Here is a 57,507-nt window from a genome sequence, read left to right on the forward strand (position 1 = left end):
GTAAGACCCCTTGAAGACGACGAGGTAGATAGGTTCGGGGTGGAAGCACAGCAATGTGTGGAGCTGACGAATACTAATCGGTCGAGGGCTTATCCTAATGATATTCAAGCAAGGCTTTTCAAACTTCGCATTCAGTTTTCAGGGTATATACCTTGAATTTTAGTTGAGAATCACGTATAATACGGTGGACAAGGTTCGCGCTCACCTGAACGACACGGAGAGTTACCCAAGAGGCCGAAGGGGACGCTTTGCTAAAGCGTTAGGGTGTAACAGCTGCGAGGGTTCGAATCCCTCACTCTCCGCCAGTGACTTCTTAACTTAATAATAATATGGCGGTGTAGCTCAGCTGGCTAGAGCGTACGGTTCATACCCGTAAGGTCGGGGGTTCGATCCCCTCCGCCGCTACCATATTACCTTTTTAACACAACAATCCTGGACGCTTAGCTCAGCTGGGAGAGCATCTGCCTTACAAGCAGAGGGTCGGCGGTTCGATCCCGTCAGCGTCCACCATATTATGCCGGTGTAGCTCAGTTGGTAGAGCGGCTGACTTGTAATCAGTAGGTCGAGGGTTCGACTCCTTTCGCCGGCACCATTTAAACTTGTGTGGAGCTGTGGTGTAGAGGCCTAACATGCCTGCCTGTCACGCAGGAGACCGCGGGTTCGAATCCCGTCAGCTCCGCCATTTTTATACTAGAAAGTGGAGGAACGAATGCTCCGCCACTTATTTTTTGTCCAAAATCTCATATTCATGGCTCGGTAGCTCAGTCGGTAGAGCAGAGGACTGAAAATCCTCGTGTCGGCGGTTCGATTCCGTCCCGAGCCACCATAATTTATGGAGGCTTAGTGAAGTGGCTAAACACGGCAGACTGTAAATCTGCTCTCTTCGAGTTCGGTGGTTCGAATCCATCAGCCTCCACCATTCTTACTTTTTAGTGAGAGCCATTAGCTCAGTTGGTAGAGCACCTGACTTTTAATCAGGGTGTCGAAGGTTCGAGTCCTTCATGGCTCACCAGTTATGAACTTACAGCAGTTTTGAGGGAAACCTTAAAACTGCTTTTTTTTATTCTAATTACTTCAATTTCAAGGTTCATCTTTCCATCTCGTGATGAGATCGAAGATGAGCCTTTTTATATTTTCTCTAGCTCAATCTAAAATAGAGTATTTATATATTCATGAACAGATATGGGATTAGATGTAATAAAACCATATAAAACAGATATAAAGTAATTAAAACTACATAAAAAACAATAAATTTTCGTTGTAAACCAAGTATTTCCATGCTAAAATTCTGCCATGAACATTACATGTTCTGGTAATCGATTACACATTAGTAGAGTCATAACTTGATTAAGGGGGTTTAGTGTTGAAGAGACAATTGTTCAGTAAGATGCTGCTTTCACTAATGGTAGTAGTTCTGGTTGCTACAGGCTGCTCCACGGGCGACGGTGGAAGCAAAGGCTCAAAAGGAACAACTGCGGTCGAAGGAGTACCTGACAAGATCGCAAAAGATGATCAAGTGAAGATTATGGTTATTCGCAAGATCGGCGGCGATGATCATACGGCTCAGTATTTGGCCGGCGCTAAGCAAGAAGGAGAGTCCATGGGCTTCACAGTCGATACCTTCTCGGCTAATGGTGATACTGCCAAGTTCCATGATGCTATTGCCCAGTCACTCGAGAAAGATTATGACGGCTTCATTATCTCTCATGGTGACGATGAGGCGACGATTGAAGATGTGAAGAAGATTCGAGAAAAGGGAATTCCAGTTGTAACGTACGACTCCATTGCCGGTCTGGCTGATATTGAAGGCGTAACGCTTACCTCACAGGATGATGAGAACTTGGCTAAGCTCGCATTGGATGAGATGCACAAAGAGCTTAAAGGCAAAGGTAAGATTGTCTACCTATGGGTAGATGGTTTCCCGCCAATGGTAAGACGTAATACGATCTATCAACAATTTTTGACGGCTAACCCTGGTTATGAGGAGATCGATCGATTTGGTATAGCTGCTGCTGATACTTCGGTTCAGACACAGAACGCTGTAGCCGCTATGTTGACGAAGTATCCGAAAGGCGAGATCGATGGCATATTTGCTACATGGGATGCTTTTGCAATCGGAGCGAATCGAGCTATCAAAGAAGCAGGTCGTGATGAAGTTAAAATATTCGGTATCGACGTATCGAACGCAGACCTTCAAGCGATGCAGGAAGATAAGAGCCCATGGGTAGCTACAGCGGCCGTTGATCCGAAGATCATCGGCGCGGTGAACCTCCGCATTCTTGCGAAGAAGATTGCAGGAGAAGAGACACCAGCAGCATACAATCTGGCTGCATCGATGATTACGCAAGAGAAGCTGAAAGGCTCTACCGAAGCAGTGAACATGGTTAATCTAGCTAGCATTATTCCAGGCTGGGGCGTCAGCACGGAGTTTGAAGAAGGCTGGATGAAGAAGCTGAAGGAAGCTAATAAAAAGTAGTCCGCAGCAATAGAATAGTACATCAGCAGGCAGGGAAGCAGTTATGACAGCGTTTTCCTGCCTGCATACTAAGTACCTGTTAGAGGGTGAAGCTATGGGGGCAGTGAACGCAATCGAACTGCAGATGAAGAACATAACGATCGAGTTCCCAGGTGTCAGAGCATTAAATGATGTTTTCTTCAGCACGATGACAGGAAGTTCTCATGCTTTAATCGGTGCGAATGGCGCAGGAAAGTCAACGCTGATGAAGGTGTTATCCGGGGCCTACAATCACTATTCAGGTCAGATCTATATTGATGGTCAAGAAGTTCATATACGCAGCCCAAGAGACGCGAAGGAACTGGGTATTCAGATCGTTTACCAGGAAGTAGACACCGCATTAATCCCTTACTTGACGGTGGGCGAGAACATCATGTTGGATCACATGGTCAATGACATGGGGAAGCAGCAATTCGTCTCATGGAGTCAGGTCCATAAGCGCGCGCAGGAAATATTGAACAGGATTAACGTCAAAGTATCCTCGAAGAAGCTAGTAAGTCAATTGACGCTAGCAGAGAAGCAGATGGTGTTAATAGCAAGGGCTATATCGAAGACATGCAGATTTCTAATACTCGATGAGCCTACAGCGCCATTAAGCCATGCTGAGACGCAAGAGCTGTTCCGCATCGTGCGAGAGTTGAAAAAAGAAAATGTCGGCGTGATTTTTATTTCTCACCGTCTGCCCGAATTGTTCGAAATATGCGATGACATTACCGTCATGAGAGATGGGGAATTCGTCGTTAGAGAGAAGATTGCGGATGTGACGCAGAATCACGTCGTAGAACATATGCTTGGCAGATCACTGGGCGATCAGTTCCCTAAGGTGAATGTTGAACTTGGTGAAACCATGTTTGAGGTGAAGCAGTTCAGCGATCGCGATAAAGTTCAGCCCATTGACATGCACATAAGAAAAGGTGAAATTATCGGAATCGCAGGCTTGGTAGGCGCCGGCAAGACTGAGCTGTGTAAAGCGTTGTTTGGCGCATCAGCTTCAGTCTCGGGTGAGCTGCATCTTCATGGTAAGAAGCTCAGTATCCGCAATCCGCATGACGCGATGAAGCAGGGCATTGCCCTAGTGCCGGAGGAACGTCGCAAAGAAGGGATACTGGTTAGCGAATCCGTTGCCGTCAATATCACAGCAGTCAATCTGAAGAAATTCTGCAGCATGAACACGTGGCTGAGATTTAAGAGGGAGAAAGAAGCTGCGTGTACGATTATTCAAGATCTGGGCATCAAGACACCGAACGAGAATACCAAGGTGCAGAACCTATCCGGAGGCAATCAACAGAAGGTTGCGATTGGCAAATGGCTGATTACCGATGCGGAAGTATACATATTTGACGAGCCAACTAAAGGCGTCGATGTCGGAGCGAAGAAAGATATATTCGAGCTTATCTTTCAACTAGCTGAGCGTGGAAAATGCATTCTATATGCATCGTGCGAGCTGTCGGAAATTATCGGAATTACGAATCGAACCTATGTATTGTATGACGGAATGCTAGTCAAAGAGCTGGAGACGAGCCGCACGAATGAAGAAGAGTTGCTGTACTACTCTACGGGAGGAAAATAATGATGAGCACTGCTAAGACCATTCAAACTAATAAAGCTCCCAAATCGTTTGATCTATTCGACTTCCTGTATCGATATGGAACGATCATCACGATTGGCATCTTGATTGTTGTATTTGGCTTGACATCGGACAGCTTTCTTCAGCCTTCAAACTTAGTCAACATTCTGCGTTCTATTTCTATCGTTACGATTATATCTATCGGAATTACAATCTCCCTATCAGTAGGGGGATTTGACCTATCGGTTGGCTCAGTAGCCTCACTCGCCAATGCGCTCGTTATCTCTATGTTTGTATGGCATGGCATGAGCGTAGGCCTGGGTATTGTGACTGCTATTCTCGTTTGTATAGTGGTTGGCGTGATCAATGCCTTCATGATTGTGAAGCTGAAGATTACGGATATGCTGATGACCCTGGCCACAATGTTCGTGGTACAGGGAATCGCGCTTACTTATACACGCGGTGCGACGGTATCTCAGAACATGGTTATGCCGGACGGAAGCTTCTCGACTGGAACGATCAGTCCATTCTTCGCGAAGATAGGTCAAGTGCCTTGGATCATCCTGATCATGCTCGTCATCGTCATCGTCGTTCACATCTTCCTTACCTATACGAAGCATGGCCGTTATATGTATGTGATCGGCGGCAATATGGAGGCGGCGAAGCTATCAGGCATCTCGGTCAATAAATACCGAGTGGCGGCATATATCTTATCCGCGATGTTCGCAGCCATCGGCGGTATCATGCTGGGCGCGCGCGTAATGACTGCCGAAGTGAATTCGGGAGCGCCATATCTCATGGACTCGGTTGCAGCAGCGTATATTGGATTCTCCGTGCTCGGCGCTGGTAAGCCGAATGCAATTGGGACGTTCGTAGGGGCAGTGTTGATTGGGATTTTGCAAAATGGATTAGTTATGATGAGCGTCCCTTACTATGCCATGGATATTGTGAAGGGTACAGTATTGGCGTTTGCCTTGGCGTTGACTTATTACAAGAAGAAGTAGCGATTAGGGGAGGTAATTCGAATGAATCAGTTCACTCATTATTTCACCATGAAAGAACCCGATGTCGTACAATACGCGTTAACGCAGCTTGATTACTTCGATGATGGCGCGGAGCTGACATGCATAGAGATAGGCGACGGCAATCTGAACTATGTATTCCGTCTCGTGGATACCCGTACGAATAGATCTATTATTATCAAGCAGGCAGGACCCGTTGCTCGCATATCGGATGAGTTCATCGTATCTCCCGATCGCAATCGGATTGAAAGTGAAATATTAAAGCTTCAGTACGAGCTCGCGCCAGGCCTTGTTCCTATCATGTATAAGTATGATCCGATTATGAACTGCTGTGTGATGGAGGACTTGTCCGATCACGAGATTATGAGGAAGGCGCTGCTCGATCATAAGCGGTTTCCGTTGTTCGCGGAGCATATCTCCACTTTTATGGCGAATACGCTGCTGCTGACATCTGACATCGTCATGAACCATAAAGAGAAGAAAGAACAGCTGAAGCGATTCATTAATCCCGACCTATGCGAGATCTCAGAGGATCTAGTCTATACGGAGCCATTTTATGATTGTCCTCGGAATGATGTATTTGAGCGGACACGTGAATTTGCGAAGTCTTACTTGTGGGAAGACGAGGAGCTTCTGCTGGAGACAGCGAAGCTTAAGTTCGAGTTCATGAATCATGCGCAATCCTTGCTGCATGGCGACCTGCACTCGGGCTCGATCTTTATCAAGGAAGATTCAACGAAGATTATCGACCCAGAGTTCGCATTCTACGGTCCTGCTGGGTATGATGTCGGCAATGTCGTTGCACATCTGTTATTCGCTTATGTCAATGCAGATAGCGTGATGAAGGACGAGGCAGCAAGAGAACAGCAGAAGGCTTGGCTGATCACATGCTTGGTGGACGTCATTGACTTGTTCCGTGAAAAATTCATGAAGCTGTATCATGAAGCTGCGACAGATCGTGTAGCGAAGATTCCGGGATTTGACGTTTATTATCTGAACGGAATCATTTCCGATGCGGCAGCTGTAGCTGGTATGGAGCTTATACGCCGAATTATTGGTCTGGCAGGCGTGAAGGATGTGACTTCTATCGCTGATCCGACAGCAAGAGCTCGTGCGGAGAAGCTGCTGCTCGTGATCGGGAAGACCTTCATTATGCAGCGTGCTGGCATTCGCACTGGCGACGATTTCAAACAGATCGTTGACGATGTGATAGCGGACAGCAAGATTGTGAGCTAGTCGAGCTAGTTAGATTAGTTAAGCTCGTTAACTTCAAGTGATAAGCTTCAGGAGGGATATGACATGATGAGCAGCGATACAACGTCAATTACGATGATCCAATCTGTTGTACTGGATGATGAGCACGATACACTGGTCATATTGGATCAGACGCTGTTGCCGAATGAGAAGGTGTTTTTGCGGCTAACAGAGCTTAAGGATATATGGGATGCGATATTCAAGCTGAAGGTGCGCGGCGCGCCAGCGATCGGAATAGCTGCGGCGTATGGCTTGTACTTGGGAGCGAAGCGTTCCAAGGCTGAAACGTTCCAGCAGCTGTGCCAGGATGTTAAGGATGTTAAGGACTATCTCGCCTCCTCCAGACCGACAGCCGTTAATCTGTTCTGGGCGCTGGACCGGATGGAAGCGCGCTTGCTGCGCGAGGCTGGCAAGTCCATTGCCGAGGCTAAGGAAGCGCTGCGCGAGGAGTCAGAGGCGATTCGTGCTGAGGACGAGATCGTATGCGAGAGCATCGGCAAGTACGCGCTGTCTTTACTGGAGCCGAACTGGGGACTGCTTACGCATTGTAATGCAGGCGCTATTGCAACGGCTAAGTATGGGACGGCATTAGCTCCGATCTATCTGGGCCAGGAGCAGGGTTATCAGTTCAAGGTATTCGCGGATGAGACGAGACCGCTGCTGCAGGGTGCAAGGCTGACAGCGTGGGAGCTGAAGGAAGCGGGAGTAGATGTCACGTTAATCTGCGATAATATGTCTTCGATCGTGATGAAGGAAGGTAAAGTGCAGGCGGTGCTCGTCGGCTGCGATCGCGTCGCGGCTAACGGTGACACAGCCAACAAGATCGGCACATCTGCCGTGGCGATACTAGCGAAGCATTACGGCATACCGTTCTATGTGTGCTCGCCGCTGTCTACAATCGACTTGAAATGCGAAACCGGCGACGATATCCATATCGAACTGCGCGCTGACGAAGAAGTGACGTCGCAATGGTATGAGAAGCCGATGGCGCCTGCGGGCGTGCAGGTGTACAATCCCGCATTTGACGTAACAGATCATTCGCTGATCAGCGCTATCATTACACAGAACGGTATTGCTTATCCACCGTTCAACGTAAGCTTGCCTAAGATGTTTGAGAGCTAATAAATGATAAAGCCCGCCCTACGAACCTGCTGCATGCAGACTCCAAGGGCGGGCTTTATTCGAGTTCATTAGTTGCACTCATGCAAGGATATGCTGTGATGCTCCAGATGGCGGTGCCAGTCTGGAGATAAGGCTTGATCAACAATGAGTGTATCGATCTGATCAAAGCCGCATATGCTGGCAAACGATGTGCGATCAAACTTCGTGTAGTCGGCAATGAGGAACGCTTTGTTGGCACGCTCCACGGCTAGACGGCGCACTTCCGCCTGCTGCTCATTCGAATCCGTAATACCGTGCTGCATGCTGATCGAACGGCAAGAGATGAAAGCTAAGTCGAAATAATAGCTGTTTATGCTTAGTTCGGTGTTGCGTCCCAAGCTGGACATGGAGGACGGAGAGATGCTGCCGCCCAGAATGACGAGATGCACGCTGGTGCTGTCGATCAATGCGTTCACAATCTTAATCGAGTTCGTTACGATCGTAATTCGCTTGTCACGAAGCATATTGGCAATGTACAGCGATGTTGAAGAGGCATCAAGAAAGATCGAGTCCCCGTTATTAATAAACTGTACGCACTTCTCGGCAATCTTCTTCTTGCCTTCCACATGTATATGCTCTCGCAAATTAAAGTTCACATCATTCTGTACACCGTCTGAAATGTAGGCACCGCCATATGTACGCGTAAGCACACCCTCGTCTTCCAGCTGCTTGAGATCCCTGCGAATCGTCTCCTCTGTAACCGAGAACAATCCAGCCAGCTCGGAAACGGTCACGTTCTTCTTCTCTAATATGATTTCTTTGATCTTGGACTTTCTTGCTATAGGCAGCATAGGATCACGTACTTTCCATTAATGTTGTGGAATTTACAACATTATACCATATTTGTTTGGTTTGTGGATGAGTTGGGATGACGTTATTTTAAGGGTGAATTGAGGTATAAATCTTGTATTTTGACTATTTGTTGCTTATTTGATCCTGTATTGAGTATTATCACCTACAAAAACCACAAAAAACAAAATAAATAATTGACAAACCATGTATAAAGTAAGAAAATCAAGTCATCAACAGAAACAGGTATTAAATACCAATAGGAAGTGAGCGTATGTTAGAGAAGACTTCAGCCTATCTTTCTGACTTTGAAGCGAAGAAGATGATTTGCGAGATTGGAAGGCGGATGTACAACAAGAATTTTGTCGCGGCTAACGACGGCAACATTACGATAAAGACAGGTCCTAACACGATCTGGGCAACTCCGACTGGGGTGAGCAAAGGATTTATGACCCCTGATATGCTGGTCAAGTTGGACCTGAGCGGCAAGGTTCTAGCTGGGAAGCGCAAGCCGTCTTCCGAGATCAAGATGCATCTCCGCGTATACAAGGAGAACCCGAACGTGACAGCGGTTGTACACGCGCATCCGCCAGTTGCTACATCGTTCGCGATCGCGGGAATCGATCTCGACAAAGCGGTGTCGCCAGAAGCGGTTGTCATCCTGGGTACGGTGCCTGTCGCACCCTATGCGACACCGGGCACGGAAGAGGTGCCGAATTCGATCGCACCTTACTGCAAGGATTATAATGCGGTGCTGCTAGCGAATCATGGCGCGTTGACATGGGGCACAGACATCATCGAAGCCTATTATCGGATGGAGTCGCTAGAGCATTATGCGCTAATGCTGATGTACTCCGGCAGAATTATTAATCAGGCGAATGAGCTGAATTGCAATCAGGTGTCCGATCTGATCACGATACGCGCGAAGATGGGAATTACGAGCGGAGGAACGCCAGCTTGCAAGTATCCTTCGGATGAGACAGGCTCTGGGCAAGCAGCGGCTGCTTCGGAGCCATCGGTTGGATTATCGGAATTGTCCGCGAAGGACAAGCAGGATATGATCGAAGCGATCGTAGCGAAGGTAACGGAACAAGTATTGAAGAAACTAAGCCGTTAGGAGTGACCGTACATGAGCGTAAAGTTGACCGAACAAGATGTGCAGAGCATCATTCAAGGCGTCTTGAAGAACATTGGTCAGAACCTCGGTCAAGCACAGCCTGCGTCACAGCTTGTGCCACAGCAAGTGTCTGCGCTCGCCGCAGCATCGTCGCTTCAAGCTGCTCCTGCAAGTGTGAGCCTTCAGCATTCGCAGGGGGATTATGGCGTGTTCGAGCAAGCGGATGATGCTATTCATGCGGCTGCTGCTGCGCAGAAGCTGTATGCGAAGGGCGGCAAGCTGGCTGAACGGGAGAAGCTGATTCAGGCGATCCGGCAGACGACTCTTGAGCATAAAGAGACGCTGGCTCGGATGATCTGGGAAGAGACATCCTTGGGGCGTGTCGAGGATAAGATTGCGAAGCTGGAGCTGACGGCGATGAAGACGCCGGGGACAGAGGATCTGAGTACGCAAGCGTGGTCCGGTGACGATGGGTTAACGATTATTGAAGAAGGCCCCTTCGGTCTCGTTGGAGCCGTTACGCCCGTGACGAATCCGGTGGAAACAGTCATCAACAATTCAATCGGATTGTTGGCGGCGGGCAATGCGGTCGTATTCAATGTACACCCTTCGTCCAAGAGAAGCTGCGCTTACGCAGTTCAGCTGCTGAATAAAGCGATTGTGGCAGCCGGCGGTCCTCTCAACTTGATTACGATGGTGAAGGATCCAAGCAAGGAATCGTTGGACCGCATCACAGAGTCGCCAGAAGTTAAGCTGCTGTTAGGTACTGGCGGACCTGGTTTGGTTAAAGCCTTGCTGAGCTCTGGCAAGAAAGCGATTGGCGCGGGAGCGGGCAATCCCCCGGTTGTCGTGGACGAAACGGCTGACATCGAGCGGGCTGCCAAGGCGATCATTGCAGGGGCTTCGTTTGAAAATAACATCCTGTGCATCGCGGAGAAAGAAGTGTTCGTGGTGAATAGTGTGGCGGACGATCTCATCTTCCACATGCTGAACTATGGCGCTTACCGCTTGAATCAACGCGAGCTGGAGCAAGTTATGAGCTTTGCGCTTGAGCCGAATGTGCGGCAGGTCGCAGGCGGATGTTCACTGGATACGAAGCGGGAATATCACGTCGCGAAGGACTGGATCGGGAAGGACGCATTGCTCTTCCTAGAGAAGATCGGCGTACGCGGCAGACAGGACGTGAAGCTGCTCATCTGCGAAGTGGACTTCCAGCATCCATTTGTCCAATTGGAGCAGATGATGCCGGTTCTGCCGATCGTGCGGACGGCGGACTTGGATGAAGCGATTGAGTTAGCGGTGCAAGCGGAGCATGGCAATCGTCATACGGCGATCATGCATTCCACGAACGTTAATCATCTCACGAAGTTCGCGCGAGCTGTCGGTACGACCATATTCGTAAAGAATGCGTCATCGCTGGCGGGAGTCGGCTTCGGAGGAGAAGGCTACACGACGATGACGATAGCTGGACCGACAGGAGAAGGTTTAACGTCTGCCAAGACGTTCACACGTAAAGTGCGATGCGTGTTGGCTGAGGGCGGATTCCGAATTATAGGGTAGGTGATAGCCATGACACGTACCGCGATCGGATGTGTAGAGGTTCAAGGATACAGCATAGCATTAGCCGTGATGGATCAGGCTTGCAAGGCGGCTAATATCACGATACAAGGGATTGATTGCAACAACCCTCCGAATGACAGCCATGCGAGAATACCCGTTATGATTCAGGTTAAGTTCTCAGGGACAGTCAGCGATGTACAGGCTGCGCTGGATGTCGCGCGCGAAACAGCATCCCGCTATCTGGCCCCGGATGAGATGCTGTTTCATCTTATCCCATCAGGGAGCGCGGAGCTAATGGGGCTGCTGCCGCAGGGGAAGGTCAGTCCGAAGTAGCTTCAGAAGCAGCGGATAAGGGGGAATCCCATGAGAGCGTCTATCGGTATGATCGAAACACGAGGACTCACCTCAGCTTGGCTGGCTGCGGAGATGATGGTGAAATTTGCTTACGTAGAGGTACTCAAGGTCGAAAAGTCCGGCGCCGGCTATGTAGCGGTTATCGTCCAAGGCGATATTGAATCGGTGCGAACCGCACTGGAGGTTGGATCGGCGGAAGCTCGTCGGACAGGGGAGCTTATAACCTCCCATATTCTCTACAAGCCAGCGGACGAGCTTGATGTACTGCTCGCTTCGGAGTGAAGGAAGGGAACAGCATGACACATATTGATGCGATTGGAGTAGTGGAGGTGCAGTATTTCTCCACTGCAATTGAAGTGTTGGATGCGATGACGAAGTCAGCGGATGTGCAGTTCCTGACAAGCGAGAAGCTGCTGGGCGGCAGATTGGTAACTGTTATCGTCGGCGGCGGAGTATCGCAAGTCACAGCATCAGTTGAGGCAGCAAGACAGGTATGTAAAGGCAAAGCCAACAATCCGCTGAAGATGAGCTTGGTGATCTCCAAGCCGCATGCGGAGATTATGAAGTTTATCGTTCCAAGCGCTCAAGCAGAGCCTGCGGTTCAGAAAGAGTTCGAAACGATAACGGAACCGGAACAAGGCTTGGTATCGGAAGCTCCGCCTAAGCGGACAAGAAGCAGAAGACAGCCGAAATCATAAACCTAATTAATCATTAATGGAGGTAGTAAAGATGAACGAAGCATTGGCTATGATCGAGACGAAAGGTTTAACTGCTGCAATCGAGGCAGCGGATGCGATGTTGAAGGCGGCAAATGTGGAAATCGTCGGTACGGAGAAGATCGGCTCCGGTCTGGTTACTGTATTGGTAAAAGGCGATGTTGGCGCAGTTAAAGCGGCAGCGGAAGTGGGTGCAGAGGCTGCTCAGCGCGTAGGCGAGCTGGTAGCTGTACATGTGATTCCTAGACCGCATCTGGATGTTCAGAAGATGCTGCCGACATTGAAGTAATACGCTGATCATTTCTATTCGTTAGGATCGTTAATCATTAATGCCAATCTGAGGAGGATTATATCATGAGTGAATCTATCGGCATGATCGAGACGAAAGGCTATGTAGCAGCGGTTGAAGCGGCAGACGCGATGCTGAAGGCAGCAAATGTAGAAATCGTCGGAACAGACAAGATCGGCTCCGGTCTAGTTACCGTCATCGTAAAAGGCGATGTCGGCGCAGTTAAAGCAGCAGTTGAAGTCGGATCAGAAGCTGCGCAGCGCATTGGCGAATTGGTAGCGGCGCATGTGATTCCAAGACCACACACTGACGTGCTGAAGATGCTTCCATCCGTAAAGTAAGCAGGTGATGTGGAATGAACGATAACATGATGTCGAATGATCAATGGGTTCAATCGATCACGAAGCTAATCATGGACGAGCTGCAAGCAATCGGATTGGCGTCATCTGGCGAGCTGCAGACAGTGGTGCCAGTCGGTGTATCTGCAAGACATGTGCATCTGTCCGCGGAACATCTGGAAGTTCTATTTGGCAAAGGAAGCGTATTGACGAAGTACAAGGATATATCACAGCCGGGTCAGTATGCGGCTAATGAGACGGTGACGCTTGTCGGACCGCAAGACGCGATTCAGAGGGTGCGCGTGCTGGGACCTTGCCGTGGCAACACGCAGGTGGAGCTTGCGCCAAGCGATGCCCGTAAGCTCGGTATCAAGCCGCCCGTACGAGAGTCGGGAGATCTTGAGAATACGCCCGGCATCCGCATCATCGGTCCAGCGGGCAGTCTGCAGTTGGATCGCGGCTGTATTATCGCCGAGCGTCATATTCATATGACACCGAGAGATGCTTCGGCGTTCGGTGTTCAGCATGGACAGCACGTATCGGTCAGAGTGGAAGGGATTAGAGGCGGCGTCATGGATGGAGTGGCGATTAAAGTGCGGGACAACTATGCATTAGATATGCATATCGATACGGATGACGGCAATGCATTCGGCCTGAAGACGGGAGATCGCCTGCACATTATCAAGTAGAAGCGAGGGCGAGCGGCATGGAGATGGGAAAAGTGGTGGGCAACGTCATATCGACGAACAAATACGATGGGCTTCAAGGCCTCAAGCTGTTAATGGTTGAGATCGGGCTTCATGAAGAGCGACGCATTATTGTGGCCGGGGACACCTTAGGCGCAGGCGTCAATCAATGGGTGCTCGTGTGCCAAGGAAGCAACGTGCAGCACGCGCTCCGCAATCCAGCGCCGCTTGATGCTCTCATAGTGGGAATAATGGATAAGCCTCCTGCCTTGCAGGCGGATCTATAAGGTCTGGAGGTGCTGGAGATGAAGATCGTAATTATTGGCGGGGTTGCTGCTGGGATGTCAGCAGCGTCCAAGTTAAAACGTACAGACCCGACAGCAGAAGTTGTGGTGTATGAGAAGGGCTCGTTCCTCTCATACGGCGCTTGCGGACTCCCCTATTATGTGTCCGGGACTAACGATGATTACACGAAGATGATTGCCAGGACACAGGAGCAATTCCATGAAGCGGGGATTCGGACAGCGCTGCGGCATGAAGTGCTAAAGGTCGTTCCAGAACAGAAGCAGCTGATGATTAAGGATCTGGAGCAGGACCGCGTATTTCTCGAATCGTACGACAAGCTGATGATCGCAACTGGAACGCAGCCTATCGTGCCCCCTATACCAGGGCGCGGGTTAAGCGGCGTTCACGTATTGAAGAGCTTAGAAGATGGCATAGCACTGCAGCAATCGATTTCTTCGCAGCAGGTGAACGATGTTGTGATCGTTGGCGGCGGGTATATCGGCATCGAAGTGGCGGAAGCCATGATAGAGCTAGGAAAGAACGTTAGAGTCATCGAGCTGGGAGACCGGCTGCTTAAGACATTTGATCAGGAAATTACAGATATTGCGACCAGAGAGCTCATCTCGAAGGGTGTCTTGATTCATCTTGGCGAGAAGGTCGAAGCTCTGCTTGGGGACACTTCTGTACGAGGTATTCAGACGGATCGTGCAAGCTACACAGCGGATCTGGTCATCATGTGCGTGGGCGTTAAGCCTTCTACGCAGTTTCTGAAAGGCTCTGGTATCGCGCTCGCGAAGAACGGAGCGGTTATCATAGACCGTGAGATGCGGACTAACATTGCAGACATCTATTCCGCAGGTGACTGTGCGGAAGTTTATCATAAAGTGCTGCAGGAGAACACATTTATTCCGCTCGGTACGACAGCCAACAAGTGCGGCCGTATGGCGGGAACGAATATGCTCGGCAAGCACGAGAAGTTCGTTGGGACACTAGGCAGCGCAGCGATTAAAGTGCTGGGACTGGAGCTCGCGCGCACAGGAATATCGGAGGAAGATGCCGCGCGATTAGCGATCGATTATTCGACGGTATTCGTGACAGCGGCCGATCATCCGCGCTATTATCCGAATCCCACTCCGATCCATATCAAGCTTATCACGGAGAAGAAGACAGGGATTCTACTCGGCGCGCAAGCGATAGGAGAGAAGGGTGTCGTACTCCGTATCGATGTGTTCGCAGTCGCCATTCATAACCGAATGACGGCGGCTGAGATGGGCATGGTGGACCTGTGCTACGCGCCGCCATTTGCCGGAGTGTGGGATGCGGTGCATATTGCGTGCAATGCTGTGAAGTAACTTACAGCAGGGAGCGCAGTTGTACTACTCTTGCGGACCGTAGAGCCGTTATTTCCGCTAATAAGGGGTAAATGGCGAGTTTGGCGGACAACAGAGCCCTTATTGGCTTGGAAAGAAGTCATAATAGGTGAAATGATCATCAATAGCGGATGCTCGGTCAGCTTGAAAGGCGAAGCAGTGGATTTTGGAAGAAATAACGGACTGTGTGTCCGTTTCTGCGGGGTGGTTCAGTGTTAACGAAAGCTATGAATTCCAAACTTTCTACTATAGAAGAGGCGAGCGCGCTCATCCCGGATGGAGCTGTGCTCGCCTTAGGCGGCAATGTGCTGCATCGCGCGCCGATGGCGATGGTACGGGAGCTGATTCGCCAGCGGAAGCGGGACCTGCGCCTGGTGAAGACAGCAGGCGCTCATGATATTGACCTGCTCTGCGCAGCGGGCTGCGTGCATTCGGTTAATGCCGGCTTCGTCTCCTATGAGACGGAATACGGCCTTGCGATGCATTACCGCAAAGCGGTGGAAGCAGGTACGGTTCAATGCAACGAGCATGCGTGCTACACCGTCATCTGCGCATTGCGCGCAGCGGCAAGCGGAGCGCCGTTCATGCCGGTTGCAGGCTTGAAGACGGGGGATCTGATCGACGCTGTGGATTATTTTCAAGTCATACCCGATCCGTTTACGAATCAGCCGGTAACCGTTGTGAAGGCGATCGTGCCTGATGTGGCTGTCATCCACGTTCAGGAATGCGATGAAGAAGGCAACGCCATTATCCTCGGTCCGGCATTTGAAGACGTACTGATGAGCCGCGCTGCTAAGCAAGTGATCATCACGACGGAGAGAGTTGTTCCCAAGAGCAAGATTCGGATGCGTCCCGAGGCGGTTAGTGTTCCGCATTTCCTAGTGAGTGCTGTCGTTCATGTTCCTAAAGGCGCAGCTCCTTGCTCCTGTGACAAGAGCTATGAAGTGGACCATAAAGCGCTTCAGCAGTTTCTGAAGCTGAGAGATGCTGATGGCATCCAAGCTTATGTGAACAGCTATGAAAGAGCTGACCGTCAAAGAACGCTGGCGAGAGGGGGAAGCTTCAGATGAAACCGACAGCGAAACCATATCGCGCAAGCGACATCATGGTATGTGCAATCGCAAGGATGCTGCAGGATGGCGAGAAGGTGTTCCACGGTGTCTCCTCGCATTTGCCAATGGTGGCGATGATGCTGGCTAGACAGCTCCATGCTCCTCGCTTGGTGCATCTCAACATTCCCGGCGGGGTTAATCCGGCTTCGATCAAGAACACTTCATACTCTTCAGCTGGCGCAGAGCTGGTTACATCGGGAGAAGCGGTCTTTCCGCTTGAGGAAGTATTCGATCTATCGATGCGCGGAGGCCTGGATGTCGCCTTTCTTGGCGGAGTTCAATTTGATATCCATGGCAATGTGAACGCTTCTGTAATTGGAAGCTATCACAAACCGAAGGTGCGGCTGCCTGGCGGAGCGGGAAGCGCTGTTCTAATACCAACAGCCAAGAAGGCTATAATATGGCGTACCAAGCATGATCGCAGAACGTTTGTAGAGCATGTGGACTTCGTCACTACACGCGGCAACCTATGGAAGATCGTGACTCCTCTATGCATTTTTGAATATGTAAATGGTCAGCTTATGCTCGACAGTATCCATCCTACCTCTTCATTGGAGGAAGTGATCGAGAATACCGGCTTTACCGTAAGTTATGATTCGATCCGGTACACGCCCGAGCCGACGCAGCGCGAGCTGCAGGTACTTAAGCAGATTGATCCCTATGATTATCGCTCGAAGGAGTTTTAGCACCTAACGGAATGATCCTTCGTCTAGAACTATGTTCATCAGCCTCATATGGTGAAGCCCATTAGCTGTTATGTTACAATTAGTGCAGCAAGAGCTAGAAAGCTGAAGAAATGAGTTGATGAAGATGGACAAGAAAGATCTGCGAGCGCAGATTGAACGGATCATCAATGTATCTTTAGAAGATGCGACCATATCGACTGCAACATGGAGATCGTGGGTTGAAGAGGCGCAAGATGCAGGACAGTCATCTACAGTCTCACCTGTGGTGCTCGTCGAACATGAGGGTCGCTGTTATATGTTATGGAAGCATGGCTCACTCAACACGGAGCTGTTGCATTGTGATGCGGCATATTTGCCTGTTAAAGAACGTCAATGGCTCGAAATGCTGCTATGGATGGATATGAGCAATCGGAAGAACTCATCAACTGGAGCTGCTAGCGATGAGCAGCAGGTAGTTCAATTCGGTCAGTGGATTATGGATCGGCTGCTGGAAAAAGATCTGCAGGCGCAGGTACCGGATACATTTTCATGGAAGAGCAAGCTGTTTCAATCTGTCGTTCCGTTTCTGCTCGCAGCAGAGCATTCACATCGTGAAGCACCCAGCTATTCGTCGCTGTACAAGCTGTTGAAGTCTTACTTTGGCGGTGAAGTGATGGTTGTGCCCTTGACGGAGAAGGAATGGTTGATTCTCGTTCCCGAACAATTAACGCATTCGTATGAACAGGATGAAGAAGTGGATCATAAGGAAACGGTTGAGGAGATGCTGACCTCTTTCTGCTCTGGCTTATATGAATTGCTTGCGGCAGAATGGATTGGCGAGAGTCACATGTCCGTAGGGTATCCCTTCTCACCAATTGTAGGCCTGCCGGCGACGGTGTCGCAGCTGCGGGAAACAATCTATCTAGGAAGAACATTTCATGTTACGGATTCGATTCATCTCCCGTGGGAAGTGCATCTGGAGCAATTGGTGTACAGCATTCCAGATGAAGTGCGCAAGCAATTCATGAAGCGTGTTGTGACGAAAAACGATAGCTTTACCGATTCAGAGACACTCGCCACACTGGAAACCTTCTTTCAATTTGATTGCAGCGTAAGTGAAACGGCAAAACGGCTATATATACATCGTAATACATTATTATATCGATTGGATAAGATTAAGCAGGATACGGGACTAGATGTTCGCACCTTTTCTGATGCTGTTTTGGTAAAGCTCATATTGCTATTGTACAAAGTCACGAAATAGGGAAGCGCTTTTTTGTGCAGTTTGTGTATAGTCATTTGTACAGGGTTTAGATATGATAAGTATATGAGATTTAACCGAAATCATAAACACACACGTATAAGGGGGAAATAACCATGGCAGGCGTACGCTTAGAACATGTTTACAAGAAATACCCAGGATCTGATAAAGCAACAGTAATTGACATCAATCTCGACATCCAAGATAAGGAATTCCTCGTATTGGTTGGTCCTTCCGGTTGCGGTAAGTCCACAACACTGCGTATGATCGCAGGTTTGGAGGAAATTTCAGAAGGTAGCCTGTACATTGGCGACCGCCTTGTGAACGATGTTGCTCCTAAAGATCGCGATATCGCGATGGTATTCCAATCCTATGCGTTGTATCCACATATGAACGTATACCAAAACATGGCGTTTGGTTTGAAATTGCGTAAATTCAAGAAAGACGATATCGACAAGCGCGTTAAAGAAGCTGCACGCATCTTGGACATCGAGCATTTGCTTGACCGTAAACCGAAGGCACTCTCCGGTGGTCAACGTCAGCGTGTTGCTCTCGGCCGTGCGATCGTTCGTGAGCCTCAAGTATTCTTGATGGACGAACCGCTCTCCAACTTGGATGCTAAACTTCGTGGTCAGATGCGTTCCGAGATCACAAAATTGTCGAAGCGTCTTCAAACAACTGTTATCTACGTAACGCATGACCAGATCGAAGCAATGACGATGGGTGACCGTATCGTAGTTATGAAAGACGGTATCATCCAGCAAGCAGCTTCTCCAGAAGTATTGTACGGACATCCTTTGAACATGTTCGTTGCAGGTTTCATCGGATCTCCTACGATGAACTTCATCAACGGTACGTTGACTGAAGCTGGCGGCGATGTTCGCTTCAAGGCTCCAGGTCTGGACGTAGTAGTACCAGCTGGTAAAGCACAATCCTTGAAAGAAAAAGGCTTGATCGGCAAAGAAGTTATCCTCGGCGTTCGTTCCGAAGATATCCATGAAGAGCCAGTATTCTTGGAAGCTTCCCCTAACAGCATCTTCACAGCTACAATCGAAGTTACAGAGAACATGGGTCATGAAATGTTCCTGTACCTGAAAGGTGTAGGCAGCGATACAGTTATCGCTCGTGTTGACGGCCGTTCTACTTCGAAAGAAGGTCAAAATGCGAAGCTTGCAATCGATATGAACAAAGTTCATGTATTCGACAAAGATACTGAATTGAACGTATTCGAAAGCTAATCATTCTTCTAATAGAAGCTCGGTGCCCTAGGCATCGAGCTTTCTTGCTTATAAGCAGCTATACATTTTCTTATTTGTGCTAACGCAGCAAGGGCTTGATTGCTTTCAACGCCAAATTTAGTTACGATAACTACTATACTTAAGCCTGTGCATCATGGTATATCTGTAAAAAGTGCAACGCAGTTCATGGATAAAGGTGTACATCATAGAGAAGGAGTGGGTGAGGATGCCTAAGATGGTGAAGGTAGCCGAATTGGCTGAGCAATTTCATCTGGAAATACTGGCGGGTAAAGAAGGCATGAAACGCATCATTACGGTTGATGATCTACATCGACCGGGACTCGAGATGGCAGGATTCTTTGATTATCATCCTACAGAGCGAGTACAGATTCTAGGCAAGACAGAGTTGACTTTCTTCGAAACGCTGCCTGAAGAAGCGCGCAAGGAGCGTATGCGTCACTTTGTGTCTCCAGACTTGCCATGTATCATCGTAGCTCGCGGTCTAGAGGTCTCTCCTGAGATCACGGAGATCTGTGATGAGCAGCAGATTCCACTGCTTCGTTCTCAGCTGTCTACAACAACTTTATCCAGCCGTGTAACAGGCTTCTTGGAGCGCAAGCTTGCTCCAACTGCAACGATACATGGCGTATTGGTAGACGTGTACGGCGTAGGAATGCTGATTACGGGCGGGAGCGGGATCGGTAAGAGTGAAACAGCACTCGAGCTTGTAAAACGCGGCCATCGTCTCGTGGCGGATGATGCTGTCGAGATTCGTCAAACCTCGGATTACCAATTACATGGATCAGCGCCTGAGCTGATTCGGCACTTGCTGGAAATTCGCGGAATCGGTATTATTAACGTAATGACCTTATTCGGGGCAGGAGCGATTCGCAACAACAAGCGGATCAGCGTCGTTATTCGCCTTGAGAATTGGCAGCAGGACAAGCAGTACGATCGCCTGGGATTAGATGAAGAAACGACACGCATTCTGGATACGGATGTTCCGCTTGTAACGGTGCCCGTACGTCCTGGACGCAACCTGGCAGTCATTATAGAGGTGGCAGCTATGAATTATCGATTGAAGCGTATGGGCTATAACGCTGCGCTCCAGTTCACCAACAAATTGACGGAACAGATTAACGAAGATACCGAAGATTTTGATTAAGCGAATTGAACGCGCACGAAGAGGAGAGGTTATATGGCAAATATGCTTTTGGACCCGATCGCATTTAAGATCGGGCCGCTTTCGGTATATTGGTATGGACTAATACTAGGCTTGGGTGCCCTTGCGGGGCTGTTGCTAGCTATTCAGAGAGGGAAGCGGTTTGGGCTATCATCCGATTTTTTCATTGATATCTTATTAGTTGGTTTCCCATCTGCATTGATCGGCGCACGAGCGTATTATGTCGCTTTCAAATGGGATGACTACAAGGATAATCTGCTTGATATCTTCGCGATCTGGGAAGGCGGAATCGCGATATATGGCGCCCTGATCGGTGCCGTTATCGGTGCGTTCATCTATCTACGAATCAAGGGCTACTCGTTCTGGAGAATTGCGGACATCTGCGCGCCTTCGCTCTTGCTTGGACAGGCGATTGGCCGCTGGGGGAACTTTGTCAATCAAGAAGCTTACGGTGGACCGGTTTCCGAATCGTTTCTGCGCGATACTTTGAATTTGCCTGACTTTATCGTGAATCAGATGAACGTCAACGGAATATTCCATCATCCGACCTTCTTATATGAATCCATCTGGAACATAGTCGGCGTAGTATTGTTAATAGTGATTAGCCGTCTGCCTAAGGTCAGAAGCGGCGAAGTGTTTATGAGCTATCTCATCTGGTACTCTGTGGGCCGATTCTTTATCGAAGGGCTGCGTACCGACAGCTTGGCTTACCAAGGTACTGACTTTGTAGCAGGCGTGGTTAACGCACTCTGGGCGCCGATGACCGTGCTGTTTGAACCAGGATACTTGGATCCGGCGTACGGCAACGTGAGAATATCACAGTTGGTCGCGATTGGATCGATTATTGCGGGCATCCTATTTATCATCATCCGACGTGTGACCATAAAAACGCCGGTATATTATAAGGATCCGATCGTCTCCTCGCGTGTGAAGGCGCCGGCAGCAACAACTGCAGCAGCTGTTGAAGTGCTTGCTGAAGTACCTGCCGCAACATCAGACGTTAAGAAGGATAAGGGTTCACAGATTGACACTAATACAAGCGACAGCAACAATGACGTTGCTGAAGAAGACAGCAAGAAAAAGGAGCAAGAAGAGTAATGATTCAAACGGTTCTGTTTGATCTGGATGGTACGATTATGGATACGAATGAGCTCATCATCGACACCTTTCTCCATGTGCTCAGAGACATTGTGCCGCCGCCGTTCACGCGGGAACAGATTATTCCGACCATGGGCTTAACGCTGGAAGAGCAATTGCAAGGCTTTGCGAAACGAGAGGATGTTTCTGATCTCATCACGGCATACCGTAAATACAACTTAGAGCGACATGATGAGATGGTCAAGCCATTCCCATATGTAGTTGAAGTGCTTCAGAATCTGCGTGATGCAGGGATTCAGCTTGGAGTTGTCACCACTAAGATTCGGATGACAACGGAACGGGCTCTGAAGATGTTTGATATGTACGATAAGATGAATGTGATCGTGACTGTAGACGACGTGACGAATGCGAAGCCACATCCTGAGCCTGTACGCAAGGCGATGGAGGCCCTGGGTGCTAATCCGTCCCGAACCTTAATGGTTGGAGACAGTCCGGCTGATATTGTGTCGGCCAATGCTGCTGGAGCAGTGTCCTGTGCCGTAGCTTGGTCACTTAAGGGTGAACAGATGCTGGAGCAGTATAAGCCGCGGCACATCATTCACGATATGCGTGACTTGTACGCAATCGTCGGATTGGAGCATAACAAAGGTGCGAAACGTTGAACGCTATCCCGTCGAAGGATCGAATAGCTTATGGCAGATCTATCGCACAGTCAGCCCGCTCAAGGGAATGAAGAACTTCATCTTCATTCAGCTGGCGCGCTACTGTCCACATTTGCCGACGAAGAACTGGATATACCGCCATATATTAAGGGTGAAGGTGGGCAAGCATACGGCTTTCGGCTTGATGGCAATGGTGGATGTGTTCTTTCCTGAGCGTATTCATGTCGGGGATAATTCGATAATTGGATATAACAGTACGATATTAGCGCATGAATATCTGATTCATGAATATCGTCTTGGAGATGTCAGAATTGGCAGCAATGTATTGATTGGTGCTAATTGTACGATCCTGCCTGGTGTTACGATTGGCGACGGTGCAATAGTAGCTGCTGGATCAGTGGTTCATAAGGACGTTCTCCCTGGACAAATGGTAGGAGGCAATCCGCTGCGCGTCATACGGGAGGCAGAAGATACAGCTGTGATTCGTTCATAATGTAAAGCTGAACAGGCAATAGAGGGATGTCTATCTGACGCGATTCAGAGCCATCCCTCTTTTACTTGCGAATAAAAAAACTTTACATATTAAAGTGCTGTAAAGCACTGAATCCTAATCCCCCTTTGTGCCATCGGTATCAGCTGGTACAGCGCAAGGGGATTTCATATTTTACATAACGTTTACTAAGTGAAAAAAAACATATGACAGCAATTCAAGAATATGCTAATTTTGTAATTGTGATCTACTACATTTAAATGAGGGATAAGATGAAGGTTAAGTATTTATTAGCTGTGCTGGTTCTGCTTCTGGCCATTCCTTGGCAGAGTCAAGTAGTTGAAGCTTCAAGTGCCTCATACGCTATTCAATGGAAGGATAAAAAATGGGAAGGCGCTGGACCGATCATGCGCAATGAAGAATGGTATATTCCGGCTGGAGTATTGAAAGATGCATACGGTGTAGACCTCAAGTCCTCTGAAGGTGGAATACTGCAATTAGCATCAACCTCGGAAACGAATCCGGCCTTTCGTTATCAACCTACGTATTATAAACAAGAAGTGATCACCATCATGTACCATAACGTAGAGAAGAATCCTACTGATCCAAGCTTTATATCGACTAAGCAATTTGAAGAGCAGATTAAAGCCATGCAGACAGCAGGCTTTCAATTCATATCGATGGATGACTATGTGCAGTTTATGTTGAATAAGAAGCCGATCCCGAATAACGCGGTGTTGATTACATTTGATGACGGCTATGAAACATTCTACACAGAGGCCTATCCTATATTGAAAAAATATAACGTACCTGCAACCAACTTTGTCATCGTGTCTGCCGTAGATAATAAGACGGGACGCAAGAAGATGACCTGGGACCAGATGAGAGAGATGAAAAAGGAAGGATACAGCTTCTACAGCCACTCCTATGATTCTCATGCATACAAACCCATTAACAGCAAAGGCGTAGTCAAGCCGATGCTGACCCATCAGCTGTATAATGAAAAGACGAAGAAGCTTGAAACCAGGGAGCAATATTTAGATCGAGTCAAAGCAGACCTGTCATTGGCCGAGAAACGGTTGAAGGAAGAGTTGAATAATACTTACGGAGTCATTGCATTTCCATACGGAGCCGCTAACAAGGATGTATTGCAAATAGCAAAGGATCTAGGCGTAAATGTTACGTTTACGGTTAAACCCGGCATTAATAATATCAATACCCGCAACGGCTTTCGCGTAAATGGCGGCAATCAGAAGATTAAGACAGAAGATCTGATTCGGCAGATGCGTAATCGGGGAGTAAAGCAAACGAAGAAAGTAAAAGAGCAAGTTCAATGGAATGGAATCCCGGTAGAGTTTAAATATAAGCCATTTATAGCTTCTGGACGTTGGTACTTATCGACGAAGGAACTAGAGAAGCAGTTCGGCTTAGTGATCAAGATAGACCAGAAGAACAAAGTCATCACCTTGTCACCGTAATCATAAATGGTAGTCAAGCATACGACCAAGAGCGCCCGCAGAAGCGGGCGCTTTTTTTATGGTAAACCATTGTTGCAGCAGCACGGTCATGACGCAAGATCACAGTTCAAAATAATGGAAGAATATGTAATAAGAGTCATGCGATATAGGTAGTCAGACATGTGGAGAGCCATTGAATTTTGATGAAATAAATGGACTTCTGGATCCCTAAAGGAGGATTGACGATGAAGGGAAGGCATGATAAGATACTTTTAATTTCTTTTACCTGCTAATAAGGTAACTTATTATCACTTTAATGTGTTAAATTAATAAATAATAAGCATGGTATACGAGGTGAGGCAGATGTCGAAGCCAAAAATGTTTGAGAAGCCTTCCGGTGTGCGTGATTATTTGCCGGAAGCTGTAATAAAGCTGCGTACGATTGAACAGCAAGCTCTGGATTGCATGTCTCGCTGGGGATATGCGCAGATCGTGACACCAACGATGGAATTCTACGAAACAGTTGGGATGGCTAGCTCAACTTCAGATCATAAGCTGTTTAAGTTGCTTAATCAACGTGGTACGACAATGGTGCTGCGTTCCGATATGACATCGCCTATTGCTAGAGTTGTTTCTTCCTTGCTGCAAGATGAGATGTTCCCTATTCGATTGTCATATCACGCGAATGTGTTTCGTTCGATGGAAGAAGAAGCGGGGCGAGAAGCTGAATTCTATCAGACAGGCGCTGAGTTAGTTGGTGATGGCACGCCGGAAGCCGACGCTGAGGTTATTGCGCTATCGATCGCTTGTTTAAAGGCAGCGGGTGTGTCTCGATTTAAAGTTGCGGTTGGACATCATCAGTTTCTCGAGGGACTGTTCGAGCATATTCTCCCCGATAAGAAGGATGAGCAGGCACGATTGAAGCAATGCCTTGTTCATCGAGATGTGGTTGGATATCGGGAGCTCGTCAGCACACTCGCTCTTGGACCGGAGCTGTCCGAGCGTCTGCTGGACGTACTGCGATTGCGCGGGGGAGAGTCGACATTTCAAGCGGCAAAGCAGATCGTGGATGAACCTTTGGTTCATTCTTCTATTGAGCATCTGGAGCAGGTGTGGGAAGTGTTGAAAGCATACGGAGTCAGCGAGCATCTAATGCTGGACTTGACGATGGTCGGCGATTTTTCTTATTACACAGGGCTCATATTTGAAGGTTATTCGATAGATCTTGGCTTTCCCGTGATGAGCGGCGGCCGTTACGATAATCTGCTGCAGCAGTTTGGGCGTCCTGCTCCAGCAACTGGATTTGCACTGAAGACGACTCGGTTGGTCGACGCGATCCGCGCAGAAGACCAGAGCGAAGCGAGCTTGCCGATATTGATTCAGTACGACGCGCTTGGTCGAGAGGGAGCGTTGGCTGAAGCGACAAAGCTGCGGGAAGCAGGTCAGATCGTCATCACGCAGCGAGTGGATACGAATGAAGAATTCGATGCGGTGAGCCGACACGATGACCAGACGCTGTGGTGGAGCGGCAGGAAGCTGAAAGACGTGATTGCGTATTCAGGGAGTACAGGTAAACAGATCGGAAACGGATTAAATAGAGAATAACAGCGAGCTAGATAGAGATAGCGGCAGGATGCGCACTCTATAACAGCAGAGAGGAGAGTCGAGATGGATGACTGGTTGAAGGTCGCGATGCCGAAAGGCCGTATCTATAAACGTGCCGCCGTTATGCTGCGCGATGCGGGTATTCCAGTACCGGAGGATGAAGATGAGTCACGGAAGCTCATTATAGATATCCCAGAAGCGAAGCTGCAATTCATCATGGCGAAGCCGGTTGATGTACCGACCTATGTGGAGTATGGCGCAGCCGATGTAGGTATTGTCGGCAAGGATGTCCTTATGGAAGAGAACCGAGATGTATACGAATTACTGGACTTAGGGATTGCGAGATGCCGGATGTCGGTGATTGGCTTGCCGGATTGGAAGCCGGTTATGCATCCGCGGGTTGCGACGAAGTACCCGAATGTGGCTTCGCAGTATTTTCGAGAACGCGGACAGCAGGTGGAAGTTATTAAGCTGAACGGCTCGATTGAGTTGGCGCCGCTCATCGGCCTTGCCGACCGTATCGTTGATATGGTGGAAACAGGCAAGACGCTGAAGGAGAACGGACTTGTCGAGATCGAGGAGATGTTCGGCATTACGAGCAGATTGATTGCGAACCGAGTGAGCTACCGGATGAAATATGACATGATACAAGATCTGTGCGACCGATTGCAATCGCAAATACCGGCGCGTTGATGAAAGGGGAGCGAAGAGGATGCGAATCGTTAAGGCAGCGGACTTTCAGTTAACACGAGAAGTGGATTATGGGACAGCGGAGCAGCTGGAGGCCGTTAAGCGCATGGTGCGGGAGGTGCGGGCGGAAGGCGATGCCGCGCTGTTCCGCTATACAGCGCAGCACGATCGATACGAGCTGACGGCCGATACGGTGCGCGTGAGTGAAGCGGAGATCATGGCGGCTTATGAGGAAGTGGAGCCAGGCTTCGTGGAAGCGATTCGCGCGGCGGCGGTGAATATCCACGCCTTTCACGAGAAGCAGAAGCGGAATTCGTGGATGGAGCTGCAGCCCGACGGCTCGCTGCTCGGTCAGATTCTTCGTCCGCTGAAGCGGGTTGGCGTCTATGTGCCGGGAGGGACGGCGTCCTACCCGTCCTCGGTGCTCATGAACGTGATTCCGGCACAGGTGGCTGGTGTGCCGGAGATCGTGATGGTCACGCCCCCTGCGACCGGCGGTCGCGCGGGCATTGACCCTTATATCCGCGTCGCCGCTGCGGAAGCCGGCGTGAAGGAGATGTACCGCGTCGGCGGCGCTCAAGCGATAGCGGCCCTCGCATATGGCACGGCAAGCATCGCGCCGGTGGATAAGATATGCGGGCCGGGCAACATCTATGTCGCGCTGGCGAAGCGGGAAGTGTACGGGGCGGTCGATATCGACAGCATCGCCGGCCCGTCGGAGATCGTCGTGCTGGCCGATCAGACCGCGGACGCCGCTTATGTGGCGGCGGATCTGCTCTCCCAAGCCGAGCACGACGAGATGGCTTCCGCGGTGCTCGTCACAGATAGTGCCGAGCTCGCAGAGCAGGTAAGCCGGGAGGTGGCGGCACAGCTCGCCCTGCTCCCTCGCCAAGCGATCGCCGCCAAGTCGATTGAGCAGTACGGCGCGATCATTATCGTCGATTCCATCGACGAAGGTGTCGCGCTTGTGAATCGACTTGCGCCGGAGCATCTTGAGATCGTCACCGAGGACCCGATGAATCAGCTCGCCGGCATCGAGAACGCCGGGGCGATCTTCCTCGGCAGCTATAGCTCGGAGCCGGTCGGAGATTACTTTGCTGGTCCGAACCACATCATCCCGACCAACGGAACGGCTCGCTTCTCATCGCCTGTAGATGTCGACATGTTCATGAAGAAGTCCAGTCTGATCCGCTACAGCAAGGAAGCGCTACTGCGTAACGGCGAGATGATTATGACGCTCGCTCGTCATGAGGGGCTGGAAGCTCATGCACGCGCGATTGAAGTACGACTGAAGCAAGAGGGCGGGAAAGCCTAAAGAACGAGGCATCATTAACGAACTTAAACAATCGGATGAATGGAACTATAGATAAGCTAAACGAGATATGAGGTGGATGGACATGCAGACTAATGAAGCCAATGTTCGCCTGCGTGAAGCGGCAATTGAGCGCAAGACCAATGAAACGGATATTTCGCTCTCCTTCGCGGTTGATGGGCAAGGGAAGAGTGAGCTTAGCACGGGAGTTCCGTTCTTAAACCATATGCTGGACCTGTTTACGAAGCACGGTCATTTTAACTTGAACGTACAAGCGGCGGGTGACACGGACATTGATGACCACCACACGGTTGAGGATATTGGCATCTGCTTAGGTCAAGCGCTTCGCGAAGCGCTTGGCGACAAGGCGGGGATCAAGCGTTACGCCTCTGTATTTGTGCCAATGGATGAGGCGCTGGCTCAGGTTGTGATCGATATTAGCAACCGACCGCACTTCGAGTATCGCGCACAGTATCCTTCGGCGAGAGTAGGCAGCTTCGATACGGAGCTCGTACATGAATTCCTGTGGAAGCTTGCATTAGAGTCCCGCATGACGCTGCATGTCATCATGCACTATGGCCAGAACACGCACCATATGATAGAGGCGGTATTCAAGGCGCTGGGTCGCGCATTGGATGAAGCGACGAGCATTGATCCTCGTGTGCAAGGAGTCCCTTCGACGAAAGGGGTGTTATAAACCATGATAGCCATCGTCGATTATGGAATGGGCAATCTGCACAGCGTGAGCAAGGCAGTGGAGCGGCTTGGCGTCCAGACGATGGTAACGTCTGACCCGCAAGACTTAGCCGCTGCGAGTGCGATTATCCTGCCCGGTGTCGGAGCGTTCGGAGACGCGATGCAGGCGCTTCATGCGACTGGGTTGGCTGATGTGTTGAAGAAGCTGGCCCATTCGGGGAAGCCTCTTATCGGCATCTGTTTGGGCATGCAATTGCTGTTTGAAACGAGCGAAGAGCATGGCGACCATGAAGGCTTGGGATTGCTGCGCGGTCGGGTTGTTCGCTTCAAGCCAGGCGATTACAAGGTGCCGCATATGGGCTGGAATGAACTGAAGTGGAAGCAGCCTGGGCATAAGCTGGTAAAGGGTTTGGATGAAGGTCATGTGTACTTCGTGCATTCCTATCATGTGCTGGCAGACGATTCATCGGATGTGCTGGCGGTATGTGAGTACGCGGGCAGAGAGGTTACGGCTATCGTCGCACGCAATAATGTATACGGCATGCAGTTCCATCCCGAGAAGAGCGGTCAGCTGGGTATGAAGCTTCTTCAGCAGTTCTTACACATGATAGCTGTAAATCATGCGGTTTAGATCGCGGCGCGACTGCGGCGTGCTATGTGTGCTTTAAGAAATGAAGGTTAGGGAAGGGGTGTTGATCATATGACAGCTACATTTACGATATATCCTGCTATCGATATTCGCGGCGGAAAATGCGTTCGGTTGGTGCAAGGGGATTATGCACAAGAAACGGTTTATCATGATCAACCGGAAGAAGCAGCCGCGGTATGGGCTGAAGCAGGAGCTGAATGGATTCATCTGGTGGACTTGGACGGAGCGAAGGAAGGCCGCCCGGTGAACGCTGATCTTATCGGACGTATCGCGAGCAGAGTCAGTGTGCCTGTGCAGGTAGGCGGCGGCTTGCGGACGGAATCCGACGTGGAACGATTGCTGGAGCTTGGCGTATCGCGAGTGATCCTCGGCACAGCAGCCATTGAAGATCGCACCTTCGTTGAACGCGTGCTTAAGCAGTATGGCAAGCAGGTTGCCATCGGTATCGATGCGCGCAACGGCTATGTCGCGACTCGCGGATGGCTGGAAACATCGGAAGTTCAGGCAGAGGTGCTGGTGCGCGAGTTAGCGGATAAAGGCGCGGAGACCTTTATCTTCACGGACATTTCACGCGACGGCATGATGAAGGGGCCGAATGTGGAAGCTATCGCAGCGCTAGCTCAAGCATCGGGCAAGAGCGTTATTGCGTCAGGCGGCGTAAGCACGCTAGCTGATCTGGAAGCGCTGGCGGTTCATGCACAAGATGGGGTAGGCGGAGCTATCGTTGGCAAGGCATTGTATACAGGAGCGATCGATCTGCGAGAAGCCATTGGGCTGATCGCAAAGTAAGCTATGGTGAGGGGGAGAGCTGAATGTTGGCTAAGCGAATCATACCATGTCTGGATGTAAAGGACGGGCGTGTCGTTAAGGGCGTTAACTTTGTACAACTTCGAGATGCGGGAGATCCAGTAGAGTTGGCGGCCCTATACGATCAAGAGGGAGCGGATGAGCTCGTATTCCTCGATATTTCCGCCTCCGTTGAAGGCAGAGCCACAATGATTGATGTGGTGCGCGAGACAGCGGGCAACATCACTATTCCCTTTACAGTCGGCGGAGGAATCTCGAGTACGGACGACATGATGCGCCTCCTGCGGGCCGGCGCGGATAAGATCGGCATCAATACGGCTGCTGTGCTTCAGCCGTCCTTGATCGCGGATGGAGCCCGCCGCTTCGGCAGTCAGTGCATCGTGGTTGCAATCGATGCACGATATAATGACGAATGGGCGGATTGGGAAGTGTACACGCATGGCGGACGCAAGCCGACTGGCATTCACGCGGTTGAATGGGCGAAGCGTGCCGCAGAGCTTGGAGCGGGGGAGATCCTGCTTACAAGTATGGATACTGACGGCACGAAGGATGGCTTCGACATTCCGCTGACACGCGCGGTCACGGATGCGGTATCCATCCCCGTCATTGCTTCCGGTGGAGCAGGTACAGCAGCCCACTTTGAGCAGGCATTCACGGAAGCCGGTGCGGATGCGGCATTGGCGGCATCCATATTTCACTATAAAGAGATCTCCATCGCGGAGGTGAAGGACGATCTGCGGTGTAAAGGAGTGGCAGTGCGATGAGCGCGGAACGAAGCAGCAGAGACAATCAACAAGCATTGGGCAGTGTATGGTCCGGCGAAGCGGCACGCTCCTTGATCAATCAGTTGACTTGGAACGAGCAAGGCTTGATCCCGGCAATTGTTCAGGACGCCTCCACTCATGAGGTGCTGATGATGGCCTATATGAGTCCTGAATCGCTGGAGCGGACATGCGAGCTTGGCGAGACGGTATTCTGGAGCCGTTCGCGACAGTCCCTCTGGCATAAAGGCGCGACATCTGGTCATACGCAGCGGATCGTATCTATGGCGGCTGATTGTGATAAGGATACACTGCTCATTGAGGTAGAGCCTAACGGACCTGCCTGCCATACGGGAAGCACCTCGTGCTTCTATGAAACGATGGGCGGCATCGATATTGGGTCTGGGCGTCAGACTTTAGACGCTTTAGAAATACTGAGTGATCTGGAAGCAATGATTGCAGACCGGGAGCGCGAGCGGCCGGAAGGCGCGTATACGACGTATTTATTTGAGAAGGGGATCGATAAGGTTCTTAAGAAGATAGGGGAAGAGTCAGCGGAAGTGATTATTGCAGCCAAGGGCTCAGACAAGCAAGAATTAATTGGTGAAACAGGCGATCTGCTGTTTCATGTATTAGTGCTTCTCAGAACTGCAGGTATCTCGCTGGAAGAAGTAATGTCGGAATTGGAACGTCGCCACAACGCACCGCGCCGCGATACCTATAATGAGTCTGGCAAGGTCAAATCTTAGGGCGGTGTTCATCATATACAATAAGCTGAGCCTTCGAATTTCCTATTCGTGTGTATCGAGTAATAGGAAGTGAGAGGGCTTTTTTAATACAAAAATAAATTTGCATAATCGAGCAACTTTTTCCAACATGTGGCGTTCATACCATTATAACAATTTTCATATCCATATGTTTGCAACATGAAAGGGAGAAGCAATCATGACATTACATTCAACTAAACGAATAATCAGTCTAGCAGTCAGCACGCTGCTTGCCGCACAGCTCCTTGGTATGAACCCCATCGTACACGCCGATTACGTCAAGACTAACGAATTAATATTAACGCCTGATAGCAGCGTGATGATGCTTAATGGGCAGAAGGTAACAGCGAAACAGCCAATTACGGAGAAGGAATATAAGACTTATGTTCCTCTAGCGAGTATCGCCCCTATGTATGGATACACGCTGTCTGTCGATTCGGTTAAGCATGAAGTGATCGCCAGCAAGGAAGGGACTTCGATCCGCTTCGCTATCAATACGACACAGATCATAATAGATGGACAACTGCATACCTCTTCAGGCGTTCTCTATACTCAAAATGGCAGCTTGATGGTCCCTCTGAGGACGTGGGCTCAAATAACGGGAAGCTCCCTTGCGGTTACTGGTAACCAGCTGACTCTAAGCTGGGATACCATGGTTAAGGAGTATGATCCGCCGATCGCTGATTTCTCAACAGATAAGACGGTATATAAGCAAGGTGAGAACATTTACTACTACGACCACAGCTATGACAACGAACTGGATATTGTACGAAGAACGTGGACTGGGAATGAAGCGGCATTTTTTGAAGAAGGCGAGCATGAAATAACGTTGGAAGTCCAGAACAGCAAAGGCTTGACGAGTTCTATCACGAAGTCCGTAACCATTACGAACGAGAAATTGTATTCTCCCGAAGAGCATGGCTTGATCTTCACTCCAGTTGGCGGGAAATATACGATCTCGGGTGGAGAAGTGCTCGACTATAAGCAGGTGCCTTACTTCTATATACCGGAACAGTTGAAGATGGTGCGCGCCAACAGCCCGGAGCTCTTGCAAGGAGATGAGGGGATTTCCTACAGGGAAACAGCTTCTGGTCCGCTTAGAATGAACATTCATAATCAGAATCGATCCAAGCGGGATCTGAAGGTGTATCTGTTAGCGACGAACCACCAGACCACAGATGTTGAACTGAATGTGGATGCGTTTGGCATGGGAGGTCCGACTCAGCTTGTGACAACAAGCGGTCAGGCAGCGGTAACGAGATTCCTTGAGTCGATCAATTCCGCACAGCAAGTGCGAACGATGAAAGTTCCAGCGGGAAAAACCATAATGGTGCTGCCAGAGATCAGTGCGCAGATTCTGAAGCCGGGCTTGACGATGACTTCCCATACCAATCTGTCATCTAATGGAGAGCTGGAATATTCCGTTGTCGTTGTAGAGCCTAGTACGAATCCAATTGAAGCTTTGCCTAAACTGAAGATTCTAGATCGTGACGGCAAGCATGTAAGAGGTACATTTTTAGAGGGGAACCGCACGTTTGTTGTTGATGGCCTGCTTGGAGAACAGAAGCAGCGATTGATCGTAGCTGATAACAGCAATGATCCTTACCTGGATGGAGTAGATTCAACCTCAGGGATTGATGAGATCAACTTCGGCAATAATGGCGTCCTGTACAACATGACGCTGGAGGTCGCTCCGCATACTGTGGTTGGCTTGAACGCTCGCGGGGGACATTACGCAGGTGCATTTCTCATTAATGGTCAAGTGGTCAAGGCGACAGAGCAGAGCATACTGAAGAATCCGAATGAGATAGGTGTGCTGCACCGAACAGGCGATAAAGTGGAGAAGGTGGACATTACCTTCGTGCTTGCCTCAGGCAGCAACATGCCGATTAATCTTCTGTTCATGCCTATACCCGATATGAAATAGCGCTCTTGAAAGAGCGAAAACAAGTATATTCGTTGAAACGTCTCTTGTCTAAAGAGGCGTTTTTGCGTTGGGGCTGTACATGGTGGGTGATGTGATCGAGTGGTTATGAAAAAGGTGTTAATGCGCTTGTAGAACCATTGCGATAATTGAAGACACGAGTTATAATAAGATAAGAATTATTATAAATTGAAAATCTCTCTCAATATGCATGTTGCTGTGTGATGAATGAGGGAAACAACGTAATCGTTATGGTATACTGAAGGGTATGTTTATAACGAAGACTGATCAGGAGGTGCCTTGGCTATGGCAGGACACAAGCCGCACTTAACCGGACCCGACATTCATCCGCATAATGTAGTCGTGTTTCCAGTAGGTGCAGCAGCCTATGCGGAACGCGCGATGAGAGCACTGGAGCGCCTTCAGCATGACAAGGCCTTACAATATTTCCGACGCGCAGCAGAGATTGAACCGGGCAATCCGATTCATCAATGCAATCATGCTGGAGTGTTGGCAGAAACCGGACAATACGAGCAATCAAACCATATTCTAGAGCATGTAGTCACCGAGATGGACCCTTACATGACTGAATGTTATTACTACATGGCCAACAACTGGGCTTATCTTGGGGAATTCGACACTGCGAAAGTCATGCTGGAGCGGTATATGTCGCTTGACCCGAAGGGGATGTACGCAGAAGAAGCAGAGGCCATGATGGACATGATTCACTATGAATTAAAATACGAAACATCACGCAGCCTGCCACGGAACCCTTCATCTAAAGGAAAGGGTAAACGAGAACTTGCGATGGAAGGCATTCAGGAGACCGCCTCATCTGAAGAGCATGAGGGATCTCATGCTGGTGATTCCTATGCTCAAGCTGAGTCACCGCATGGACGAAACGAGCAGGAGCAGGATCATCTTCGCGCGCGTAGATTACTGGAGGAAGGGCAATTCACGGAGGCAGTCCAAATCTTGCAGCGAATCACGGAAGAAGATCCAGACTATCTTGCCGCCGGGAATAATCTAGCTTTGGCTTACTACTATATGGGGCGATTTGAGGATGCAGTGATTACACTGAATCGCGTGTTGGAACGCGACAGCGGCAACTTGCATGCGTTATGCAACTTGGCGGTGTTCGAGCGCAACGCCGGTCACGAAGATGTAGTAACAGAGTTAATCAGCCTTCTTGCGAAGCTGGAGCCGCTTCATCGTGAACATAGCTATAAATTGGCTGCCACTATGGGTATACTAGGCGAACATGCTGAGGCGTACCGTCATTTGAAGCGAATCGTGGCGAATGGATCGACAAGCGACCCAAGTGTATATCATTATGCGGCAGTTGCAGCCTGCCACATGTCTCGCTATGATGAGGCCGCTCGTTGGTGGGCGATATGCCGAAGATTGGATATGGAATCGGGCATAGCCGCTTATTATTTAGAGCAGCTGCAGCGTCCTCGGCCAGATGGAATACTGGAGCCGCAGCCAAGCTATCATTATCGTTTACCTTATGATGAAGCAAGCCGCAGGCATCAGAGGCAGCCGCAGGTAGAAGTGCTGAGCCGTGATGAAGCCGATGAGGGGCCAGACAACGACTGGCAATCACGCATGAAGCGTGATCCATTAGTTCGCTCATCACTGTTCTGGGCGATTCGATTCGGCGATCTGCCGACGAGGCTGCAGGCACTTGAAGCGATGAAGATGATTGGCGATGAGGAAGCCATAGAAGCGCTGCGTTTTCTGCTAACCGATCCAGAGCAGAATCCATACGTGCGCCAGCTTAGCTATTATGCGCTGCGTCGACTTCAACAGAAGGGACCGCTGGAATATTTGGGTCCGAACGGTATGGAGATGCTGGAGGCGGATTACGCAGTAGATCATCTGCCAGAATGGCAAATGGCGTGGACACGAGTCATTGACAGCATTCGCAAGCAGATGGATGACCGCTATGAGCTGTACATCGTACACGATGCGGAAACGCTGTGGCTGGAATATTTATCTTGCTGTTACCCTGACACACCGAAGCTGATAAAAGCAGACGGTTGGGCAGCAGCGGTAGAATATGTGACTTCCAAGATGCATCAGCGGGAGCTAACCTATCATGATGTCGCAGCGCGATATCAAGTGTCGGCCGCGACCGTGAGCAAGAATGTCAAGCTGATTGAAGCCGTATGTCTTATTCAAGATAGACTGGTATAATGATAATGAATGATATTCCGATAAATACATCAAGTGATCACCAGAAGTGGTCACAAGCTGAATTCAGGAATGGGATTCAACTTTACGATTGACGGTTATTAAATCATTAACCACATAAATAGATAGGTGCGACGGAAAGGGGAATAATAATAAATGACGAATCAAATTTACAAATCAGTAGTAATCGGGACAGGCCCAGCAGGATATACAGCAGCTATTTACTTGGCACGCGCCAACCTTAATCCGCTCGTCATTGAAGGCCCGCAGCCAGGCGGTCAATTGACGACAACAACGGATGTAGAGAACTTCCCGGGATTCCCGGAAGGCATTACCGGTCCGGAATTGATGGACAGCATGCGCAAGCAAGCTGAGCGCTTCGGTACGACATTCAAAACAGGATTCGTCACAGACGTTGACGTATCTGAGCGCCCATTCAAGCTTCAAGTTGAAGGCATGGGTGAGGTTGTTACCGAAACACTCATCATCGCGACTGGCGCAAGCGCGAAATACATGAACATCCCTGGCGAACAAGACAACCTCGGTAAAGGTGTCAGCGCATGTGCAACATGCGACGGATTCTTCTTCCGCAACAAGAAGATCGTTGTTGTCGGCGGCGGCGACTCCGCGCTTGAGGAAGCTAACTTCCTGACTCGCTTCGCAAGCGAATTGACATTGGTTCACCGTCGTGATGAACTGCGCGCATCGAAGATCATGCAGGATCGTGCACGCGGCAACGAGAAGATCAAGTGGGCGCTGAATCGTACGCCGATTAATGTTGAAGCGACAGGTATGGGAGTTACAGGACTGCGCGTGAAGAACAATGAAACTGGTAAAGAAGAAGTCATTGAAACAGACGGCTTGTTCGTAGCGATCGGACATAAGCCGAATACGGACTTCTTGAAAGGCAAAGTCGAGCTTAACGAAGCTGGCTATGTCGTCGTTCAAGCAGGCTCCACTCTTACGAGCGTTCCAGGTATCTTCGCAGCGGGCGATGTGCAGGACATGAAGTATCGTCAAGCGATCACAGCTGCAGGTTCCGGCTGCCAAGCTGCATTGGATTGCGAGAAGTTCCTTGAAGGCAGCATGGTGCATGACTGGAGCGGCAACTAATACATCAAGACTCAAAAGCAAATTTCATCATAGATGAGATAGAGATACGGGGCCGAGAGGCTCCGTTTTTCCTTATTACACACCTTCTCTCCCCCGACTCCTAGGGGCATCAGGCAGTGACCCGTTCTCTTGACCTAACATAGGAGTTCACGTATAGTGGGAACAGAAGTGGGATACGAATATGAACACAAAGGTGGATGACGTATGTCTGAGCAACTCTATGTAGGTGTCGATTTAGGCGGTACAGCGATTAAAGTGGGTTTGGTCAATGCTGAAGGTAAATTACTACAAACTTTTGAAGGGCCAACTGAAGTACCAAAAGGACCTGATGCGGTCATCGATAACATTGAGAAATATGTTCGTCATATCGTGGAAGAGTCGCCCTATTCGTGGGATCAGGTAGTTGGCGTAGGCGCCGGTGTTGCAGGATTCACAAATGTTAAGGAAGGCATCATCTTACTCGCTCCAAATATCGGATTCAAAGAAGTTCCAATTCGCTCTATACTAGAGGAGCGCCTTCAGAAGCCGATCAAGATCGATAACGATGCCAATGTAGCCGCACTTGGCGAGGCTTGGAGCGGTGCGGGCAAAGGGATAGATCACTGTGTATGCTTTACGCTTGGAACAGGCGTAGGCGGCGGTATTATTGTTGGCGGTAAGATTCTGCAAGGCTTTTCCGGCCTTGCGGGTGAGCTGGGACATATCGCGGTTACTCCTGATATTGAAGCTATTCAATGCGGCTGCGGAAAGATGGGCTGTGTGGAGACAGTATCTTCAGCAACAGGAATTATTCGCATGGCTAATGATGCGGTTGAACGTGGAGATCGTACGTCGTTAGCGCATGTAGAGCACTCGATAACAGCGAAAGATGTGTTCGATGCAGCGAAGGCTGGAGATGAAGTGGCGATTCGAATAGTAAGCCGCGCGGCTCACTATTTAGGTAAAGCGATGTCTGCTGTAGCGGTTACGCTGAATCCTGAGCGCTTTATCATTGGCGGCGGTGTATCGAAAGCGGGAGATTTCTTATTTAATCAGATTCGTGAAACATTTATGAAATGTACTCCAGAACCGGTTACTCGCGGCGTTTCTATCGTTGCTGCGGAACTAGGCAATGATGCTGGAATGATAGGCGCTGCAGGTTTGTTCTTATATTCGTAATCGGATCGTACTAAAGAGAGGACGAACGAGCATGGAAATGACGGAAACCACTGCCCTAGCCAAGTTAGTTATCATAACCGGAATGTCCGGTGCGGGCAAGACAATAGCCGTCCAGAGCTTAGAAGACTTAGGCTTCTTCTGTGTGGACAATCTTCCGCCTGTACTGATTCCGAAGTTTGCAGAGCTTATAGAGCAGTCTAAGGGTAAGATTGGCAAGGTAGCGCTAGTAATTGATCTGCGCGGCCGTGAGTTCTTCACGGCCTTGTCAGAGTCGTTGAGCTATATTAGAGATCATTTTACAATTGGTTGTGAAATTCTATTCTTGGATGCTACAGATGGCGTATTGGTGCAGCGCTATAAGGAAAGTCGCCGCCGTCATCCGCTGATGCCGGATGGCTTGCCGCTGGATGGCATTAAGATGGAACGCAAGCTGTTGGAAGACTTGAAGGGCATGGCCTCCCTAGTGATTGATACGAGCAGTCTGAAGCCCGCACAATTAAAAGAACGCATTATTTCTCGGTTTATGCAGGCGAATCAGAACCTGATGTCGATCAATGTAACATCGTTTGGCTTCAAGTATGGAGTGCCTATCGACGCAGACCTTATATTTGATGTGCGTTTCTTGCCTAATCCGCATTATGTCGACTCCTTGCGACCGCGAACAGGTCAAGACGCTGAAGTATATGACTATGTGATGAAATGGCCGGAGACTCAGCAATTTTTATCTAAATTATTGGATATGCTCAATTATCTAATACCGCAGTATCATAAAGAAGGTAAGAGTCAATTGGTTATCGGCATTGGATGTACGGGCGGCAAACACCGCTCTGTTGCTATTGCTGAATACATCGGTCGAATGATAGGCGCAAGTGATACGGAAAATGTGCGCGTCAGCCACCGCGATGCGGAGCGAGATCGCCACTGATGAGAGGATTTGAGGACCCCATGGCACGTAAAATGAAAGATATGGAGCGTCCGCGCATCGTAGTTATGGGAGGCGGCACCGGATTGTCGGTGATGCTGCGCGGCTTGAAAGAGAAGCCGCTGGATATTACCGCAATTGTGACGGTTGCGGATGACGGAGGCAGCTCTGGCATTCTTCGCAATGAATTGCAGATGCCGCCCCCTGGCGACATTCGCAGCGTGCTGACAGCGCTAGCTGACGTAGAGCCCTCACTCTCTGAAATGCTCAAATATCGTTTTCAGTCCGGTACAGGTTTGGCGGGCCACAGCTTAGGCAATCTGATTTTAGCGGCAATGACCGACATCACGGGAGATTTCGTCTCGGGTATACGCGAATTGAGCCGAGTACTAGCGGTTAGAGGACGTGTGTTGCCGGCTGCTGATCAAGCGGTTGTGCTGAAAGCCGAAATGATTGACGGTACGATTGTAACTGGGGAATCCAATATTCCCAAGTATGGGAAACGTATTAAGCGAGTATTCATGGAACCGAGTGATGTGGAGGCTTTGCCGGAGGCTGTAGAGGCTTTGCGTGAAGCGGACGCAATTCTGATCGGTCCTGGGAGCTTATATACGAGCATTATTCCTACTCTGCTGGTGAAAGAACTGGCGGACGCAGTAGTGCAATCGAATGCGGTTAAGCTATTTGTATGCAATGTAATGACCCAACCTGGGGAAACCGATAATTATTCAGTTGGGGACCATCTGGATGCTATACATCTTCATATAGGCCATCAGTTGTTTGACTATGTCATTGTGAATGATGGTGAGATCCCGCCTCAAGTACAAGATAAGTATGCGGAAAAGGGTGCTAAAGCGGTACATCTGGATCTTGAAGAGGTAACGAACCGGGGGTACAAGGTTATAGCTGATTCATTGGTGCTATTCCGTACGTATCTTCGTCATGACGCAGATAAATTAAGTCATCATATCTACCACCTGGTAGAGGATTGGATGTTACGAAAGAGGTGAGGACATGTCTTTTGCGGCACAAACGAAAAAAGAATTAACGATGATCGAATCGGACTCGTGCTGTGAAAAGGCAGAAATGTCTGCGCTTCTGCGGATGAACGGATCGGTGCAGCTCTCCTCGAACCGCAAAGTGATCTTAGACGTTTCGACGGAGAATGCCGCTATTGCTCGCCGCATGTATACACTGGTGAAAAAGTATTTTCAAGTTCACACGGAATTGCTGGTACGGAAGAAGATGCGATTGAAGAAGAACAATGTGTATATCGTGCGCATACCTAACTCTGTACAAGAAGTACTAAGCGAGCTTCACATCGTGTCAGAAGGTTTTTTGTTCACGGATGGAATAGAACCAGCTTCGATCGCTAATAATTGCTGTAAGCGCGCTTATTTGCGTGGAGCATTTCTGGCTGGAGGGTCTGTTAATAACCCCGAAGGGTCTTCTTACCATCTGGAGATCTCCTCGATGTATGAGGAGCACTGCAAGGCACTTGTCGACCTTGCGAATGAGTTCGATCTGAACGCGCGTTTTATAGAACGCAAGAAAGGCTTTGTGTTCTATATTAAGGAAGGCGAGAAAATTATTGAGTTTCTCAATATTATCGGCGCCCACCAGGCACTGTTTAAATTCGAAGATGTCCGCATCATGCGCGACATGCGCAACTCCGTGAATAGAATCGTTAACTGCGAAACGGCCAACCTCAATAAAACGATTGGGGCTGCGGTTAGACAGATTGATAATATAAAGCTGATTGAGAAAGAGCTCGGGCTGGACAGTCTGCCCGATAAGCTTAGGGAAGTAGCGCAGATTCGACTTGCCCATCCTGATATGAACCTGAAGGAAGTGGGCGAGATGCTCGCAGGAAAAGTGAGCAAATCGGGTGTAAACCATCGTCTGCGCAAGCTAGATGAGCTGGCGGAGAGAATTCGGAACACCTGATACTTTTCTGCTAGTTTAAAATAGGTTATAATGCTATAATGTGATAAAATGAACCTAAACGACGTATTATATGGTATCACCGATGAATAAATGGATTAAATATAGGGGGTATGATTCGCATGGCTCAACAAGAAGTTGTCGTACGTCTGAAGACAGGTCTGCATGCTCGTCCAGCAGCACTGTTCGTTCAAGAGGCAAACAAATATTCCTCGGATATCTTCGTGGAGAAGGAAGATAAGAAGGTAAACGCGAAGAGCATTATGGGAATTATGAGTCTCGCAATCAGCTCAGGAACGTCTATTGCAATAACTGCTGAAGGTGCGGACGCAGATCAGGCTGTAAGCGCTTTAGTAACGCTGGTCAGCAAGGAAGAACTGGAAAACTAATTTACCGCATACTTACGGGGCACTCGGCCCGCGAAGATGTTATCAAAGGGACCCTTCCCAGGGTTCCTTTTTACAATATGCATCACAGCTATTGGCGATAATTTGAAATCGTATTCATGAAAATGGAAGCGGTTTGCTAATAATGTGAGCATGTGCTAATATAAACTTGGTTCGATTTACACGTTTTATAAGATTTTTAAATTATTTCTCTTGTGTTTCAGCTTTATATTTGGTATGGTTAACTCAACATTAAATGAAACCTTGATTCACATATTGAAAAGGGTAATCATTAGTGCTATGGAACCTTTTTCAATATGTGAATTTTTATTTTGTTTAATGAAATAAGAACAAACATGTAAAACATTATTTGGAGGTAACACACATGCAAACAGGTACAGTTAAATGGTTCAACGCTGACAAAGGATTCGGCTTCATCGAAGTTGAAGGCGGCAACGATGTATTCGTACATTTCTCCGCAATCACTGGCGACGGATTCAAAACTTTGGACGAAGGCCAACGCGTTGAGTTCAATATCGTACAAGGCAACCGCGGCCCACAAGCTGAGAACGTTGTTAAACTGTAATTAAAACACCTTGGTGTTAAAAAGTTGTCCCGCTTATGCGGGACAACTTTTTTTTGTGCCCTTTTGTATGTATACATAGACCTCAATTGTCGGATTAGTTGGTGACATATAAGCTGTCACCAATAGCATGGTATACTGCACGTATAACGAGTAAATAGAGGTGCAGTGATGAAACGCGGCGATCGCTTGACGGCAATTGTTATGGCGCTCCAGCAGCGCGCGGAGACGGCGGCTTCTCTCGCCGCTAAGCTTGAGGTATCGAAGCGCACGATCATGCGGGACATGCAGGCGCTGAGCGAGATGGGTGTCCCGCTGTACGCTGTCAGCGGGCCATCAGGCGGCTATCGCCTGATGGAGGGGTATAAGCTGCCTCCGCTCGGTTTAACGGAAGCGGAGGCGCTTACAGTGCTTGTCGCGTTGGATGGCATGACGCGACTGGCAGACACACCGTTCAATACGGAACGGTGGACGGTCATTGACAAGGTCAGGCACGGATTGTCGCCTGACCTGCAGCTCCAGCTCGAGCCGCTGCTCAGCAAGCTGGAGCTGTCCATACCCGCGCGCCGCTACCGCACTCCGCATCTGATGCAAATGCTGGAGGCGGCGGCCGAGGGGCGCGCGCTGCGCGTGCGGTACCGTTCGCAGCGGCACGAACGGTCGCTGCTGCTTCTGCCAGAGCGGCTGCATAGCGCGCACGGCTTCTGGTATTGCGAGGCGTACTCGCCTGAGCATGGCGAGGTACGCACGTTCCGCGTCGATCGTTGCGACGCGGTGGAGGGTGCGAGCGGTCCGGATGAGGACCGCGTCAAGAGCGAGGCCGCGCATTGGCGGGACGAGCAGCGGCTGCAGGCGGCGTCCGGCGCAGGGCGTGCCGCGCCGGAGGGGATACACATTCGCGCGCGACTGAATTATCGCGGCATGCTGCGGGTCGAGCAGGACGAGCATATTGGCGAGTCGCTCTGTCAGCTCAGCGACGAACTGTGGGAGGCGGACTTTGAACTGCCAGCCTCGGAGTATGAGTGGGTTGTACGCTTCATGTACGGCTTAGGGACGGATGCTGAGGTGTTAGAGCCTGCGGCGCTGCGTGAAGCTGTACGAGACATGGCGAGACGGGTTGTGGAGCAATACAGCAATGAATCGGATACTAAACACTGATATTCATTAATCTGGGAGGTTGGCTCAGGCATGAATCAATTGATCCAAACTTATGATGAAGCAGTAGACGTAGTTAAGAAGATGGGAATACTGCCGCTTACCCCGCTTATTCCGAATTATCCATCGCTGGAGGGCGTAACGCCGAAGGAGCAGTGGTATACGGATTCCGACCAAGATCCTTGGCGTTGGCGTGTGAGATTCGCGGGGGATGGCCATGCCGCGTACGGCAAGTTTATCAAAAAGAAGTCGGTGTTGATCTCGCGCGAGGTGCTTCCTTGGGTGTATGCGTTGCTAAGCCCAAGCGGAACGATCGAGCAGCGATATGCGAATGGCTTGCTGTCCAAGGAAGCAAAAGAGCTGTACGCCATTATCGCAGATGAGCCTGGGATTGAGACGAGAGCGCTGCGAGCTGCAGCAGGTATGAAGGCGAAGGAGAAGAAGGGCGACTTCGATAAGGCGCTACAGGAGCTGCAGGGGCATATGGATATCGTCATATCTGGTGTGAAGGAGCGGCGCAATGCTGCGGGAGAAATGAACGGCTGGCGCAGCACCTCCTATGAGCCGACGCAGATATGGATGCAGGGAGCAGGGGTTGCTATTGAGCCGATCTCTCGTGATGAAGCAAGCTCGAAGCTCAAGGAGCATCTGACGAGGGTCAGTTCTGAAGAGGCGACGAACGTGTTTGCGAAGATATTTGCTTTATAATCGGAAATAAGTGGTTATATAAAAGGGAGGCCGAAGTGCCTCCCTTTTAGCTGTTTTTAGTAACTTTATGCTCATATGGACTTTAATCGCAAATGTGCGGCTTATGGTGATACATTTTCCAAGATAAATCGTTTAATGGGGTGAAGGGAGAGGGAGGGAACCTATGAGATCGTTCCTGGAGTTGTACGATGATTATTATGATGACGTATATCGATATGTGCGCTTTCGGGTCGGGGATGTCTGGGATACGGACGATATCGTGAGTGATATATTTCGGAAGTCGTTTGAGTCTGCTCGGAAACAGGGCGGAACGGTTCCTGAGTACGATCGGGCCTGGCTGTTCACGATTGCCCGCAATCGCATCATCGATCATTATCGCCAGAGGAAGGATGTTCCTTATGGACAAGATCCGGAAGCAGCGGGTTATGAGCATATCCCTGAGTTATGTGCGGAGACGGGCGTGGCTCATGAGTGTTTGCAGAAGGCGTTAGTGGCGCTCCCACCTGAGGATCGAGAGTGTGTTCAGATGAAGTACATGCTTGATCTATCCTATGAAGAAATCAGCAGAATCACTGGGAAGGACGGCTCGTGGCTGCGAACGCGCATGCAGCGGGTGCGGAGGAAGCTGTCAATCTGGATCGAGAAATGCTTGGGGGAGGTGTGAGCGATGGAGAAACAACCGGATATCGAGAAGCAGTTGCGGGAGCTGCATCTGAAGATTCCTGTCAATGGCAAGCTGAAGGCTGAGCTGAGAAACGAATGGGTACAGGGCATGGAACGTGATGAGCAAGGTGAGGCGCAGACAGCCAGGGCACGATGGACGCGGTCGAGAATGTGGCGTTATGGCTTGAGTGCCGCGATGCTCGTGCTCGTGACAGCAGCAGTCGTGCTGTGGACCAGCAGTGAGGTAGCCACGCAGCGAGTGTTTGCGGCTGATCTGAAGGTGACACCGGTATTTGACACCATTCAGCAGCTTGGTCTAGATCCGGCCTCATCCGCCGTGGCGGCTGGCGATGTATTGTATGTGTCTGTTCCTCAGGAGGGTATCTATAAGCAGGAGGGGTTAAGTGTTGAATTAATCGTGCCAGGCGTTGATATTAATTCGCTGACGACATCCCCGAATGGTAAGGAGTTAGCCTATGTGAAGGCGGGGGGATTGTATGTATATAATCTTGTTGAGCGAGAAGAGCGGCAGATAGGTGCTTCACGGGACTATATAGGAGAGCTTGCATGGTCTCCAAGCAACAGCAGGCTGTTGGCTGTTAGAGGGCGGTCTGTTAGTGCTAATGCTGATGTTGTTACTCATGAGATCTGGGAGATTGATGCCGCATCTGGTGAAGAGCGGTTCCTAGTTGAGGGCAGTCACCCTGCGTACAAAGGCAATGCGGATAGTATCCTTTATGAGCGTGAAGGCAGCATATATGCATGGGATGTGAAATCAGAGCAATCGACGTTTTTTACGGAAGGTACACAGCCGGTAGTTTCATCTGACGGTAAATATGTTCTGTATGTGCTCGAAGAGGGAGATTTACGTATGCAGAATTTGTGGGTGGCTGATATCGATCTGCAGACGCGGCAAAGATTGAGTAGCAACTTCAGCTTACCAGTGAGTAATGATTGGTCGTGGGACGATGTTGATCAGTTTGCGGATGAACCACAGCGACCGTATTTCACAGTGGAAAATGTGACATGGAGTGCGGACGGCAAAGACATTATCTATTTCCAAGCTGCGTATGCTGATCCTAGCCGTCGTCAGATGGTCCATCTGACGCTTGGTGACCATAAGCCGACTCCTCAGGATACGGTGTCGCATATGGCGGAGGCGCTTATCTACCGGGATGAGGCGTTGGCGCATCAGTATTTTAGCTTCAATCCGGGGTATATGAAAGGCACATCCCCTCGTCAAGTTGATTATCGAATCCATAAGGTCGAGATGGAAACGAACGGTCGGGCTGTGATTGAAGCGGATATGATGTACTCGTATCAGTATCCCTATTACAGAGTGGCGAGCAAACGATTTGTTCTATCCCGAGATCCAGATCGAGGTTATTTAATTGATGAGATGGAGGAGATATCCTCAATTGCCATGTCTCCGTGGGATGAAGGAGATATTTATATAGATGAGGACGGAAAAAAGGGCAGTTTAGTGTTGGCTCTGAACGATGTTCCTGTAGACGAAGGCTGGAGTAACAAGGAATTCACGCAGCTGCTCTATGATACGTCCGATCAAGGGGAAGCTCTCTGGTTTATGATAAAGCAGGAAGTAACTGCAGGAGAGCGGTTGCGTCTGATGAAGGCGGATCTAAAGCAAGGGACGTTTGAAGCTTATGGATGGATTGACGGCGCGCTGCATTCTAATGTGCTTTATCGTGATTCGGTTAGCGGTTATGCTGCCGCTGTAGTGCAGTTGGCGGATGGCAGCGACGATATTGTGCTCATCTCGACGACTGATGCTAACGCGCCAATCTTGACTATGCGTGAGATGCTTCAAGGTGAGCAGCCGAGCGAGCTGACGATCCGTCTGTTCAAGGAAGGCAAGCTGATCTTCGCTGGCGTGGTCGGGGAGAGGGATGTATTTTACACGTACAATGTTGCTGAGCAGTCGGGTAAGTAATTTCTCGTTAACTCCACTCCTGTGAGTGGTGGCGATGAGTGCTGTGACGGAGGGGATCTGCGTTATCTCTTCCGCAGGGGTGTGGCCAGCCAGGTTGACTGGGAAAGCGACTTGGTTTTCATGATCACTAATATTGAGATTGCTGATTATATCTTTAGCCAGGTAAGTTTGTGGAGTCAGATTTTTTGGGTGCTTTTTACTGCAATTTGTGTTGAGCATACAACGATAGTCTGCTTAGCGGACACACGATCCTTTATTTTCAGTAAAAATCAACATTTCACCATGCTCGCGGACCGTGGTTCCGTTATCTGTGAACAATCGACGTAGAACTGCCCGTTTTGAAGCAAATAAGGGCTTCTGAGTCCGGTAAACTTCAAATGTTCTGTTTTTTTGTGAAATAGCGGCTCCTGTGTCCGATTCCTCAACGGAAGAGGCTGATGCATGAATCAGGTTACTGTTACAGTTGTGCGAAAGCGGTAATTCCCCCGTTACAGCACTCCCACAAGCACGCGCGCGGGCTGTAACGGGTAAAATCCGCGTTATCTCATCCGCGGATTGGTTCGAGCCAGCCAGATAGGCGCCGAAAGCGGTGAATACCCCGTTACAGCCCGCCCAAGAGCGCGCACGAGGGCCGTAACGGGCAAAACCCGCGTTTATCTCATCCGCCGATTGGTTCGAGCCAGCCAGATAGGCGCCGAAAGCGGTAAATCCCCTGTTACAGCCCTCCCATGAGCGCGCGCACGATGTAACAGGTAAAACCCCCGTTAACCCTTCCGCGGAGCGGGGCGCCCTACCCGGAATCATACACATAAGCGTCCGCTCACAAAAAAAGAGGGGCGCGATGCCCCTCTATACACTACCTTCGTGCAAATTATCCCGATACCACTGTAGTATCCTTAGCTGCCTTCTTAGAGGCGGCTGTTTTCGTGTTGGAGCCGAAGAGCATCCATGACCACGAGAAGCGCGACAAGAGTCCTACGATGATCCAGGAGGCTGCTAGCGCTACGACAAATCCGCCGATCACGAAGATCGGATACAGCGTAGGTGATCCCCCATGCCAAGGGAACTTGCGATAGACGAGCAGGATCACAGGATGGAGCAAGTATATCCCGAAGGATACTTCGCCCAGATGATTCAACAGGCGTGTCCAGGCTCCTTTGGCGCGACGTTGTATCAGTGAACTGATCTGAATGAGAATGAGGCATGATAACAAGCTGTGAATGTTAAACAGCGCTTCGTATCCCAGTGAGTTCATCATCCATATTCTAAGGTTGTACCAGTACCATACTTGAACATGCGCGAGCGCTATAACGAGCCAGCTGAGCCATAATACGAAGTTCCACCATTTATGAGCCTTAGTAGCGGCTGGGTTGAACAGCGATTGGAGCCAAGCCTTGCATCGATCCCAGTTGATACCTATGTAGGATCCCAACATCCAAAAGCTGATATAAGACAAGAAAATGCTGCCTTTCTGCGGTACATGCCACTCATATTTATTTATGAGAATGAACGCCCATTGAATAGCAAGACCGATAACGATACTGTACTTCACAAATGTCTTAGAACGAGCGGCCATTAGATGAAGCGGGAAGAGTATGTAAAACTGTACGAGAACAAATATGTAATATAAGTGCGCATATGCGGATCCTGTGAGCAGATCCTCGACAAGGGCGCTAAGCGTCTTCATGTTCAATTGAACACCGTCGCGCATCACCATAATCAAAGCGAAGTAGCAGAGAGAGGCGATAAAGTACGGCACGAGTATGAACTTTAAGCGCTTGCTGTAAAAAGATAAGATGTTCGAACGTTTCAGTCCTTTATCCGCATAGTTATAGAACAGGACGAATCCAGTTAAGAATATAAAGGACGGGACCGCGAATTTAGAAAAAATGTTGGCGAATACATACCCATAATACAAGCTGGAAGTCTGCATATTGGCCACAGCCTGTGACGTTGCGTGAATCATCAGAACGGCTAAAATGGCGATCGCCCTGTAGAAAGATAGATATTCTATCTTCTCTCTTCTCATGTCAATGAACAACCCCTTCTATAAGCTTAGAGCTATCTATGGTACGTAAAACAAGGATACGGCACATTAAAGTGCCAATAAGGACAAACTATGTATAAACCAGCGCCATCCTCTATCATATAACGATGAAGTAAGAATGTCGTTAAAAGTTCGACATAGACTGAGCTATAACCTGCAAAAAACTTACTTTTTTTTGAGGTATTGATCTGAGTGCAGCTGCAGAGCAAGCTTTCAGCCAATTTTTTAGCTGATGTACGCTCTAACCTGCAACATTTTCCAAATCAGGCCCGTCTAGTCAATAGTTAAAAATTCCAATCGAATTAGTATCGGAGGGGTTCACATGAATACAGGGTGGAAGCGCCCATTAGCGGCGGCAGTACTAGGTGTTGCGCTTATATTCGGAGCAACTGGCGGGTTGGGCTGGAGCCAACCTAGCGTAGTGGAAGCGGCAGGTGATAGTATGCGTAATGTAGTTTCGGTAAATGGAATCGGAAGCTTGGAGCTGGACCCAGATATAGCTTACGTGAATATGGGCGTCATGACCAATGCCGAATCGGCAAGCAAGGCACAGGAGTTGAATGCGGCTGCATTCAATAAGGTGTATAAAGTGCTGACTGAGACGTACGGCATTAACGCGAAGGATATCAAGACGACTGAATTCTCCGTTCAGCCGCAGTATCAGTACAAGGAGAATCAAGAGCCGAAGGTTGTCGGCTATAACGCTGAGCATATGATCAAGGTGAATTATCGCGACATGAAGAAACTTGGCGAGTTGGTGGACGCGGCATCCAAGGCAGGAGCTAACCGCATTAACTCCATCAGCTTTGATGTGGAAAATCAATCAGGTGCTGAGACTGCGGCGTTAGAGCAGGCTGTTCAGCATGCGAAGAAGAAGGCGGAGGCGCTTGCGAAGGCTGGAGGACGTCAACTGGGCGCGGTGATCTCCATTACGGAAACGAGCTCCGATTATCGTCCGGTGCAGATGAACTATGACATGTTGGCTGCCAAGGCGGATTTCGCTGAGATGAAGTCAGCTCCGCAAGCAGGTCAAGTGCAGCTGCAGACGAGGGTGCAGATTGATTTCGAATTGAAGTAAGAACAGGTTAATACGATAGCTCAACCTATGCTCCAATATATGAAATAAGCATGAAGGCTCCTGATGCGTCAATGTCGGGAGTCTTTTATTTTTAGCCAAAAATGCTTTAAATTAGGGGGTAATTACCCTTTAGATGGCACAAATACATGAAATTCTAACTAATTCATGTATGGATATGTCGAATTTACACAAAACTAGTTGTAAGAGCAGTCAAAACAATGTATATTGAATATGCAAAAAAATTAATGCTGGGACGAGCAAGCCATACCAATGGATATGGCTTTTTTTAATGATATTGTATGACGTTGTCTACCGACGACGGGAAGGGGTTGATGTACATGATTGGTCTGGAAAATGTGGAAAAGCATTTTGCTGGGCACCCCGTTGTTCATCCCTTGTCTTTGACAATCGATGAGGGGGAGTTTTTAACGCTGCTCGGACCGAGCGGATGCGGAAAAACGACGATACTTCGCATGATTGCTGGATTTGAACAACCAACATCGGGTATTATTCGTCTCGATGGAGAAGATGTTACCCAATTGCCGCCGAACAAGCGGAATTTGAACCTGGTGTTTCAACACTATGCATTGTTCCCGCACATGACCGTGCAGGAAAACATTCAGTTCGGTCTGAAGATGAAGAAGATTCCGGCCGCTGAACAAAAGGAACGCATCGCTGAAGCGATCCGATTGACGCAACTTACAGCGTTTGCGAATCGCTACCCGCATCAATTATCCGGCGGTCAACAGCAGCGTGTTGCGATAGCTCGCGCCATCGCAAATAAGCCGAAAGTGCTGCTCCTTGACGAGCCGCTTGGCGCACTTGATTTGCAATTGAGGAAGAACCTGCAGGCAGAGCTGAAGCAGCTTCAGCGCAGTTTGGGAATTACCTTCGTATATGTTACGCATGACCAAGAAGAAGCGATGATGATGTCTGATCGAATCGTTATTATGAATAACGGTCGTATTGAACAGGTCGGTTCTCCAAAAGTTATATATGAACGCCCGGAGACGTTGTTTGCAGCTACGTTTATCGGTGAGAACAATATCTTCCATGAAGACAAGCTATTCTCAGTTCGTCCTGAGCGGGTACGTGTGTTAACGGATATCGAGGATGCTTCAAGACGCGGTACGATTCAAGATATCGTTTATCTCGGCAATATTCATAAATTAATAGTTCATCTAGATCAAGAGCAAGTCAGCGTTACAAGCGTGCTGGACTTTACAGATACACGGGAATGGAAGATCGGTCAGCAAGTTAGACTGACCTGGGATCCTCAGGATGAGGTGACAATCGGGCTATGAAGAAGCGCACATTAGGTATTGCCTCACCTGTCCTGTTGTGGTTTAGTTTCTTCCTAGTCATCCCGATGATTGCGGTGTTTGTCATCTCCTTTATGCAGCGTGACAACTTAGGAAACATCGTGTGGAGCTTTACGCTAGACAATTATGCGCGATTCTTTGATCCGCTGTATCTCAGTATTTTCTGGGATACCATTGTGTTGTCTGTAGTTACGACAGTTTTGTGCTTATTGATCAGTTATCCGCTGGCGTATTACATTACAACAGTTGGTCCTAAGGCTCAGAAATTTTGGCTCATCGGCATAACGATCCCATTCTGGATCAATTTCCTCGTCCGTACGTATGCTTGGGTTATGATTCTGCGGACGCAAGGCTTCCTGAATAATGGATTGTTGAGCTTAGGTCTTATCGATGAACCGTTGCAATTGCTCTATACGGAGGGCGCTGTACTGCTTGGTATGGTGTACACCTTCATTCCATATATGGTGCTGCCGATCTATGTTGCCTTGGAGCAGATGGATCGTCGCCTGCTGGAAGCGGCAAGCGACCTGGGCGCGTCAAACTGGCGCTCCTTCTGGCACATCACGCTTCCTCAGACGAAGTCTGGCATTATGACGGGCTCGGTACTCGTATTCGTTACGACGACCGGGATGTTTGTCGTCACCGATATTCTCGGCGGCGCGAAGTCGCAGATGATCAGCAACGTGATTCAGAATCAGTTCTTAGGCGCGCGAGACTGGCCTTTCGGTTCTGCGTTATCGATCATCTTTGTCATCAGTTCGCTAATCATTATTGGATTATTCAACCGCGCCATGCGTTCCAAGTACGAGGCATCTAAGGAGGCGAGGTCATGAAGACAGCATCAAAACGCAAGAATCCGCTGTTATCGATTCACTCGTACCTGATGCTTGCCTTTATCTATGTTCCCATTTTCCTGGTCATTATCTTCTCATTTAATGATTCGAGAATGAGCGCGAACTGGGAAGGCTTTACTTGGCACTGGTACGGCTCGCTGTTCCAGAATGACAATGTGTTAGAAGCGCTCAGCAACAGCTTGAGCATCGGATTCACATCAACTATTATTTCGACGTTGCTTGGCACCCTGGCGGCATTGGCGCTGCGCAATATGAACAGCAAAGCGCGGGTCGGCTTCGGGGGCCTGATGTATATGCCAATCGTTGTACCTGAGATCATTATGGGCTTGTCGCTGCTGATCCTGTTCAGCCAGCTCCATGTTCCGCTAGGTAAGCTGACGGTTATGATTGCGCATGTTACGTTCAGTACATCATTCGTATATGTTATCGTATCTTCAAGGTTAGAAAATATGGGCAAGCAATTAGAGGAAGCAGCCAGCGATCTTGGAGCAACAGAGTGGCAGACCTTCCGGTATGTCACTCTGCCTTCAATCTGGCCAGGCATTGCGGCTGGAGCGTTGATTGCGTTCACGCTCTCCATTGATGATTTCATCATCAGCTTCTTCGTAGCGGGTCCGAATTCGACGACTCTGCCGATCTATATTTACAGTTCTGTGAAGCGGGGGATCTCGCCTGAGATCAACGCTCTGTGTACCATCATGATATTTGTCAGCATATTGCTGATTATTCTGGCACAGTGGCTTCTAAACCGCGGCCAGGGGAATAAGCGCAGCTCCGTGCTGCCATTCTAATACTTTATTTTTTTCTATGAGAGGGGTAGTAAATTGAACAAAAAATGGTTTGCGGTCGTATTGGCCGGATTGTTGGCACTTACTGCGCTTACGGGCTGCGGTGAGAAGAAAGAGACTCTGAACTTATATAGTTGGGTTGACAACTTCGATCAGGACATGATTAAGAAGTTCGAAGAGGAGTACAACGTCAAGGTTAACTATTCTTATTTCGCTAACAATGAAGAGTTGCTGGCTAAGATTAAGGCTGGCGGTTCGGATTATGATCTAATCCAACCTTCGGATTATATGGTTTCTAGTATGATTAAGCAGGATCTTCTTGAACCGCTTAATATGAACAATATTCCGAATTTCCAATACGTTGCAGACACATTTAAGAACCCTGCATATGATCCAGGTAATAAATACTCCATTACCTACACATCTGGCGTCACTGGCATTGCTTACAACACGAAATACGTGAAGGAAGATATCGACAGCTGGGCTGATCTGTGGGATGAAAAATATAAAGGTAAAGTGCTGCTCTTAGATGACAACCGCGAAATCATCGGCATGGCGCTGAAGAAAGCCGGAAAGTCTAACAGCTCCAACAACGATGAGGATATTCTAGCTGCTGTAGAGGATCTGAAGAAGCTTGTACCTAACGTGCTTGCGTTCGATACGGACAGCATCAAGCAGAAGATGATGCAGGAAGAGGGCTGGATCGGCACTGTATGGTCCGGTGATGCGGCATTTATCGCTGCTGAGAATCCAGATGTGAAGTTCGTTGTACCTAAAGAGGGCGCTACGATCTGGTCGGACAACTACGCGATTCCAAAGGGTGCGAAGAACAAAGACCTTGCTGAGAAGTTCATCAACTTCATGCTGGACCCAGAGAACAGCGCGAAGAACTACGAAGCGATCGGATACAGCAACCCTGTAACGGAAGCGAAGAAGTATCAAAGTGAAAAGTACAACAGCAACACGATGATTAACTTGTCTGAGGAAGAGCTTTCCCGCACGGAATGGCTCCTTGACGTAGGTGACAAGATTCAATTGTACGACCGTCTCTGGACAGAGTTGAAGAGCGGACGTTAAGCTTAAGTTATACGTGAAGCATATATGCAATCCCTTGCTTGGAGCCTGTTAATGAGGCTTTGGGCAAGGGATTTTTGTTTTTCGCTACTCGAAGCTTATTCAGTCTTTATGAAATTTTAAGGTTCAATTCAGTTTGATTTAATGTACGGGCGTTATTCTAATTATGGACCGAATGACAGATGACGATTTTCGAGGGAGGGTTGCCGCGCTAGTTCATATCCTTGAGTAGTAGGATTTGATCCGATGATCAAGGGATCCGTTTTATCTTTCTCATGGTTTACAGTTTACCCCTAGAACATATATTGACCGCATCGTCTCGTGAAACGATGCGGTCCTTTTTTTGTCTGGACAATTACCTATGGAGATTAATGACTATATACAAAAATCTAATGTGGCACAAAGTTCAATATGTTAGGATAATGAAGTAATGATCATATGAAGCAGTATAATTTATAATATTAAATAAATTCGGGGGGGTGTTGCCGGTATGCTGAATTGGAAACGGAGTAGGATGCGTGTAGTAAGCACATTCACCTTAAGCATCATACTGTGCGCAATGCTGCTGTCTCAACCCGTGAAGGCTGAACCTAAGCCTCAGGCTGATGATACATATCATATTGTTGGATTAGGAGACTCTATCACCTTTGGTTACGAGCCAGGTATGTACGATGATGCGACGCGCGAGCTGCTGCGTCCCACATACGGTTACGTAGATCGCCTTTATGAGCAAGCGTTGATTCATGGCCGTGCCGCGATGGTCAATTATTCTATACCCGCACTGACAAGCGCTGGCCTGAGGCATATGATGGAAGCGGTTGAAGCTGGGGCTAACGTGAGAGTGTATGACCTTCAGCCGGACTTGAAGGGCTTGAACTTGCCAGACGTTGTGTTGAATGTTGCCGAGATTCAAGCAGATCTGCGGCGGGCTGATGTGATTCCGATAACGATAGGCGGAAACGACGTACTTTGGCTGTTGAGCGACTGGCAGAATAGTCAGCCGGCACAATTGGTGAAGAGCGTAGAGGAATGGTTTGATACATATACAGACAATGTCGCTGCGATTCTGGCGGCGATCCAGCAGATAAATCCAGATGCGATGATCATTCTCGCAGATCAATATCAACCGTTTCCTTCCTTCGTGATGGATAAGGATAATTATGCTAAACTGCAGGAATTGACAACAGCTTACTCAACCACAGTCGCCCAAGTGGCACGGGATGCGAATGAAGGCGGCATGAACGTGAAGGTCGTGTCGCTGGCGCAGCGATTTGAAGGCAAGGAGCTGCTCATGACACATATGTTAAAGGGAGATATTCATCCGAATCCACGCGGTTATGAAGCGATCTCTGAACTGTTCGCGGAAACGATCTGGGGTGAATATCGTCCATTAAAGGCACCTGCCGCGGGCAAACCGATGAACATTATCGTTCAGGGTGAGATTATGGATACGCCTTATAAGCCGATTCTGCTGCAAGGAAAGAATTATGTCTCGGTCAAGGATATCGCGAGTGCGATTGGTGCTGAAACGACATGGGATAGCAAGGATTCCAGTATAACGGTCTCCAAAGAAAATAATGTAGTGGTCATGAAGGTAGGATCGTCTTCCGTGCAAGTCAATGAGACGAAGGTTGATGCGGGTGCGCCGGTGTTCCTGCACAAGGTCGGCCATGAAGCTAAGACGTATGTTCCACTCAGTCTCCTGAGTACGGGTCTGGGACTCGACGTTCAATACAGCAGCAAGCTAAGGACGGTATTTATCAATCTCTAATAATAGCCAAGCAAAAGCCCGCATCGTATCTGCTCACGATGCGGGCTTTACTGTTACCGGCTTAGATCAGGTGCTTCTCCAACACTTGATCGACAAGACCATAGGCTTGCGCTTCATATGCCGTCATAAAGTTGTCGCGGTCTGTATCCTTCTCAATACGCTCTAACGGCTGACCAGTGCGCTCGGACAAGATCTGATTCAGCTTATCGCGCATCTTCAGGATGCGGCGAGCGCGAATCTCGATGTCGCTTGCTTGACCTTCTGCTCCGCCAAGCGGCTGGTGAATCATGACTTCACTGTTAGGCAGCGCGAAACGCTTGCCCTTCGCGCCAGCGTTAAGTAGGAACGCGCCCATCGAAGCGGCCATACCGACACAGATCGTAGAAACGTCTGGTTTAATATGCTGCATCGTATCGAATATCGCCATGCCTGCTGTAATAGAGCCGCCAGGGCTGTTAATGTAAAGATGAATGTCCTTCTCTGGGTCATCTGCTGCTAAGAACAGAAGCTGAGCAATGATGGAGTTAGCTACTACATCGTTGACCTGTGTTCCCAAGAAGATGATGCGATCCTTTAAGAGACGAGAATAAATATCGTAGGCACGTTCGCCGCGATTCGTCTGTTCGACAACCATAGGTATTACACTCACGTATACCCCTCCTCAGCTTCAATATAAACCATTTATACGACCCTTAAACGGTTGGAAATTAGAATTAATTTCTCTAAGAGCCATAATCCTATAATAACGAAGATGAGGGTAAAAGTCAAAGATAGTCAAACTCTAGTTTGTCCTTATTTATGAGCTGTATTCAGCAAATATCTAAGAATATATGAAAAAAACATCTCCAATCTTCTCCCTATGCGTGAGGAGACGATCGAGATGCTTTCGATCTTAGTAGCCTTCAATATTCATACGTTAACTTCATTATCAGGCATCAACGAGAATGGTATGGCGCGCCCGCAAGGAATCGAACCTTGATCTCAGGCTCCGGAGGCCTACGTCATATCCATTGGACCACGGGCGCTTACAACATCCTTCTTACAAAAATGATGCATTTTTTATTATAGTGGAATCATGCTAAAAGTGCAACCGTTAACTTTTTATGGAAGAGTGCCGTTTGCCATTAATGAAGTGTATTCTTTATGTCGTTAACTTCAGACCGATGATCCCTACGACGATACAGACGAGGAACATCATCTGAGTGCGGTTGTACTTTTCCTTAAACCAGAACATGCTGACTAATGTAATGCCGACCGCACCGACCCCAGCCCATACCGCATAAGCGACACCTGCAGGAATGACCAGCATGGCTTGCGTAAGGCAGAAGAAGGATAGGACAAGACCCAGAGTCATCACGATCAACGGCGTCTTTCTCTTAAATCCATCTATATATTTCATAGCGATCACGGATATGATTTCTTCAAGACCTGCGATAATCAATAAGAGCCATTCCATAATTAAGCCTCCTCCTTATCCTTCGTTGACAGCTTCATGCCTATGATGCCAACAAGCAGAATAATCAAGAAAGCAATCTGAGGCAGGGAATAAGGCTCTCCAAGCGAGATGCCTATAATATAGGTGCCTATCGTACCAATCCCGACGAACACCGTGTACGCGATTGCGACAGGCAGCTTCTTATAAGTCTGAATCAGCAAGACATAGCTGATGGTGATCAATGCGAATATTCCAACCCATTCCATGGGTGTTGAAGCGTACTTAAGCCCCGATGCCCATACAATCTCGAGTGCTGCGGCTATAAGAACTAGAATCCAAGCCAAAATCATCTTCCCCCATTCATGTTGTTTCACTAATCTGCAGCGGATGATGATTAAGAACGATACACTTATACGGTTCGAATCACGCCTAACGAGCGTTCCATTGCTTGCAGCAGTGTTTCCTTAATGATGTTAATGTCCTTTTCAGATTTCCCTTGAGGGATATCTACAAAATGAGCAGTCTCTGCCGAAACCTCTACCATGTTGATAAGCATGCGTACCATATAAGGAATATGGTAGTTTACTTCGATCTCTCCCTGATCCAACGCTTGCTGAACCTGTTCTCGGAACCAGATATAGTACGGTTCATAGATCTCCTCCCATCGTGGGAAGGAATGATGATACGCAAGTCCGGAATAGCATAGCAGGATAACCTCCTTGAAGACCGCGTTCATCTCAAAGGTTGCATTTATAATGGCATGCAGCTTGTCCGACAACTTGGTTAACCCAGCGGTGTCCTTCTGGATGCGGCTGAGCAGCTGCTGCAGGATATGGTCGGCTACGGCGGGAACGAGATCATTCTTGGTTGGAAAATAGAGATAGAATGTCCCTTGCGCTAATCCCGCGCGTTTGACAATATCGCTGACAGACGTCTGTTGAAACCCTTTTTCCATAATG

The 57,507-nt window shown here is 49.0% G+C and carries 57 protein-coding genes, 9 tRNA genes and 1 rRNA gene (1 of these 67 only partly in view); 60 read left to right on the top strand and 7 right to left on the bottom strand.

Going from position 1 to position 57,507, the window contains the following annotated elements; all coding sequences use genetic code 11:
• From ACXX53_RS20515 to mtnA, 14 genes are all read left to right on the top strand, one after another.
• Nucleotides 1-97 (top strand): 23S ribosomal RNA (locus ACXX53_RS20515); the annotation flags it as partial.
• A 119-nt stretch (nucleotides 98-216) separates the two neighbouring features.
• A tRNA-Ser gene (locus ACXX53_RS20520) sits at nucleotides 217-305 on the top strand.
• Nucleotides 306-331: 26 nt separating this feature from the next.
• Nucleotides 332-408, top strand: a tRNA-Met gene (locus ACXX53_RS20525).
• A 26-nt stretch (nucleotides 409-434) separates the two neighbouring features.
• A tRNA-Val gene (locus tag ACXX53_RS20530) sits at nucleotides 435-510 on the top strand.
• A 6-nt stretch (nucleotides 511-516) separates the two neighbouring features.
• A tRNA-Thr gene (locus ACXX53_RS20535) sits at nucleotides 517-592 on the top strand.
• A 13-nt stretch (nucleotides 593-605) separates the two neighbouring features.
• Nucleotides 606-682, top strand: a tRNA-Asp gene (locus tag ACXX53_RS20540).
• A gap of 68 nt (nucleotides 683-750) precedes the next feature.
• A tRNA-Phe gene (locus ACXX53_RS20545) sits at nucleotides 751-826 on the top strand.
• A gap of 8 nt (nucleotides 827-834) precedes the next feature.
• Nucleotides 835-919 (top strand) — tRNA-Tyr (locus tag ACXX53_RS20550).
• Nucleotides 920-936: 17 nt separating this feature from the next.
• A tRNA-Lys gene (locus ACXX53_RS20555) sits at nucleotides 937-1,012 on the top strand.
• Nucleotides 1,013-1,363: 351 nt separating this feature from the next.
• A complete protein-coding gene (locus tag ACXX53_RS20560) occupies nucleotides 1,364-2,476 on the top strand; it encodes a sugar ABC transporter substrate-binding protein (RefSeq protein WP_458570560.1) in 1,113 nt (370 codons plus the stop codon).
• A gap of 94 nt (nucleotides 2,477-2,570) precedes the next feature.
• Complete coding sequence (locus ACXX53_RS20565) at nucleotides 2,571-4,085, top strand: sugar ABC transporter ATP-binding protein (protein WP_458570561.1); 1,515 nt, start codon at nucleotides 2,571-2,573, stop codon at nucleotides 4,083-4,085.
• A 2-nt stretch (nucleotides 4,086-4,087) separates the two neighbouring features.
• Nucleotides 4,088-5,086, top strand: a complete 999-nt coding sequence (locus ACXX53_RS20570; RefSeq protein WP_458570562.1) for an ABC transporter permease — start codon at nucleotides 4,088-4,090, stop codon at nucleotides 5,084-5,086.
• A 21-nt stretch (nucleotides 5,087-5,107) separates the two neighbouring features.
• Nucleotides 5,108-6,340: an S-methyl-5-thioribose kinase gene (gene mtnK / locus ACXX53_RS20575; RefSeq protein WP_458570563.1), complete on the top strand. Its 1,233-nt coding sequence runs from the start codon at nucleotides 5,108-5,110 to the stop codon at nucleotides 6,338-6,340.
• A 66-nt stretch (nucleotides 6,341-6,406) separates the two neighbouring features.
• Complete coding sequence (mtnA, locus tag ACXX53_RS20580; RefSeq protein ID WP_458570630.1) at nucleotides 6,407-7,480, top strand: S-methyl-5-thioribose-1-phosphate isomerase; 1,074 nt, start codon at nucleotides 6,407-6,409, stop codon at nucleotides 7,478-7,480.
• 68 nt (nucleotides 7,481-7,548) lie between these two features.
• Here mtnA and ACXX53_RS20585 read toward each other — a convergent pair whose 3' ends face one another.
• Nucleotides 7,549-8,310: a DeoR/GlpR family DNA-binding transcription regulator gene (locus tag ACXX53_RS20585; RefSeq protein WP_458570564.1), complete on the bottom strand. Its 762-nt coding sequence runs from the start codon at nucleotides 8,308-8,310 to the stop codon at nucleotides 7,549-7,551.
• 272 nt (nucleotides 8,311-8,582) lie between these two features.
• On the opposite strand from ACXX53_RS20585, the gene ACXX53_RS20590 reads away from it, so the two are divergent.
• The 40 genes from ACXX53_RS20590 (at nucleotide 8,583) to ACXX53_RS20785 (ending at nucleotide 46,179) form a co-directional block, all read left to right on the top strand.
• A complete protein-coding gene (locus tag ACXX53_RS20590) occupies nucleotides 8,583-9,425 on the top strand; it encodes a class II aldolase/adducin family protein (RefSeq protein WP_458570565.1) in 843 nt (280 codons plus the stop codon).
• A gap of 12 nt (nucleotides 9,426-9,437) precedes the next feature.
• Complete coding sequence (locus ACXX53_RS20595) at nucleotides 9,438-10,985, top strand: aldehyde dehydrogenase family protein (protein ID WP_458570566.1); 1,548 nt, start codon at nucleotides 9,438-9,440, stop codon at nucleotides 10,983-10,985.
• Nucleotides 10,986-10,994: 9 nt separating this feature from the next.
• Nucleotides 10,995-11,318: a BMC domain-containing protein gene (locus tag ACXX53_RS20600; protein WP_458570567.1), complete on the top strand. Its 324-nt coding sequence runs from the start codon at nucleotides 10,995-10,997 to the stop codon at nucleotides 11,316-11,318.
• Between the two features lie 30 nt (nucleotides 11,319-11,348).
• Complete coding sequence (locus tag ACXX53_RS20605) at nucleotides 11,349-11,621, top strand: BMC domain-containing protein (protein ID WP_458570568.1); 273 nt, start codon at nucleotides 11,349-11,351, stop codon at nucleotides 11,619-11,621.
• A gap of 14 nt (nucleotides 11,622-11,635) precedes the next feature.
• The gene (locus ACXX53_RS20610; protein WP_458570569.1) at nucleotides 11,636-12,037 is read left to right on the top strand and encodes a BMC domain-containing protein; all 402 of its coding nucleotides are present in this window, start codon (nucleotides 11,636-11,638) and stop codon (nucleotides 12,035-12,037) included.
• 31 nt (nucleotides 12,038-12,068) lie between these two features.
• Nucleotides 12,069-12,344, top strand: coding sequence for a BMC domain-containing protein (locus tag ACXX53_RS20615; protein ID WP_458570570.1), 276 nt, complete (start codon nucleotides 12,069-12,071; stop codon nucleotides 12,342-12,344).
• A gap of 65 nt (nucleotides 12,345-12,409) precedes the next feature.
• Nucleotides 12,410-12,685 (top strand): BMC domain-containing protein, encoded by a 276-nt coding sequence (locus ACXX53_RS20620; RefSeq protein ID WP_458570571.1) that lies wholly within the window; start codon nucleotides 12,410-12,412, stop codon nucleotides 12,683-12,685.
• A gap of 14 nt (nucleotides 12,686-12,699) precedes the next feature.
• A complete protein-coding gene (pduL, locus tag ACXX53_RS20625; protein WP_458570572.1) occupies nucleotides 12,700-13,371 on the top strand; it encodes a phosphate propanoyltransferase in 672 nt (223 codons plus the stop codon).
• A gap of 17 nt (nucleotides 13,372-13,388) precedes the next feature.
• On the top strand, nucleotides 13,389-13,655 hold the full coding sequence (locus ACXX53_RS20630) for a EutN/CcmL family microcompartment protein (RefSeq protein WP_458570573.1): 267 nt from the start codon (nucleotides 13,389-13,391) through the stop codon (nucleotides 13,653-13,655).
• Between the two features lie 18 nt (nucleotides 13,656-13,673).
• Nucleotides 13,674-15,005, top strand: coding sequence for a CoA-disulfide reductase (locus tag ACXX53_RS20635; RefSeq protein WP_458570574.1), 1,332 nt, complete (start codon nucleotides 13,674-13,676; stop codon nucleotides 15,003-15,005).
• A 245-nt stretch (nucleotides 15,006-15,250) separates the two neighbouring features.
• A complete protein-coding gene (locus tag ACXX53_RS20640; protein ID WP_458570575.1) occupies nucleotides 15,251-16,093 on the top strand; it encodes a CoA transferase subunit A in 843 nt (280 codons plus the stop codon).
• Entirely contained in the window at nucleotides 16,090-16,821 is a 732-nt protein-coding gene (locus ACXX53_RS20645; RefSeq protein WP_458570576.1) for a CoA-transferase subunit beta, read from the top strand. Before ACXX53_RS20640 ends, ACXX53_RS20645 begins: the two co-directional genes overlap by 4 nt.
• 124 nt (nucleotides 16,822-16,945) lie before the next feature.
• Complete coding sequence (locus tag ACXX53_RS20650) at nucleotides 16,946-18,064, top strand: PucR family transcriptional regulator (RefSeq protein WP_458570577.1); 1,119 nt, start codon at nucleotides 16,946-16,948, stop codon at nucleotides 18,062-18,064.
• A gap of 113 nt (nucleotides 18,065-18,177) precedes the next feature.
• Nucleotides 18,178-19,299 carry an ABC transporter ATP-binding protein gene (locus ACXX53_RS20655; protein ID WP_458570578.1) on the top strand — a complete coding sequence of 374 codons (1,122 nt, stop codon included), beginning with the start codon at nucleotides 18,178-18,180 and terminating at the stop codon, nucleotides 19,297-19,299.
• Nucleotides 19,300-19,525: 226 nt separating this feature from the next.
• Nucleotides 19,526-20,464: an HPr(Ser) kinase/phosphatase gene (gene hprK / locus ACXX53_RS20660; RefSeq protein ID WP_458570579.1), complete on the top strand. Its 939-nt coding sequence runs from the start codon at nucleotides 19,526-19,528 to the stop codon at nucleotides 20,462-20,464.
• 33 nt (nucleotides 20,465-20,497) lie between these two features.
• Nucleotides 20,498-21,580, top strand: coding sequence for a prolipoprotein diacylglyceryl transferase (lgt, locus tag ACXX53_RS20665; RefSeq protein WP_458570580.1), 1,083 nt, complete (start codon nucleotides 20,498-20,500; stop codon nucleotides 21,578-21,580).
• Nucleotides 21,580-22,242 (top strand): pyrophosphatase PpaX, encoded by a 663-nt coding sequence (ppaX, locus tag ACXX53_RS20670; RefSeq protein ID WP_458570581.1) that lies wholly within the window; start codon nucleotides 21,580-21,582, stop codon nucleotides 22,240-22,242. The genes lgt and ppaX overlap by 1 nt, the downstream gene beginning before the upstream one ends.
• Nucleotides 22,229-22,735, top strand: a complete 507-nt coding sequence (locus ACXX53_RS20675; RefSeq protein WP_458570582.1) for an acyltransferase — start codon at nucleotides 22,229-22,231, stop codon at nucleotides 22,733-22,735. The genes ppaX and ACXX53_RS20675 overlap by 14 nt, the downstream gene beginning before the upstream one ends.
• A gap of 269 nt (nucleotides 22,736-23,004) precedes the next feature.
• The gene (locus tag ACXX53_RS20680) at nucleotides 23,005-24,210 is read left to right on the top strand and encodes a polysaccharide deacetylase family protein (RefSeq protein ID WP_458570583.1); all 1,206 of its coding nucleotides are present in this window, start codon (nucleotides 23,005-23,007) and stop codon (nucleotides 24,208-24,210) included.
• Between the two features lie 342 nt (nucleotides 24,211-24,552).
• Entirely contained in the window at nucleotides 24,553-25,794 is a 1,242-nt protein-coding gene (locus ACXX53_RS20685) for an ATP phosphoribosyltransferase regulatory subunit (RefSeq protein ID WP_458570584.1), read from the top strand.
• Nucleotides 25,795-25,857: 63 nt separating this feature from the next.
• On the top strand, nucleotides 25,858-26,487 hold the full coding sequence (gene hisG / locus ACXX53_RS20690) for an ATP phosphoribosyltransferase (protein ID WP_458570585.1): 630 nt from the start codon (nucleotides 25,858-25,860) through the stop codon (nucleotides 26,485-26,487).
• A 19-nt stretch (nucleotides 26,488-26,506) separates the two neighbouring features.
• Nucleotides 26,507-27,799 carry a histidinol dehydrogenase gene (gene hisD, locus ACXX53_RS20695; protein WP_458570586.1) on the top strand — a complete coding sequence of 431 codons (1,293 nt, stop codon included), beginning with the start codon at nucleotides 26,507-26,509 and terminating at the stop codon, nucleotides 27,797-27,799.
• 82 nt (nucleotides 27,800-27,881) lie between these two features.
• Complete coding sequence (gene hisB / locus ACXX53_RS20700) at nucleotides 27,882-28,493, top strand: imidazoleglycerol-phosphate dehydratase HisB (RefSeq protein WP_458570587.1); 612 nt, start codon at nucleotides 27,882-27,884, stop codon at nucleotides 28,491-28,493.
• Nucleotides 28,494-28,496: 3 nt separating this feature from the next.
• Nucleotides 28,497-29,123: an imidazole glycerol phosphate synthase subunit HisH gene (gene hisH, locus ACXX53_RS20705; protein WP_458570588.1), complete on the top strand. Its 627-nt coding sequence runs from the start codon at nucleotides 28,497-28,499 to the stop codon at nucleotides 29,121-29,123.
• Nucleotides 29,124-29,192: 69 nt separating this feature from the next.
• Nucleotides 29,193-29,930: a 1-(5-phosphoribosyl)-5-[(5-phosphoribosylamino)methylideneamino]imidazole-4-carboxamide isomerase gene (gene hisA, locus ACXX53_RS20710; RefSeq protein ID WP_458570589.1), complete on the top strand. Its 738-nt coding sequence runs from the start codon at nucleotides 29,193-29,195 to the stop codon at nucleotides 29,928-29,930.
• Between the two features lie 23 nt (nucleotides 29,931-29,953).
• Nucleotides 29,954-30,712, top strand: a complete 759-nt coding sequence (hisF, locus tag ACXX53_RS20715; protein WP_458570590.1) for an imidazole glycerol phosphate synthase subunit HisF — start codon at nucleotides 29,954-29,956, stop codon at nucleotides 30,710-30,712.
• Nucleotides 30,709-31,458: a bifunctional phosphoribosyl-AMP cyclohydrolase/phosphoribosyl-ATP diphosphatase HisIE gene (gene hisIE / locus ACXX53_RS20720; RefSeq protein ID WP_458570591.1), complete on the top strand. Its 750-nt coding sequence runs from the start codon at nucleotides 30,709-30,711 to the stop codon at nucleotides 31,456-31,458. Before hisF ends, hisIE begins: the two co-directional genes overlap by 4 nt.
• A 196-nt stretch (nucleotides 31,459-31,654) precedes the next feature.
• Complete coding sequence (locus tag ACXX53_RS20725; RefSeq protein ID WP_458570592.1) at nucleotides 31,655-33,403, top strand: stalk domain-containing protein; 1,749 nt, start codon at nucleotides 31,655-31,657, stop codon at nucleotides 33,401-33,403.
• Nucleotides 33,404-33,706: 303 nt separating this feature from the next.
• Nucleotides 33,707-35,599 carry a tetratricopeptide repeat protein gene (locus tag ACXX53_RS20730; protein ID WP_458570593.1) on the top strand — a complete coding sequence of 631 codons (1,893 nt, stop codon included), beginning with the start codon at nucleotides 33,707-33,709 and terminating at the stop codon, nucleotides 35,597-35,599.
• A gap of 153 nt (nucleotides 35,600-35,752) precedes the next feature.
• Nucleotides 35,753-36,709 carry a thioredoxin-disulfide reductase gene (trxB, locus tag ACXX53_RS20735; RefSeq protein WP_458570594.1) on the top strand — a complete coding sequence of 319 codons (957 nt, stop codon included), beginning with the start codon at nucleotides 35,753-35,755 and terminating at the stop codon, nucleotides 36,707-36,709.
• A gap of 204 nt (nucleotides 36,710-36,913) precedes the next feature.
• Nucleotides 36,914-37,867: an ROK family glucokinase gene (locus ACXX53_RS20740; RefSeq protein ID WP_458570595.1), complete on the top strand. Its 954-nt coding sequence runs from the start codon at nucleotides 36,914-36,916 to the stop codon at nucleotides 37,865-37,867.
• A gap of 31 nt (nucleotides 37,868-37,898) precedes the next feature.
• Nucleotides 37,899-38,792: an RNase adapter RapZ gene (rapZ, locus tag ACXX53_RS20745; protein ID WP_458570596.1), complete on the top strand. Its 894-nt coding sequence runs from the start codon at nucleotides 37,899-37,901 to the stop codon at nucleotides 38,790-38,792.
• A gap of 20 nt (nucleotides 38,793-38,812) precedes the next feature.
• A complete protein-coding gene (locus tag ACXX53_RS20750; protein ID WP_458570597.1) occupies nucleotides 38,813-39,799 on the top strand; it encodes a gluconeogenesis factor YvcK family protein in 987 nt (328 codons plus the stop codon).
• A 4-nt stretch (nucleotides 39,800-39,803) separates the two neighbouring features.
• On the top strand, nucleotides 39,804-40,736 hold the full coding sequence (gene whiA, locus ACXX53_RS20755) for a DNA-binding protein WhiA (RefSeq protein ID WP_458570598.1): 933 nt from the start codon (nucleotides 39,804-39,806) through the stop codon (nucleotides 40,734-40,736).
• Nucleotides 40,737-40,855: 119 nt separating this feature from the next.
• Nucleotides 40,856-41,122, top strand: coding sequence for an HPr family phosphocarrier protein (locus tag ACXX53_RS20760; protein ID WP_458570599.1), 267 nt, complete (start codon nucleotides 40,856-40,858; stop codon nucleotides 41,120-41,122).
• Nucleotides 41,123-41,504: 382 nt separating this feature from the next.
• A complete protein-coding gene (locus tag ACXX53_RS20765; protein ID WP_458570600.1) occupies nucleotides 41,505-41,705 on the top strand; it encodes a cold-shock protein in 201 nt (66 codons plus the stop codon).
• Nucleotides 41,706-41,873: 168 nt separating this feature from the next.
• Entirely contained in the window at nucleotides 41,874-42,860 is a 987-nt protein-coding gene (locus ACXX53_RS20770; protein WP_458570601.1) for a helix-turn-helix transcriptional regulator, read from the top strand.
• A gap of 30 nt (nucleotides 42,861-42,890) precedes the next feature.
• Nucleotides 42,891-43,565, top strand: coding sequence for an AlkZ-related protein (locus ACXX53_RS20775; RefSeq protein WP_458570602.1), 675 nt, complete (start codon nucleotides 42,891-42,893; stop codon nucleotides 43,563-43,565).
• Between the two features lie 163 nt (nucleotides 43,566-43,728).
• On the top strand, nucleotides 43,729-44,229 hold the full coding sequence (locus ACXX53_RS20780) for an RNA polymerase sigma factor (protein ID WP_458570603.1): 501 nt from the start codon (nucleotides 43,729-43,731) through the stop codon (nucleotides 44,227-44,229).
• A 3-nt stretch (nucleotides 44,230-44,232) separates the two neighbouring features.
• A complete protein-coding gene (locus ACXX53_RS20785) occupies nucleotides 44,233-46,179 on the top strand; it encodes a hypothetical protein (protein ID WP_458570604.1) in 1,947 nt (648 codons plus the stop codon).
• A gap of 871 nt (nucleotides 46,180-47,050) precedes the next feature.
• Here the strand turns inward: ACXX53_RS20785 and ACXX53_RS20790 are convergent.
• The gene (locus ACXX53_RS20790; protein ID WP_458570605.1) at nucleotides 47,051-48,208 is read right to left on the bottom strand and encodes an acyltransferase; all 1,158 of its coding nucleotides are present in this window, start codon (nucleotides 48,206-48,208) and stop codon (nucleotides 47,051-47,053) included.
• A gap of 340 nt (nucleotides 48,209-48,548) precedes the next feature.
• On the opposite strand from ACXX53_RS20790, the gene ACXX53_RS20795 reads away from it, so the two are divergent.
• From ACXX53_RS20795 to ACXX53_RS20820, 6 genes are all read left to right on the top strand, one after another.
• Entirely contained in the window at nucleotides 48,549-49,304 is a 756-nt protein-coding gene (locus ACXX53_RS20795) for an SIMPL domain-containing protein (protein WP_458570606.1), read from the top strand.
• 332 nt (nucleotides 49,305-49,636) lie between these two features.
• Entirely contained in the window at nucleotides 49,637-50,608 is a 972-nt protein-coding gene (locus ACXX53_RS20800; RefSeq protein WP_458570631.1) for an ABC transporter ATP-binding protein, read from the top strand.
• Nucleotides 50,605-51,459, top strand: coding sequence for an ABC transporter permease (locus ACXX53_RS20805; RefSeq protein WP_458570607.1), 855 nt, complete (start codon nucleotides 50,605-50,607; stop codon nucleotides 51,457-51,459). Before ACXX53_RS20800 ends, ACXX53_RS20805 begins: the two co-directional genes overlap by 4 nt.
• On the top strand, nucleotides 51,456-52,271 hold the full coding sequence (locus tag ACXX53_RS20810; protein ID WP_458570608.1) for an ABC transporter permease: 816 nt from the start codon (nucleotides 51,456-51,458) through the stop codon (nucleotides 52,269-52,271). Before ACXX53_RS20805 ends, ACXX53_RS20810 begins: the two co-directional genes overlap by 4 nt.
• Nucleotides 52,272-52,304: 33 nt before the next feature.
• Complete coding sequence (locus ACXX53_RS20815) at nucleotides 52,305-53,345, top strand: ABC transporter substrate-binding protein (RefSeq protein WP_458570609.1); 1,041 nt, start codon at nucleotides 52,305-52,307, stop codon at nucleotides 53,343-53,345.
• Between the two features lie 487 nt (nucleotides 53,346-53,832).
• A complete protein-coding gene (locus tag ACXX53_RS20820) occupies nucleotides 53,833-55,113 on the top strand; it encodes a stalk domain-containing protein (protein WP_458570610.1) in 1,281 nt (426 codons plus the stop codon).
• A gap of 61 nt (nucleotides 55,114-55,174) precedes the next feature.
• Here the strand turns inward: ACXX53_RS20820 and clpP are convergent, their stop codons facing one another.
• From clpP to ACXX53_RS20845, 5 genes are all read right to left on the bottom strand, one after another.
• Nucleotides 55,175-55,762, bottom strand: a complete 588-nt coding sequence (gene clpP, locus ACXX53_RS20825) for an ATP-dependent Clp endopeptidase proteolytic subunit ClpP (RefSeq protein ID WP_458570611.1) — start codon at nucleotides 55,760-55,762, stop codon at nucleotides 55,175-55,177.
• A gap of 301 nt (nucleotides 55,763-56,063) precedes the next feature.
• A tRNA-Arg gene (locus ACXX53_RS20830) sits at nucleotides 56,064-56,138 on the bottom strand.
• Between the two features lie 116 nt (nucleotides 56,139-56,254).
• Nucleotides 56,255-56,569, bottom strand: coding sequence for a DMT family transporter (locus ACXX53_RS20835; protein ID WP_458570612.1), 315 nt, complete (start codon nucleotides 56,567-56,569; stop codon nucleotides 56,255-56,257).
• A 2-nt stretch (nucleotides 56,570-56,571) separates the two neighbouring features.
• Nucleotides 56,572-56,892, bottom strand: a complete 321-nt coding sequence (locus tag ACXX53_RS20840; protein ID WP_458570613.1) for a DMT family transporter — start codon at nucleotides 56,890-56,892, stop codon at nucleotides 56,572-56,574.
• Between the two features lie 65 nt (nucleotides 56,893-56,957).
• Nucleotides 56,958-57,507: the 3' portion of a TetR family transcriptional regulator gene (locus ACXX53_RS20845; RefSeq protein WP_458570614.1), read on the bottom strand. 56 nt of this gene lie beyond the right edge of the window; only the last 550 of its 606 coding nucleotides appear in the window; its start codon lies off the right edge, out of view; it ends in the stop codon at nucleotides 56,958-56,960.

It is taken from the genome of Paenibacillus marinisediminis (genome assembly GCF_054343325.1).

Coding starts and splice junctions, on each gene's coding strand:
- ACXX53_RS20565 (WP_458570561.1), top strand. CDS start 2,571: ATGGGGGCAGTGAACGCAATCGAACTGCAGATGAAGAACATAACGATC.
- ACXX53_RS20570 (WP_458570562.1), top strand. CDS start 4,088: ATGAGCACTGCTAAGACCATTCAAACTAATAAAGCTCCCAAATCGTTT.
- mtnK (WP_458570563.1), top strand. CDS start 5,108: ATGAATCAGTTCACTCATTATTTCACCATGAAAGAACCCGATGTCGTA.
- mtnA (WP_458570630.1), top strand. CDS start 6,407: ATGAGCAGCGATACAACGTCAATTACGATGATCCAATCTGTTGTACTG.
- ACXX53_RS20585 (WP_458570564.1), bottom strand. CDS start 8,310: ATGCTGCCTATAGCAAGAAAGTCCAAGATCAAAGAAATCATATTAGAG.
- ACXX53_RS20590 (WP_458570565.1), top strand. CDS start 8,583: ATGTTAGAGAAGACTTCAGCCTATCTTTCTGACTTTGAAGCGAAGAAG.
- ACXX53_RS20595 (WP_458570566.1), top strand. CDS start 9,438: ATGAGCGTAAAGTTGACCGAACAAGATGTGCAGAGCATCATTCAAGGC.
- ACXX53_RS20600 (WP_458570567.1), top strand. CDS start 10,995: ATGACACGTACCGCGATCGGATGTGTAGAGGTTCAAGGATACAGCATA.
- ACXX53_RS20605 (WP_458570568.1), top strand. CDS start 11,349: ATGAGAGCGTCTATCGGTATGATCGAAACACGAGGACTCACCTCAGCT.
- ACXX53_RS20610 (WP_458570569.1), top strand. CDS start 11,636: ATGACACATATTGATGCGATTGGAGTAGTGGAGGTGCAGTATTTCTCC.
- ACXX53_RS20615 (WP_458570570.1), top strand. CDS start 12,069: ATGAACGAAGCATTGGCTATGATCGAGACGAAAGGTTTAACTGCTGCA.
- ACXX53_RS20620 (WP_458570571.1), top strand. CDS start 12,410: ATGAGTGAATCTATCGGCATGATCGAGACGAAAGGCTATGTAGCAGCG.
- pduL (WP_458570572.1), top strand. CDS start 12,700: ATGAACGATAACATGATGTCGAATGATCAATGGGTTCAATCGATCACG.
- ACXX53_RS20630 (WP_458570573.1), top strand. CDS start 13,389: ATGGAGATGGGAAAAGTGGTGGGCAACGTCATATCGACGAACAAATAC.
- ACXX53_RS20635 (WP_458570574.1), top strand. CDS start 13,674: ATGAAGATCGTAATTATTGGCGGGGTTGCTGCTGGGATGTCAGCAGCG.
- ACXX53_RS20640 (WP_458570575.1), top strand. CDS start 15,251: ATGAATTCCAAACTTTCTACTATAGAAGAGGCGAGCGCGCTCATCCCG.
- ACXX53_RS20645 (WP_458570576.1), top strand. CDS start 16,090: ATGAAACCGACAGCGAAACCATATCGCGCAAGCGACATCATGGTATGT.
- ACXX53_RS20650 (WP_458570577.1), top strand. CDS start 16,946: ATGGACAAGAAAGATCTGCGAGCGCAGATTGAACGGATCATCAATGTA.
- ACXX53_RS20655 (WP_458570578.1), top strand. CDS start 18,178: ATGGCAGGCGTACGCTTAGAACATGTTTACAAGAAATACCCAGGATCT.
- hprK (WP_458570579.1), top strand. CDS start 19,526: ATGCCTAAGATGGTGAAGGTAGCCGAATTGGCTGAGCAATTTCATCTG.
- lgt (WP_458570580.1), top strand. CDS start 20,498: ATGGCAAATATGCTTTTGGACCCGATCGCATTTAAGATCGGGCCGCTT.
- ppaX (WP_458570581.1), top strand. CDS start 21,580: ATGATTCAAACGGTTCTGTTTGATCTGGATGGTACGATTATGGATACG.
- ACXX53_RS20680 (WP_458570583.1), top strand. CDS start 23,005: ATGAAGGTTAAGTATTTATTAGCTGTGCTGGTTCTGCTTCTGGCCATT.
- ACXX53_RS20685 (WP_458570584.1), top strand. CDS start 24,553: ATGTCGAAGCCAAAAATGTTTGAGAAGCCTTCCGGTGTGCGTGATTAT.
- hisG (WP_458570585.1), top strand. CDS start 25,858: ATGGATGACTGGTTGAAGGTCGCGATGCCGAAAGGCCGTATCTATAAA.
- hisD (WP_458570586.1), top strand. CDS start 26,507: ATGCGAATCGTTAAGGCAGCGGACTTTCAGTTAACACGAGAAGTGGAT.
- hisB (WP_458570587.1), top strand. CDS start 27,882: ATGCAGACTAATGAAGCCAATGTTCGCCTGCGTGAAGCGGCAATTGAG.
- hisH (WP_458570588.1), top strand. CDS start 28,497: ATGATAGCCATCGTCGATTATGGAATGGGCAATCTGCACAGCGTGAGC.
- hisA (WP_458570589.1), top strand. CDS start 29,193: ATGACAGCTACATTTACGATATATCCTGCTATCGATATTCGCGGCGGA.
- hisF (WP_458570590.1), top strand. CDS start 29,954: ATGTTGGCTAAGCGAATCATACCATGTCTGGATGTAAAGGACGGGCGT.
- hisIE (WP_458570591.1), top strand. CDS start 30,709: ATGAGCGCGGAACGAAGCAGCAGAGACAATCAACAAGCATTGGGCAGT.
- ACXX53_RS20725 (WP_458570592.1), top strand. CDS start 31,655: ATGACATTACATTCAACTAAACGAATAATCAGTCTAGCAGTCAGCACG.
- ACXX53_RS20730 (WP_458570593.1), top strand. CDS start 33,707: ATGGCAGGACACAAGCCGCACTTAACCGGACCCGACATTCATCCGCAT.
- trxB (WP_458570594.1), top strand. CDS start 35,753: ATGACGAATCAAATTTACAAATCAGTAGTAATCGGGACAGGCCCAGCA.
- ACXX53_RS20740 (WP_458570595.1), top strand. CDS start 36,914: ATGTCTGAGCAACTCTATGTAGGTGTCGATTTAGGCGGTACAGCGATT.
- rapZ (WP_458570596.1), top strand. CDS start 37,899: ATGGAAATGACGGAAACCACTGCCCTAGCCAAGTTAGTTATCATAACC.
- ACXX53_RS20750 (WP_458570597.1), top strand. CDS start 38,813: ATGGCACGTAAAATGAAAGATATGGAGCGTCCGCGCATCGTAGTTATG.
- whiA (WP_458570598.1), top strand. CDS start 39,804: ATGTCTTTTGCGGCACAAACGAAAAAAGAATTAACGATGATCGAATCG.
- ACXX53_RS20760 (WP_458570599.1), top strand. CDS start 40,856: ATGGCTCAACAAGAAGTTGTCGTACGTCTGAAGACAGGTCTGCATGCT.
- ACXX53_RS20765 (WP_458570600.1), top strand. CDS start 41,505: ATGCAAACAGGTACAGTTAAATGGTTCAACGCTGACAAAGGATTCGGC.
- ACXX53_RS20770 (WP_458570601.1), top strand. CDS start 41,874: ATGAAACGCGGCGATCGCTTGACGGCAATTGTTATGGCGCTCCAGCAG.
- ACXX53_RS20775 (WP_458570602.1), top strand. CDS start 42,891: ATGAATCAATTGATCCAAACTTATGATGAAGCAGTAGACGTAGTTAAG.
- ACXX53_RS20780 (WP_458570603.1), top strand. CDS start 43,729: ATGAGATCGTTCCTGGAGTTGTACGATGATTATTATGATGACGTATAT.
- ACXX53_RS20785 (WP_458570604.1), top strand. CDS start 44,233: ATGGAGAAACAACCGGATATCGAGAAGCAGTTGCGGGAGCTGCATCTG.
- ACXX53_RS20790 (WP_458570605.1), bottom strand. CDS start 48,208: ATGAGAAGAGAGAAGATAGAATATCTATCTTTCTACAGGGCGATCGCC.
- ACXX53_RS20795 (WP_458570606.1), top strand. CDS start 48,549: ATGAATACAGGGTGGAAGCGCCCATTAGCGGCGGCAGTACTAGGTGTT.
- ACXX53_RS20800 (WP_458570631.1), top strand. CDS start 49,637: ATGTACATGATTGGTCTGGAAAATGTGGAAAAGCATTTTGCTGGGCAC.
- ACXX53_RS20805 (WP_458570607.1), top strand. CDS start 50,605: ATGAAGAAGCGCACATTAGGTATTGCCTCACCTGTCCTGTTGTGGTTT.
- ACXX53_RS20810 (WP_458570608.1), top strand. CDS start 51,456: ATGAAGACAGCATCAAAACGCAAGAATCCGCTGTTATCGATTCACTCG.
- ACXX53_RS20820 (WP_458570610.1), top strand. CDS start 53,833: ATGCTGAATTGGAAACGGAGTAGGATGCGTGTAGTAAGCACATTCACC.
- ACXX53_RS20835 (WP_458570612.1), bottom strand. CDS start 56,569: ATGGAATGGCTCTTATTGATTATCGCAGGTCTTGAAGAAATCATATCC.